Consider the following 57,671-nt stretch of genomic DNA (forward strand, 5'->3'; position numbering starts at 1 on the left):
GGAGCTACTGGGCCTTCTGGTGGACCTCCAGGACCTACTGGACCTACCGGAATAACTGGAGCAACTGGGCCTTCTGGTGGACCTCCGGGGCCTACTGGACCTACCGGATTGTCAGGAATTGTTGGAGCTACTGGGCCTACTGGACCTACCGGACTTACAGTATCTGGGTTATCTCATTATGCTTATGTTTTCAATACAGCAGCTCAAGTTGTTGCCTTAGAAGCACCTATTCTTTTTAATTCACATGGTAGAATGACATCTGGTTTTACTCATACGCTGGGAACTTCTCAATTAATGGTTCTTAATGCAGGTGATTATAAAATTTCTTTTTCTGTATCAGGAGTTGAGCCTAATCAATTCACACTTTTTTTAAATGGTGCTCCGGTTACCAGCGCAGTTTATGGATCAGGTGCAGGAACTCAACAAAACAACGGCCAAACAATCCTCGCTTTAGCAGCAGGTGATATTATTACCCTTAATAATCATACTTCCGCTGCTGCAGTTACTTTGCAAACTTTGGCGGGTGGAACACAAACAAATATAAATGCTTCGATTGTAATTGAAAAATTAAATTAATTTAATCATTTATTTCTTGAAACTCTGCCAGTAAATAACCTGGGGTGGATTCTTTTTTCAACAAGCAGTTAGCTTTTGCTAGCTGCTCTTTTAATTAAAATAAGGATTTTGTTTAAATTTCATTAACCTTATTGATTCCTTTGCATACAGTATTATCACAAGAGATTCCACAGGTGGCTCTGGTCCAGTTACCTTGAATTTCTTGCACACCTTGTGGGAAGAATCCGTTTATAACAAACGGATTCTTTTATTTTTGCTCATACAATAAGAATTTTGTTATAAAACTTCGATTTTTTCGATTATGACTGTGGTATGAGCAACATCCCACTCATCATGTTCGTAACTGCATTTGTACCAAAAGTTGATTACACCCTGAATTAACACGTCACTTGGGAATGAACTGTCGCTTCCGTTTTTTATCCAAACTGGCTTTTCGCCATACGTTACATCCTCTGGATCTTTAACTACTGATAGTTCTTCTTGTAACTTTATGAAATTCTTGTTGTGCATCATCTAGTAATTTATAAAATTTAGGTTTTACTTCTTCACCGTATATCCCCACTTCACTAACCTTGTATATTTCCATTTCCGCTCCTCTTTTCTCCAAAATAACTATTTTGTTATATTCCTTGTACTTTTAAATGAGACAAGCATATGTTGTAGTATAGTGTTTCATCACTTATATACACTTCCTCTTTTCAAGAGTACATATTCGAGATGTACTCTTTTTGCATTACTATAAAATAACGCTTTTGTTCAATTTACCCTTACTATTCTTCCTTTTTGGTCTTTCCCAATTTCATAGCTTTTTCTACAATGCCAACAAAACAAATCTTCACCTTTTTCTAAACCTTTAATTGGTAAAGGTCTATACATACTAGGAAGACCTTTTTGCGTTACTCCTGTAACAGCGTATATATACCCTCTAAAAGCTAGTGGACTGCCACAATCACATCTAGGCTTTTCGTATTTAGCCATTTCTCCACCTACTTTTCTACAAAATTCAAATTTGATTATAATAACTGTGTTTTTCGTTCTTCCATACGAATTACTTTTCCACTTTGATATACAAATGATTGTTCACCAAATCCACCTTGAGGTGGTTCTATTAGTTGAACTTGACCATTTTTAACAACGTATATTCCGTTTGTTTTCAAATCTATTTCAGCTGTCATTTCAACAAGATTTTCTTTTCTAATTCCCACCAAGATCACTCCCATATGTTATAATTACTTTGTCGAAGTAAGTTGAGAGTGATCTCAGCTTTTTTTTATTTGTCTATAGATATTGCACAACATTCTCCGGAACAAATGATTGTTCCAGTGATAGATGGAGCCGAATTGGAATCGGCTTTTTTTTATCTCTTGCTCGCTTACACATTTCTTCAGCTTCTTCCCATACAAATTGTTTATCCTCCGCTCGCTTATAACGCCAAATTCCAATTGTGTAATCTTCAAATAATTCATAACGCTCATCAGGCGCTGTCGTTGGTTTTAATTCATCAATTGCTTTGGCATGACGTGGTATTTGTACAACCACATCTGCATACCGTAATTTTGAATTTAAACGTTGAATATGAGCTTTCTTAGGATCAAATGATACAACTGGTTCCACATCAAAAATTGTTAATTGTTTTGGCATTGTTTTTCCCCTCCAATACCTGCAAACTTGCAATTAAAATTCCTTCAAGGTGCGCTAACGTTAGTTGATCTAATGTTTGTCCGTTAATTCCAGTTAATCCTAATCCCAATAATTTACGAATAATTATTAGTTTTCTACGTTCTACTTCCTGACGTAATAACATGATTAAGCCTCCTGTTGATGGTTGAACTTTCTCTCTAAATTTACAAACTTACTAAATTCTTTAATAAATGCTAGTTCAACAACACCAACTGGACCGTTCCTCTGTTTCGCTAAAATAATTTCTGTTATGTTTTTATTTTCTGTTTCGCGGTCATAGTAATCCTCACGATATAAGAATGCTATTAAATCCGCATCTTGCTCAATTTGACCATTTTCACGTAAATCTGATAGCAATGGTCTCTTATCTTGCCTGCTTTCTACAGCACGGCTTAACTGTGATAATGCAACTACACATACATTTAATTCTCTTGCCATCAGTTTTAACTTACGACTAATCTCACCGATTTCTTGCATGCGGTTCCCTCTATGCTTTGGGTCCCCTACGATAAGCTGCAAATAATCAATTGCGATCAAGACCTTTTTATCAGGATACTTACGCTTCAGTTTCCTAGCCTTAGCGTAAATCTCTTGCATCGTTACATTTGCTTTATCGTAAATTTCTAATGGCAAATCATTAATTAATCCCATCGCTTGACTAATTTTTTCCCAATCCTTTAAATTACATAACTTCTTAGGATTCTTTAATTTGGAAGCATCAATATTTCCAGTACTTGAAATCATCCTCTTAAGTAGCTGCTCCTCCCCCATCTCGAGCGAGAAGATTCCTGTTGCTGTATGAGCACTTGCTGCATGAAAAGCAACGTTTAATACAAATGCTGTTTTCCACATTGAAGGTCGGGCCCCAACAATAATTAAATCACCTTCTTGTAACCCTGCTGTCATTCTGTTCAAGTCGTCATAACCAGTTGGTATACCGGTTAAATCTCCTACATCAATTTGCATGTTCTTATACAAATCAACTAGTGTGTCTTTCAAATTAAACTCATCTGAGTAACCTGTTTCTTCAATGGCGCTTAATTCATCAATTGATGTACCAATAGCACTCATATCTCTGTCTTTCTGAAGGCGATTATATAAGCTACCAGCAACCTCTTGAGCATGTCGCATTTTCCATGCTTCGATAACTAAGCCTTCGTGATACGAGAAGTTCTTAGTTGTTGTTACAACTTCCGTCAGGTTTACAAAGAATTCGATTCCGCCAATTTGATGCATAAAGCTTTCATCGAATTTTCCAATGAGAGCAACAAGATCTATCGGAACCTCAGCATCCTCTAATTCTCTCATTGCCTTGAAAATCACTTGGTGCGTTGGTAAAGAAAACTGTTTTACCTTTAGCTGGCAATCTTTAATTAAATCGCCTTCTTGGATTATGCTACCTAAAACACTTTGTTCAGCTTCTACATTACGAATTATATCGTTACTCATTTGGCCAACCACGCATTCTGTTGGTTAAGTACTGCAAGTTCTTCTTCTGTTGGAATGTTCTGCTCCCATGCTTGTTGCTGCTGTATTACGTTTTTAGTAGATTCCGATAAACCTTTTTGTTGATATGGTGCTTGTGTCTGTTGCTGCGCTTTTGTTAATCTCTGAGCACGAAATGCTTTATCAGCTGACTCAACATCAGTTACTGTTTTAAAACCTTTAAGATGCCAATCTCTTAAAATCGTATTTACGTAAGACATGTTTCTCGTATTCTTTTCTAAAGCAAGCTCCATAGCCTTAATAACTAGTTCTGCATTTAAATCATCTATCCAAGCATAAATACCATCTGCAATAAAAGGTGTAATGAATCCGAAGTTTTTCTCGTAAAAAGAAATTGGATTAACCTCAACAACTTCTTCCGCGCCTGCGCGTTCTTCTTGTTGTTCTTTTTCTTTTTCTTCTTCTTTTTCTTCTTCCTTGCTAGGGTCTTGGAAGCCCCTTATAAGCCCCTCCAAACGGACTGATAAATACTCCTTAATACGAGGGATTTTAAAATCTTGTTCTCTTTCTAATTGCAAACAAGTTTCATAGAAATCAACTAAAAAATCCTGGTCCTTCACAGATTGAATCTCTTTTAAAACGCATTTTTCAATGTTTACATTTTTAATTGGATTGAATTTCAACCAGTTGATTAAGAACAACTCTTTTGTTTTTTGGTTGTAATTAATTTTTCCATACTCAGCAAAACGTTCTAATAGCTTCATAACAGTTTCACGGTTATATCCCGTATCAGTTTCAATGATACGAAGTGGAAGCTCATAGATTCCTGATTGAGACGTCTTACTGTTTGTCATCAAATATAAGTAGAAATACTTCTCCTCCGGTGTAAGATCTAAAACAAATGAATCCTGCCAAAATGAAACGTGTACTGGTCTATAAACTGCCATATTATTCATCCTCCCGTTTACATATCGCGAATCCGTCCTCTACACGTAATAAGCGATAATTCTTATATCCTATTTTGAGATATTGTTTTACTAAGTAAATTAGGTGTTGCTCTGATGTTGCTTGTTGAAGCACTTTAGGATTCAGCAACACTCTATGTAACGATTTGTCTAAAAGCATGTAGCACACTCCGTTGTTATACGAATGCTAATTTGATATAATTAATTCTAAGATCTTTTGCAAAACCGTTTGTCTATCACTCTGCCAAGTGATAGATCTTTTTATTTTCTACGTGTTACTAACGAAGCGTTAACTCCTCTTGCTATTAAATCTTTAATCACTACACGATAACTCATCGATGCCTCATGTTCCTCTTTTGTATCACGAAGCATTTTAAATTCCCTTATACATCGCTCCAGCTCTTCTTCCCAGTGATTTGATTCTTCGGTTGATTCTGCATTAAACATGTTATGAATACATTCACTCATACAGTTACGAAGTTTATTTGCAAATGAAAAATCTCCAGGAAGAACTAGATCATGAAGACGATTGATTTTATCGTTCATGGATTACATCTCCTTTCTAATTAAATTGATGCTGTACGCATCGTTACAACCAGAAAGGAACATTGTAGAGGTATGGGAGGAAAAATCCCTTTCTGGTCATAACGACAAGCACAGTGGCTTGTCCAAATGATTTATATAATGTTATAATTGCTTTACGATATTTTTCAGAGCTACTGTTGTCTAGGCGGTAGCTTTTTTATTTGCCCATTTATGTTTCAAAATGAATGATGCTTCAATAATTTTGATTCGAATCCCCAACAATTTCTTCTCTTGCTTTAACTCAACTGTTTTTGAATCCTCATTAAGTAATTCTGCTATTTTAATTTCACCAGTTAGTTTTGCATCATAACGAATTAATTCCTTATATTCTTTTAAGCTAGGTTTCTTATAATCTACTGTCATTTTTATCCCTCCTTTACAGCATCTTCGTTAAAGTCATTAAGCTATCTACCGATTGAATAATAACGTTTTCCGCCATAGCCTTTTGCAACCAACTTCTTTGTATTTGTTCCATAATGCCAAAGTGAACTTGTTCAAGGGCTTGTACTACACATTGAGTAGCTTGGATTGTATCGAAGATTTCTTTTGCATGAACTGCATATTCATGTTTCTTCTTTTCATCATGCTTCCATGACCTTGTTGTAACTTGTAGATTCATAATTTCTTTAGCTGCCGCAATTCCCTCTTCAGCTTGTTTAATGTAGTTCATCAATTGTAGATTTACATCTTGAGTTAAACGTGGATCTGTAGGTGGTAACCCCACACCATAAATATGTTTAATCGCTTGTTGATTTAACTTTGCTCCTGTTGCATGGCACCAATCCATCGCAAGTTCAAATTCTGGTTTAGAAAGTCCAGATTCAATACGAGTTAGTCTTTCATGTGTAATACCAAGGTACTTAGATAGCCCTTTCTTCGTTTTCAGCTGAACATTGTCACAACATTCTCTAGCATTCTGTAATAATTCTCCTATTGCTGAATTGCAGTATATGCTTGTTCCCATATCTGTTCGCCTCCATATTTAGTTTTCAAATGGTTACAATGAAATTAGTACATATGTAACTTGTCTACTTTTCGTATAAAAAGAGAGGAACTATTCCTCAACGTTTTCTTTTACTTGTATCTCTTTGATGATGGCCCAACCAGCCTTGTAATATGCTTGACGGATTTTATCAATATCCTTTTGTGATTTTGGCTCAGGAGCCACAACATGGACTTTCGTTTTTCCAAATTCATAAGTCGCCGCATATTCTTCTTGTTGGCTCATGGTGTCACCTCTTGAAGTGCTTTTTATATGTTTATGCGACGGGTCTGTTGGTACTGCCATGTTAGTTGATGGCATTTTCTCACCTCCAGAAACATTTTGTTTCCTTTTTAACTAAAAAAAAGATCGTCAATTGTAGTTTTATAAAAATCAGCTATTCTTTTAGCTAATTCTAATGAAGGCGTTCTATCACCACGTTCAATTGCCCCTAGCATTTGAGGAGTAATTTTCAAATTCCTTGCTACAACTAATCTTGATTGATTATTTCTAAATTCAATCATTTTATTTCTTTTTTTATTCAATATGTCACCTCCAAAAGAAACATTTCGTTTCCTTATACCTCTAATATAAAGAAACGATTCGTTTCTGTTAATATTTATTAGAAACTTTTTGTTTCCTTTGTAGATTTAGAAACTAAACGTTTCTATAATTAATAAAAAGTGCCCATTCTTATTTAGAAAGAAGGAAGAATTTATGCTCGGAAAAAAGATTTCGGAACTTAGAAAAAAACAAAAACTAAGTCAATATGAACTTGCTGATCGTTTGGGCTTTTCAAGAGGAAAATTAGCTAATTATGAGCAGGGTCAGCGCGAACCAGATTATGATACTTTAAAGAAAATCGCTGACTTTTTTGAGGTATCAACAGATTATCTGTTAGATAGGACACAAACGAAAGAAATGGTATCTAATAATCCAACTAAATTATCGATTAAGGAAGAACGTGATATCGCACGTGATTTAGAAAAAACCTTAGAAGAGCTAGAAAACAGCGATGAAGCGTTAATGTTTGACGGAGAACCAATAGACGAACATACAAAAGAAATGATTCGTATTTCTCTAGAGAACTCAATGCGTATGGCAAAGCAATTAGCAAAACAAAAATTCACTCCAAACAAGTATAAAAAAGATTGAACGGAGCGAGAAATGGAAATTAAAGAATACATACTCAAAATCGTAAAAAAACATGGAACAACAAACCCCTTTGAAATTGCTAAACGAAAAAATATTATAGTGTTGTTTGAAGACCTTGGGAATACTCTTGGTTTTTACAACACTTACAAACGATTTAAATTCATTCATATTAATAATAAAATTGACGAATTCACTCAACGATTTGTTTGTGCACATGAATTAGGCCATGCTGTACTTCATCCTAAAGCAAATACTCCCTTCTTACGTAACCAAACCTTCTTTTCAGTGGATCGCTTAGAAATTGAAGCAAATACATTTGCTGTGGAATTATTACTTACTGATGAAATGATATTTGCTTATGAAAATACTCATTTATCTATTCAAGAAGTTGCCGAAATTCATGGAGTTCCGAGTGGATTTGCTCGTTTAAAAACTTATTAAATTGAATCAAAATATCATTTTTATTTTAAAGCAAACGCATTATTACTCATCAAAATTTAAACTGGAAAGGATCTTAGGAATTTATGACCTCATTAATTGAATTTATTGGAAATGTCTTAAAAACCTTTGGACCATTAGCAATAGTGTTTCCATTTATATTTGGATACATTTATAAAAATGACTTAGACATTATTTTCGAACAAAAACAAGGACGTTTTTTCAAAAATTTCGCAAACTTTATAGTTGCTTTTTTGACTTTTTATTTTCTATTACAAATAACAGCATTTGCCCTATATTCACTTATCCTTGCTGTTCCTTTTTTATCTCACTCTATTATAAAATTAATAGCTATAATATTAATTATTTTAGCCGTCTTGGTCTATCTCCTGTATATATATGCTTGGCCCTTTACACAAGTTGAGAAAAACAGAGAAACCACCAAAAAGAAAAGATATAAATTTTCAAAATGGATTATTGATACTATTGAAAAACGGCCATTATTTATATCCGTATGTATAGTATTTTTCACTTGTAGTTATTTTCATGCTTTAAATATAAACACCTTACTTTTAAAAGACAAAAACGTTAGCAAAACTATTGAAAGTAATTTAGGGACATTTATAGGAGACCCTCTCTTTTTCGTTCTATTTACAGGGTCTGCTGTTTTTATTTATCGTTTTAACAAACGCCCTAAATGTTTTTATACTATGAGTCTAATAGACTATGACACACTTCAAAAAAACAACAAAGAAGAGCTTATCCATCTTTACACAAGAAAGGATAACCAATGGATTCTAGTAGAACCTAAACATCGTGTTACTTTAAAAGAGGTTTATTTATACAATCCAGATAAAGATAAGTGGTACTTTTATAAAAAGATTGATGAAACTGATTGATTACTGCTTATCAAATCTTGATTTTATATTAACAAATAGCAAAGGGGATATAATCACATGAAAGAATTAATTTATTTAGACAAAAATTTTTTACATTCATTTATTGCACAGACAAATGATGGGCTGATTACATCGAAAAATAGCGAGTTTCAAGAACAAAGAACAGAAACACATCAAGAAAGTAAAGGTGCACAAGCAAGAGGATACTTTGAAGTTCAAGGGGATACTGGAAAATTTGACATTCCATTTGTTATAAAATCACCATCCGCAAAAGCCACATTACGTCTAGCTCCAGGTGAAAATCATTCTGAATCTTTTACAATCGCTGATTTAGAAGCTGGGAAAGAAATCATTTCTACACAATTACATGATAATGCACTAAATGATTTTGAAAAACATTTTGAAGAAAAGGGCCTGATTAAAGTAATAGAAAATTCTTTTTCTACTCCTACTTTACCACCTGGTACATACATCAAAACAACTTCAAGCTTTACAGCAATGAATTTTGAAGTTATTGAAAAGATAGTAGGAGAAAAGTTTCTTGAAATTTCACAATTAGGCTTTAAAGAACAAAAAGATAAAAGTATACAGGAAATAGAAAATGAAAATAATATTAAACCTGCTCAAAAGAAAGCCGCAATTAAAGCAATAAATGAACAATTTGAAAAAATTCAAGAAGCACAATCATCGCCAATTAAACAAATCAAAATCATGCTAGAGTATATTAATCAAACTGTGCCAGCTAACGCATTTTTGAAAATGGGCAAAATTTTTATCCCGTTAAAACAAGATTTTCTACGTGAAAGCATTGATGAGTTAACCTTTAAATATGGACAAAATAACCCATCAATTAAAGCAACTTTAATTGGAAAGATTACTAGAAAAATTTCTCATAATGAAGCCAAACTACCTGATTTCTCAAATGTAATGTCACACAACCCTCATAGTGTCTTTAATTCAATTTTAGGGTTACCTCTCGGTGTATTAGGTACATTTAATATACTTACAGCTGATGATATAGTAGTATCACCTGTTGCTATTTATTTTGAATAAGTCTACGCTTCTTAGCTTTTTCATCCATTCTTTTCTTTGATTCAGCAATACTATTGGAGATACGCTCATGGTTCTTTCGAAATTCATTCATACCGTCCAATAAATGATTCGCTTCTTTGGCAAATATTTTTTGGAGATTTTTAGACAACATAAAATCACACTCCTTTTATACCATAGTATTAACAAACAAATTAAATGTAAACAGTTTTCTTATTACACTTAGTACTATCCGAAAAGCCCTCTTTATGCGGGCTTTTCTTTTAATTATTACTTTATCATCAATTCATTTTATATAATGAATATTAAAGAGGAGGCAAAATTATGAAAACCGCAATCTACCTAAGAAAATCCCGTGCCGATCTCGAAGCTGAAGCACGTGGCGAGGGCGAAACGTTAGCAAAGCACCGCACTACCCTTCTGAAAATAGCGAAGGAAATGAACTTAAATGTGTTAGCTGTCCGTGAGGAAATCGTTTCTGGTGAGAGTTTAGTGAAACGCCCTGAGATGTTAGCACTACTTGAAGAAATTGAAGATAATAAATATGATGTTGTTCTTTGTATGGATATGGACCGTTTAGGTCGTGGTGGTATGAAAGAGCAAGGAATCATTTTAGAGACGTTTAAACGCTCTAATACGAAGATTATGACACCTAGGAAGACTTATGACCTTAATGATGAGTGGGACGAAGAATACAGCGAATTTGAAGCATTTATGGCACGTAAGGAGTTAAAGATTATTACACGCCGTATGCAACGAGGCCGTATAGCAAGCGTGGAGGCTGGTAATTACCTCGGTACCCATGCGCCTTATGGTTATGATATCCACCGTTTAAATAAGCGAGAACGTACTTTAACAATTAATTCAGAAGAAGCTTCTGTTGTAAGAATGATATTCGATTGGTATGCAAACGAGGATATGGGCGCTAATGCAATCCGAAGCAAATTAAATGATCTTGGCTACAAAAGTAAGCTAGGTAATGAATGGAACCCCTACAGCATCTTAGATATATTAAAAAACAATGTGTACATCGGAAAAGTAACATGGCAAAAGCGAAAAGAAGTAAAACGGCCTGATGCTGTAAAAAGAAGTTGTGCACGACAAGATAAATCGGATTGGATTATTGCCGATGGTAAGCACGAGCCAATCATACCTGAAAGCTTGTTTGAACAAGTACAAGAAAAATTAAACTCAAGATATCACGTTCCTTACAATACGAACGGAATTAAAAACCCTCTAGCTGGCATTATTAAATGTAGTAAATGTGGTTATAGTATGGTCCAACGTTATCCAAAGAACCGAAAAGAAACGATGGATTGTAAACACCGTGGCTGTGAAAACAAATCAAGTTATACTGAATTAATTGAGAAGCGTTTACTCGAGGCATTAAAAGAATGGTACATCAATTATAAAGCTGATTTTGAAAAACATAAGCAAGATGACAAATTAAAAGAAACACAAGTCATTCAAATGAATGAGGCTGCATTACGCAAGCTTGAAAAAGAATTAGTAGACGTCCAAAAACAAAAAAATAATTTACATGATTTATTAGAACGTGGCGTTTACACAGTCGATATGTTTTTAGAACGCTCGAATGTAGTTTCTGACCGTATAACTGAAATCACTTCCACTATGGAAAACTTAAAGAAAGAAATTAAAACCGAAATTAAGAAGGAAAAAGTCAAGAAAGATACAATACCTCAAGTGGAGCATGTTCTTGATCTGTACTTTAAAACAGATGATCCCAAAAAGAAAAACAGCCTCCTAAAGTCAGTTTTAGAAAAGGCTGTTTATAAAAAGGAAAAGTGGCAAAGGCTCGATGATTTCGAACTTGTGCTTTACCCTAAGCTCCCTCAAGATGGCGACATATAAGGATTTATGCTTTGTCGTCACCTTGTTGGTGTAATTAGATTTACCCCATTTAATCCTAAAGCATCATTCGTCGAAACTGCCAATACGACAGGCTTGCCATTTCTTAGCGTCGCTTTTGCTGCCATTAGTACTGGAGAATCTGTCATTGCATTTGCAAATTTACTCATAGAATTTCCTGTTAAAGGAGCGATTACCATGCAGTCTAATGGAATTTTAGGTCCAAGTGGCTCTGCTCCAACAATTGAATTAATTGCTTTAAAACCTGTTATTTCTTCAATCTTCTTAATCCACTCTGCTCCTTCTCCAAATCTAGTATTTGTTGATTGAACAGTGTATGAAACAACGGGACGTACTTCTGCCCCTTCAGCAATTAATTTTTCTAAGTGCGGCATAACTTCCTCATACGTACAATGTGAACCCGTAAATCCGAAACCAATTCGTTTTCCCTTCAAACTCATTTCTTTTCCTCCTCCTTTGCAATTGCATCTGCTGCTAATAACTGAGAAAGAACATTTGCTAAAATTTGCCCAGCCGTTTTGGGAGCAACAATACCTGGTAATCCAGGTGCTAGCAACGCTTTGACTCCTCTTTTTTCCGCATATCTAAAGTCAGTACCACCTGGTTTAGAAGCTAAATCAATCACTAACGTATGAGCTGGCATTTTTGCAATAACATTCGCTGTTACAACGAGGTGCGGAATTGTATTGATTACAATATCGATATTCCCTACTTCTTTCTCTATGTCTTGCATATGAAAAGGAGAAAACATCATTTCTGTAATACGTGCAATATGTTCAGATCGTCTTGCTCCAACTTTGACATGGGCTCCTAATGATTGAAATGCTCTCGCAACACTCATTCCTGTTCTACCAAATCCTAGAACCATTACATTAGACCCATGAATTGTATAGTCGGTATGTTGAATTACCATCATTAATGTACCTTCTACAGTTGGAATAGAATTGTATATTGCCACATCATCACGATCAAATAATTTAACAAGTTTTCGGTTCGTAGTAGATACGAGATTTTCCAAGTAAGGTGTACCAATACCCGAATATATAGTAAAGTGTTCTGGTGTATTTTCAATTTGTTCTTTCGTTATTGAAACTTTTTCATTTGAAAAAATAGTATCTACTTCTCCTTTAGCATTTGTACCTGCAACCGGCAAAATAATTGCGTCTACAGAAGTGAAATCTAAATTTTGTATACTTTCTTTTGCTGCCCCTGTGAAACCATGATCTAACTGATCAAACCCTATCAAAGAAAGTTTCGCATCCAATTCAACTAGCTTACGAATTACTTCTAGCTGCCTTGCATCTCCTCCTATGACAGCAATATGCATCTCAGTCAACATTCCCTAATTCACCTTCTTTTTCTGTCATTTATAAGAAAAGTGCCTACTTTTTCTTTTTCCTCCACATCATATGTAATGTACGAGTTTATGGTGATTGAAAATCCAAATGCACATATGATTTATCAGGTTTCTATGTAGATACAAAAAAGATGACCAAAATGGCCATCCTTCACTCCGAATTTGAACGATCTATACTATCACAAAGAAGCATATCATGTCCGACTTTCTTTATTTGACTCCATGCGACCCTTACTTCTTGTGGTTCCTTTTTAAAACCTCCCCACTTCCCTACAGGTATTATAAGTGTTTGTATTTGTCCGTCTTTCTCATTAATCTCTAAATCCATATAACCTAAGACTCCCATTTTTTCCGCTTTTTCTATATCTACAACCTCTTTACCACTTAATTCACTTAATCGCATACATACTCCACTCCCCCTACTGAATTTTTCATTTGCGTTGTCTATAATTAGTACCTATTCTATATGGATAAAAAAAATAACCTTCTCTCATTTAAAAAGAGAGAAGGTTATTATCAGATACATCATAAAAATCGATTATAGTTTTATTCCTTTTGGAAGTTTTCCGTCTGGACTAATAAGTGCCGCAGAGAATTCATCAGTAAACATGTTGCGAATTAATCCGTCCACATTTTCTTTTGTTACAGTGTTTACACTTTCAATAATCTCATCAAGTGAACGATGTTTACGAAGAAGCAATTCATTTTTACCGTTACGGCTCATACGGCTATTTGTACTTTCTAAACTTAACATTAAGTTTCCTTTTAATTGCTCTTTACTATTCATAAGCTCTTTTTCTGTAATACCTGTATTTTTCAATGTCTCTAATGTTTCTTGCATTGTTTCATACAGTGTATCTAATTGTTGGCTACCTGTTCCACCGTAAAGTGTTAACATACCTGTATCTTCATAAGAAGAGTGGTAAGAAAATACCGAGTAAGCTAATCCACGTTGCTCACGTACTTCTTGGAATAAACGGCTACTCATGCTACCGCCTAAAACATTATTTAATACAATTAAGTTATAAATATCTTCGTGTCCCATTTGTAAGCCTTTATATCCTAGACATAAATGAGCTTGTTCCGTTTCCTTTTTACGGGCTACCTTATTGAAATGGAAAATTGGGCTATGTACTTGTTCACGGTTTGTTGTTCCTTCATAACTACCGAAATATTGCTCCACTGTTTGTAAAAATGCTTCATCAATATTTCCTGCAACTGATACAACTACATTTTCAGGTGTGTAATGATCTTTTATATATTGACGTAACGTATCACCTGTAAACGTATTAAGCGTTTCTTCTGTTCCTAAAATAGGATATCCAAGTGGATGCGTTTCATATGTTGCTTTCGTTAACATATCATGCACAATATCATCTGGCGCATCTTCGTACATTTTAATTTCTTCACATACGACATTCTTCTCTTTTTTCAGTTCTTCCTCATCAAATGTTGAATTAAAGAACATATCTGCTAAAACATCTAGAGCATATTTAGCATGCTCATCTAATACTTTTGCATAGTAACAAGTATATTCTTTTGAAGTAAATGCATTCACTTGACCACCAATGCTATCAAATGATTCTGCAATCTCTCGTGCACTACGTGTTTCTGTCCCTTTAAAGAACATATGCTCTAAAAAGTGAGAAATCCCATTATTTTTTTCATTTTCATTTCTTGATCCCGCATGGATCCAAATACCAATTGCAACCGATCTTACAGTTGGTATATTCTCCATAACTATTCTTACACCATTTTTACAAGTATATTTTTTAATCAAAAACTTTCCTCCTACTGCCAGTTTCTCTAAATAAAACGCTATTATTTAATGATAACAAGTTTAAGGATGAATGTCATGCAAATGTATTTAATCCACACGTTTTTCATCCAGTAATTCAGTTATATTCCCCACTTTATATCCTTGTTCCTTCAATTTTGTAATCATTGTTTCTAAAGCCTCTGCTGTAGACGAAGTAGGATGCATTAATATGATAGCACCTGGATGTATTTTTCTCATTACTCTCTGCAATAGTACATCCGGCTCAGGTCGCTTCCAATCAATCGTATCTACAGTCCACATAATCGTTCCCATTTGAAAATCATCTGCAATCTTTACGACTTCATCTCGAAAGCTTCCACTCGGCGGGGCAAACCATCTTACTTTTTGATTCGTTGCTACTTCTATCATTCGATTTGTTTTTTGTAACTGATCTCGTATTTCATCTGACGATAACGTTTTCATATTAGGGTGTGTGTATGAGTGATTTCCAACTTCTTGTTTTGCATCGACAATCATTTTTGCAAATCGCAAATTTTCTTTCACCCAACGTCCTTCTAAAAAGAAAGTGGCCTTCACATCATGCTTTTTCAAGATTTCTAATATGCGAGGCAAATACTCATTTCCCCATGCCACATTTATTGTTAATCCTACCATCTTTTTATTTGGATGCCCTCTATAAATTGGAGCTGGTGATAAATCTTCCAAATGAACACTCGGTGAGACTTCTTTGAATTCAAGATATTTTTGATCAAATTCCTTTAGCTTCTTCATATTATTATACGATGCTTCAATATCCACTTGTCTTCCATTATATCCAGGTGTTGCCTTCCATATTTTATCAATCATCGCATTTTGAGGTGCAATCTCATACTGTTTTGCATGCTTTTGAATTTCTTCATGCAAGTTATCTTGTGCAAAAACAGAATAAGAGCCTAAACTGACATATAAAGAAAATATACATATGTATGCCAATATACGAACTTTCATATAAACCCTCCCAAATTAACTATATAAAAACACTTTCTTCTTATCTTTGTTAATTTGAGCGTTATAATGAAAACTATACCTATACCGACATAAAAATATATGAACATCATGTTCTTTACATAACAAAAAAAGCCAGTTTAACTGGCTTTTACTTATTGCTGCTCTTGTTTGTTTTCTTCTTTAGCAGCTTCTTTTTCTTGCTCTTCTTTTAGCAATACTTTTCTAGATAGATTTACGCGACCTTGCTTGTCAATCTCGATAACTTTAACTGTAATTACATCACCGATTTTCACAACGTCTTCTACTTTACCTACACGCTCAAGTGCAAGTTCAGAAATATGAACTAATCCATCTTTACCGCTGAATAATTCAACGAAAGCACCAAATTTCTCAACACGTTTCACTTTTCCTTCGTAGATCTCACCTACTTGTACTTCGCGAACGATATCTTCGATAATCTTCTTAGCTTTGTCGTTCATTTCTTGATTTATTGATGAAATGAATACTGTACCATCTTGCTCGATGTCAATTTTAACGCCAGTTTCTTCAATAATTTTATTGATTTGTTTACCGCTTGGTCCAATAACGTCACGGATTTTATCTGGGTTGATTGTCATTGTAATAATCTTTGGAGCGTAAGCTGATAATTCAGTACGTGGCTCTGCAATAACAGATAACATATGATTTAGAATGTGCACACGACCAATTTTCGCTTGTTGTAATGCCTCTTCTAAAATCTCACGTGATAAACCATCGATTTTAATGTCCATTTGCAGCGCAGTTACACCTTGTGCTGTACCTGCTACTTTAAAGTCCATATCACCTAAATGATCTTCCATACCTTGAATATCAGATAAAATTGTGTAATGCTCACCAGATTTAACCAGACCCATTGCAATACCTGCAACTGGAGCTTTAAGTGGAACACCCGCATCCATCATTGCTAAAGTACTACCACAAATACTTGCTTGTGAAGTAGAACCATTTGATTCTAATACTTCAGATACAAGGCGTACTGTGTATGGGAAATCTTTTTCAGATGGAATTACAGGCTCAAGTGCGCGCTCTCCTAGTGCACCGTGACCAATTTCACGACGACCTGGTCCACGCATCGGTCTTGTTTCACCAACACTAAATGATGGGAAATTGTAATGGTGCATAAAGCGTTTTGATTCTTCTACACCAAGACCATCTAAAATTTGCACATCGCCTAATGCACCTAATGTACAAATACTTAATGCTTGTGTTTGTCCACGTGTGAATAAACCAGAACCGTGTGTACGAGATAAAATACCAACCTCTGATGCTAAAGGACGGATTTCGTCACCTTTACGGCCATCTGGGCGAATTTTTTCAACTGTAATAAGACGACGTACTTCTTCTTTTACAATTTTATATAAAATCTCATTTACTTGTCCTAATGTATCAGCGTCAGCTTCCTCAGCTTCGTAATGCTCAATTACACGCTTTTTCACTTCGTTAATTGCATCTTCACGTGCATGTTTCTCATGTACTTGAATTGCAGAATGCATATCCTTCTCAGCCATTTCACGTACAGCTTGATTAAGATCAGCGTCAACTTCATAAAGTTTCACTTCTGATTTCTCTTTACCTACAGCTTGTACAATCTCTTCTTGGAATGCAATTAAACGTTTAATTTCATCATGACCAAACATAATTGCTTCTAACATTGTTTCTTCAGGCACTTGATCTGCTCCTGCTTCAACCATGTTAATCGCATCTTTCGTACCAGCTACAACTAAGTGGATATCACTTTGTTCTTGCTGTTCTACTGTTGGATTAATAACGAATTCGCCATTAATACGACCAACTGTCGCACCAGCGATTGGACCTTCAAATGGAATATCTGAAATCGATAACGCTAATGAAGAACCAAGCATAGCTGCCATTTCAGAAGAACAATCTTGATCAACACTCATTACAATGCTGACAACTTGTACTTCGTTACGGAAACCATCTGCGAATAGCGGACGAATTGGACGGTCGATTAAACGACTTGCCAAAATTGCTTTTTCACTTGGACGACCTTCACGCTTAATAAAACCGCCAGGAATTTTTCCGACTGCATATAAACGCTCTTCATAGTTTACTGTAAGTGGGAAAAAATCTACATTTTTAGCTTCTTTTGATGCAGTTGCTGTAGATAGAACCGCTGTATCGCCATATCTTACTAATACTGCTCCGTTCGCTTGTTTGGCAAGCTGACCAGTTTCAACTGTTAGCTGGCGACCAGCTAAATCTATCGAGAAGACTTGCTTTTCTTGACTCATTTAAGTACCCCTCTCAATTTAAAGTATTCAATTCTTCTATGTAAATGGATAGTATATCACAATATTCTACCTCTAGTATTGCCTAAAATTAAGTAAGCTATAAAGCGTAGAAGATATATTTTTACCTAACAAAAAAGCGGGAATATTCCCGCTTCTTTGACTATCGACGTAAGCCAAGCTTTGTGATTAATTCACGGTAACGTGTGATATCGCTATTACGAAGGTAAGTTAGTAAATTACGACGTTTACCAACCATCTTTAATAGACCACGACGTGAATGATGATCTTTCTTGTGAGTACGTAAGTGCTCGTTTAGAGTGTTAATTTGCTCCGTTAGGACAGCAATTTGAACCTCTGGAGAACCAGTATCAGTCTCATGAGTTCTAAATTGTGCAATGATTTCATTTTTACGCTCTTGTGTTAAAGCCATCCTATTTCACCTCCTATTAATTAAACCCCCAATTACCTAGCAAGCGTCGGTGAGTCGCAATGCCAAGCAATGGTTGTCATAAAGTACATAACATAGAATACTACTTTTCATTTGAAAAAGCAAGTATATTCTTTTCGCTCGCAAAATATTCTTGTGCTGTTTTCTTATCTTTTGCGATTTGTTCAACTAACTCATCAATGCCATTGAATTTCTTCTCTTCTCTTATACGCATATGCCACTCTACTGTAACATTTTGATCGTATATATCTTTGTTAAATTCAAATAAGTGCACTTCAATTGATAATTGACGCTCATCTTCTTTAAAAGTCGGTTTATATCCAATATTACATACACCATCGTACCATTCATCGTGAACTTTTAATCTCACTGCATAAACACCTACAGGTGGCAATAAATACTCATCACTTAAACCTACATTAGCTGTTGGAAAACCAATTTGACGCCCACGTTTGTCGCCGTGTATAACTGTTCCCGCTACAGTATAGGCTCTACCTAAAATAGATGGAATTTGTTCCATTTCGCCATTTCGAATTAACTTTCGTAATGCTGTAGAACTTACTTTCTCTTCTTGAAATTCAACTTTTTCAATCACAGTCTGTGTAAACTCCCCTCTTGCATGAAATGGTAAAGTCTCCATCTTTCCTTTTCCTAAACGTCCATATGAATAATCAAACCCTGCTACTACATGCTTTACATTTAAACCAATAATATAATCATCTACAAATTGTTGTGGTAATAACCCTGCAAATGATTCATCAAATTTAATCACATATAATATATCGATTCCTAAGCTTTCGACTATTTTTTCTTTATCACGCATTGGTGTAATATACTCCACATGCGCATCCTTTTTCCCTAAAACAACAGATGGATGAGGATGAAATGTCATAACTGCACTTTTATATCCTCGGTCGTCCGCTATTTTTTTCGCAGTTCGAATTACACATTGATGTCCTAAATGAATGCCATCAAAAAATCCTAATGCCATTACAGTAGGTGGTAATTCTAATTTATTTTGTTCATGTGGATGAGTTAAATGAATAAGTTTCACGCTTGAATTCACCTTTTTCTGTAATAATCCTTCCAATAATTCATTATAGCTTTAGTTCTTGATTATTCACAAGTACTTTCATTGGCTTTAACATGCCAGGATGTTTCGGATGATGTTCATAAATTGCTAAGCAACGATCATTTTTATCAAACACTGTAATAAATGGTGCTGTTATTTCTAATTCATTCTTTAAGAACATACCATTCTTGATTTTCTCTGCTTGCTTTTCATCTACAACCATTTTTGGAAACTTACTTAATGCTTCATCAATTGAAATGAAGATAGACTCTACTGTTCCATTTTGCACGTTTTCTTCAATTTCTTCAAATGATATGCAATCTTCTAATAAAAATTCACCAGATGCCGTTCTTACAAGGTGAGACATATGTGATGGGAAACCAAGTTTCTCCCCGATCATTACCGCTAACGTTCTTACATATGTTCCTTTACTACACGTTACACGGAAACGGAATGAAATATTTTCTCCTTCAAAAACTTCACGGTCATCAAGTAATACGAATTCATGAATCGTAATTGTACGAACTGGACGTTCCACCTCTTGTCCTGCTCTTGCATATTCATATAATTTTTTCCCGTTTACTTTTACAGCTGAGAACATTGGTGGCATTTGTTCAATCGTACCTGTTAATTCCGCTAGTACCTCTTCTACTTCTTTACGTGTAATAACACGGTTTACATCTTGTTTCTCCACAACTTCACCAGATGCATCTTCTGTTGTTGTTGAAAACCCTAATGTTACTTCACCTTCATATGTTTTCGTTTCACTTGTTAAAAATTGTGCAATCTTCGTTGCTCTCCCCACACAAAGTGGTAATACTCCCGTTACATCTGGGTCTAATGTTCCCGTATGACCAATTCTCTTTTCTCGCAATATCTTTCTTAATTTAAATACACAATCATGTGATGTCATGCCTTTTGGCTTATGTAATAATACTACACCTTCCATATATGTTCACCTCATCATAATTCTTTCGTAGTAAATATCCAAAACTTATTTTGCATTGAAAAAATGGATAGACAAATGTCTATCCATTATTCTTCACGTTTACCGTCTTTATTAATTTCATGTAAAAGTGTATCAATTCGATGACCATATCCGATAGACTCATCAAACTCAAAGGTAATTTCCGGTGTTTTACGAAGACGAATACGTTGGCCAATTTCTGAACGAATAAAGCCTTTTGCCTTCGCTAAACCTTTTAACGTATTTTCTTTCTGTTCTTCGTCACCTAAAACAGAAATATATACTTTGGCAATTTGCAAATCACCACTCACTTGTACATCTGTTACTGTAACAAATCCGATACGTGGGTCTTTAATTTTACGACTAATGATGTCGCCTAATTCTTTTTTCATTTGCTCGCCTACACGGTTTGCACGTAATTTCATAACTCTTCACCTCATTCAATACCATTCCAATTGTGTTATCGTACGTTCAATTTCAGGAAATGAATCGATGTACTCCAGTACACGATTCATTTCTTTTTCACAGATAACACGATTTGAGGATACGGAAACAACCGCAATTTCTGTACGTTGCCATACATCTTGATGCCCAACTTCAGAAACAGCTACATTATAGCGCTGTTTCACACGAGTTAGCACTCGTTGCAAAATTGCCCGTTTCTCTTTTAAAGAATGCACATCGTAAATCATACACTCGAATGAGAGTGAAGCGACAATCATCGCTTCACTTCTTCCATAACGTATGCTTCAATGATGTCCCCTTCTTTAAGGTCATTATATCTTTCAATTGTAATACCACACTCATAGTTTTGTGCAACTTCTTTTACGTCGTCTTTGAAACGTTTTAACGTATCAAGTTGTCCTTCGAAAATTACGATACCATCGCGGATAATACGAACGCCACTATCGCGTGTAATTTTACCGTCAATTACGTAACAACCTGCGATTGTTCCAACTTTTGTTACCTTGAATGTTTGACGAACTTCCGCTTGACCGATTACTTTTTCTTCGAATTCTGGATCCAGCATACCTTGCATTGCTAATTCAATTTCTTCGATTACTTTGTAGATAATGCGGTGTAAGCGAACATCAACGTTCTCTAATTCAGCTGTACGCTTCGCGTTCACATCCGGACGTACGTTAAATCCAATTACAATTGCATTAGATGCAGAAGCTAAAATGATATCAGATTCTGTAATCGCACCTACACCAGTGTGAATGATTTTAACTTTTACGCCTTCAACATCAATTTTACGAAGTGACGCTGCCATCGCTTCAACAGAACCTTGTACGTCTGCTTTTACGATTAAGTTGATTTCTTTTACATCGCTCTCTTGGATTTGTTGGAATAAATCTTCAAGGCTTAATTTAGATTTCTCACCACGTTGTGCAACTAACGCTTCTTGTGCACGTGATTCACCGATTTGACGAGCTTTCTTCTCATCAGCGAATGCCATGAAACGATCTCCAGCTTGTGGTACTTCATTTAAACCTGTAATTTCAACAGGAGTTGATGGACCAGCAACTTTTACACGACGACCAATATCACTTACCATTGCACGAACACGCCCGAATGAAGTTCCAACAACGATTGGATCTCCAACTCGAAGTGTACCGTTTTGAACTAATAATGTCGCGATAGTTCCTTTACCTTTATCAAGCTGTGCTTCAATTACAGTACCCGTTGCATAACGATTTGGGTTTGCTTTATATTCTTCTACTTCACTTACAAGAAGAATCATCTCTAGCAAGTTGTCAATTCCCTCGCCTTGGATTGCAGAAATTGGTACGAAAATTGTATCTCCGCCCCAAGCTTCTGGAACTAATTCATATTCTGTTAATTCTTGCATTACACGATCAGGATTCGCCGCTGGTTTATCCATTTTATTCACAGCAACAATAATTGGTACTCCAGCTGCTTTTGCATGGCTAATCGCTTCAACTGTTTGAGGCATAACACCGTCATCAGCTGCAACAACAAGGATTGTAATATCAGTTACTTGCGCACCACGAGCACGCATCGTTGTAAATGCCGCGTGACCAGGCGTATCTAAGAATGTAATTTTCTTATCATTTACTTCAACTTGGTATGCACCAATATGCTGAGTAATTCCACCCGCTTCGCCAGCAGTTACTTTTGAATTACGAATTGAGTCAAGTAATGTTGTTTTACCATGGTCAACGTGTCCCATAATCGTAACAACAGCTGGACGCTCTTTTAAGTTTTCTTCATCATCTTGCTCATCAATGAATGTTTCAAACTCAGTTTCACTTACAACTACTTCTTCTTCTACTTCAATACCGTAATCAGTAGCAATTAACTCAATTGTATCTTTATCCAAGTCTTGGTTAATTGTTGCCATAATTCCAAGCATGAAGAGCTTTTTAATAATTTCAGATGGCTCTTTACTTAACTTTTTAGCAAGTTCACCTACTGTAAGGCTTCCAGAGAAAGTGATTTTATCTGGTGTTTCTACTATTTGCGTTTGTTGTCTTCCAGCAAAGTTATCTTGACGTTTGTCTTCATTTCCTTTGCCTTTTTTCTTTTTCTTATTGCTGTTCTTTTTACTGCGAACAACTTTCTCTTCTACTTCAAACTCATCTGCAACAGAAGGTTTTTCCGCTCCAGTGTTATATTCATTATCTAATTTATTTACTACTTCATCTTCTAACATTGTCATATGATTCGAAACCTCGATATTCATCTCTTTAAGTTTTGTCATAAGATCTTTACTTGAGATATTATTTTTTTTTGCATATTCATGTACTCGAATTTTACTCATACCTTCACCCCCGGTAATTTGTATCGAGCATGCTACGTAGCTTTTTCGCAAAGCCTTCATCTAACACAGCTACAACGACTCGCTCGTCTCTCCCAATCGCATGCCCTAATTGTTGTCGATTTTCGACTTTTTTCATTGGTACGTTGTAGTACGTCGTTTTATCAGTGATACGTTTAGTAGTGTTCGCTGACGCATCTTCAGAAAGCAATACGAGCTTTGCTTTACCACTTCGTACTTCTTTTAAAACGAGTTCTTCACCCGAAATGATTTTTCGAGCGCGATTTGCTAGTCCTAAAAACGATTTCCAATCGGACACTTATTTCGACTCCTTCTCAACAAGCTCAAGAAGCTCTTCGTACAGAGAACTGTCGATTTTCGCTTTTAGATGATGTTCCAAAATGTTTTTCTTTTGGGCTTGCATAATGCATTCTTTATCTTTTGACAAATATGCACCTCGTCCTGATTTTTTTCCAGATAAATCAATAGACACTTCGCCCTCTTTGGAACGAACAATGCGAACGAGCTCTCGTTTTGATTTCATCTCTTGCGTCGCGATACATTTTCGTAACGGAACTTTTCGATTGCTCATACTCATCACCTCTATTCGATTTCGTCTTCAACTGAATCGAATCCGAATGCGATTACGCTATCTTCTTCTGTTACAATTCCAAGTTGTTTCGCATCAGACTCACTTTTAATATCAATTTTCCAGCCTGTTAATTTAGCTGCAAGACGCGCATTTTGTCCACGCTTACCGATAGCTAATGATAGCTGGTGGTCTGGAACAACAACAGTTGTTGCTTTTTCATCTTCATCTACAAGTACTTTAACAACTTGTGATGGGCTTAAAGCATTTGCAACATATTCAACTGGATCATTTGACCAGCGAACGATGTCAATCTTTTCACCTTTTAGTTCATCTACAACACGTTGTACACGTTGTCCTTTCGGTCCTACGCAAGAACCAACTGGATCAACATCAATGTTTTCTGCATGCACAGAGATTTTAGAACGATCTCCTGCTTCGCGCGCTACAGAGCGAATTTCTACAGTTCCATCATAAATTTCTGGAACTTCCATTTCGAATAAACGTTTTAAAAGACCAGGATGTGTACGTGATACGTAAATTTGTGGTCCTTTTGTTGTCTTTTCTACTTTTGTAATAAATACGCGAATACGATCATGTGGCTTATATTGCTCATTTGGCATTTGCTCACTTACAGGTAATAAAGCTTCTACTTTACCTAAGCTTACGTAGATGAAACGAGCATCTTGGCGTTGTACAATACCAACCATAATGTCTTCTTCACGATCACTAAATTCTGAGTAAATAACACCACGTTCTGCTTCACGAACTCGTTGTGTTACAACTTGTTTTGCAGTTTGCGCTGCAATACGACCAAAATCTTTTGGCGTTACTTCAATTTCTAGTACGTCGCCATCTTGGTAGTTTGGATTAATTTGTCTTGCCTCTTCTACAGAGATTTCAAGACGTGGATCAAACACATTATCAACAACGTCCTTACGTGCTAAAACTTGAATTGTTCCCACTTCTGGGTTAAAGCTCACACGAACGTTTTGTGCTTGGTTAAAATTGCGTTTATAAGCAGAGATTAACGCTGCTTCAATCGCATCAATAATAATATCTTTACTAATACCTTTTTCTGACTCTAATACGAGCAAAGCATCTAACAACTCAGTGCTCATGAAGATCCCCCTTCTTACTAAAACGTAACAGCAAGTCGCGCATTTGCAACTTTATCCATTGGAATTTGGATTTCTTTTTTACGTGTTTTAATTGTTAATAGTAGTGTAATTGTAGTACCGTCGTAGGAAAGTAACTTTCCTTCAAACATCTTTTCGCCATCAATCGGCTCATATGTTTTTATTGCCACTTGTTTTCCTACCGCTTGCTGGAAGTCTTTCTCTTTCTTTAATGGGCGTTCTGCTCCAGGAGATGATACATCCAAAAAGTAAAGGTGAGGAATTGGATCCTCTTTATCTAAAGCTTCGCTTAAACGTTCACTTACCGCACCGCATTCTTCAATGTCGACTCCCTTTTCAGAATCGATGAATACGCGTAAGAACCAGTCTTGTCCTTCTTTCACATACTCTACATCTACAAGTTCAAGATTTAACTCTTCAACGATTGGCTGCGCAAATGCTTCTACAACTTCTGTGACTTTCTTATCCATAAACAGCCTCCTTCCTGCCGCCATGTACCATTTACAAGAAAAGATCCCGTTCATAAAGACGGTCTATCTTATTCTTTCTCGTTAGCTAACAAAAGCCCCTGCCGTTAAGCAGGGAATATCTGTCTTAGTATTACCAAATTTAAGAAGTAAAACTTGTAACAAAATATGTATATACGACAGAAATGTCTTTACTATCTACATGAATAAAATGTAGATAGTAACACGAAAGAGTGGGTTTCCCCACTCTCTTTTTCACAAAATATACATGACATGGTTATCTCGGTTTATAGTATACCATAGCAAATATTGATTTGCAAAGACTTTTCCTACCTATTAGAACAGTGATAATTGGTTTTGATCCGGCAAATCTCCTAAACAACCTTGGCTATCTAAATACTCAATAATTGTTTTCGAAACCTTACTTCGTTGCTGTAAGTCTTCTTTTGATAAGAAGTCTCCATTTTTGCGCGCTTCCACAATACTTAAGGCTGCGTTCGTACCAAGACCAGGCACTGCATTAAACGGAGGGATTAATGAGTCCCCATCAATAATAAATTCCGTTGCATGCGAACGGTATAAATCAACCTTTTGGAATGAGTATCCACGCTCACACATTTCAAGTGTCATTTCTAGTACCGTTAATAAACTCTTCTCTTTCGGCGCAGCATCGAGTCCCTTTTGAGCAATTTCATCAATTCTTGCACGTATAGATGCTGAACCTTTCGCCATCGCCTCTACATCAAAATCATCTGCACGGACTGTAAAATATGCCGCATAGAATAAAAGTGCAAAATGTACTTTAAAGTATGCGATACGCACAGCCATAAGTACGTAAGCAGCCGCATGGGCTTTAGGGAACATATATTTAATCTTCTTACATGAATCAATATACCAACCTGGTACATTATTACCTTTCATGTCATCTTCCCATTCTTCCGGTACACCTTTACCTTTACGAACCGACTCCATGATTTTGAAGGCTAATGATGGATCTAAACCTTGATAGATTAAATATACCATGATGTCATCACGACAACCGATAACTTCACTCAGCGTACATGTACCGTTATAAATTAACTCATTTGCATTACCCAGCCATACGTCAGTACCATGTGACAGCCCAGAAATTTGGACCAATTCTGAGAATGTCGTTGGTTTTGTCTCTTCTAACATCTGTCTTACGAATTTCGTACCGAATTCTGGGATACCAAGTGTACCTGTTTTACAGTTAATTTGTTCTTCCGTTACCCCTAACGTTTCTGGACCAGAGAAAATTTTCATTACCTCTGGATCATCCGTTGGGATTGTTTTCGGATCAATACCACTTAAATCTTGTAACATACGAATAACGGTCGGATCATCGTGTCCTAGTATATCAAGTTTCAATAAATTATCATGAATCGAGTGGAAGTCAAAATGCGTTGTTCTCCACTCAGCACCAATTGAATCAGCAGGAAACTGTATTGGGGAGAAATCAAAGATATCCATGTAATCTGGCACAACGATAATACCACCTGGATGCTGTCCAGTTGTACGTTTTACCCCTGTACATCCCGCTACTAAGCGGTCAATCTCTGCATTCCGAATTGTTAAATTGTGATCATTTGCATAACCTTTTACATATCCATAAGCTGTTTTTTCCGCAACTGTACCAATCGTTCCAGCACGGTATACATAATCTTCACCGAACAGTACTTTCGTATAGTTATGTGCACGTGGTTGGTATTCCCCGGAGAAGTTCAAATCGATATCAGGTACCTTATCTCCTTTGAATCCAAGGAACGTTTCGAATGGGATATCATGTCCATCTTTTACATATGCCACATTACATGTCGGACAATCTTTATCTGGTAAGTCGAAACCAGAGCCTACCGAACCATCATTAAAGAATTCAGATTGCTTGCATTTTGGACAGACATAGTGTGGTGGTAATGGGTTTACTTCTGTAATTTCCATCATCGTTGCAACGAACGATGAACCTACTGAACCACGCGAACCTACTAGATATCCGTCGACTAACGATTTTTTCACAAGCTTATGTGAGATTAAATAAATAACGGCAAATCCATGTCCAATAATACTTTTCAATTCTTTTTCTAAGCGAGCCTCTACAATTTCTGGTAGTTCTTCACCGTATATACTGCGTGCCATTTTATAACTCATATCACGTGTTTCATCATCGGCACCCTCAATTTTCGGTGTATATAGATCATCTTTTACCGGACGAACATCACCAATTAATGACGCAACTTTTTGTGTATTCGTTACAACAACTTCTTTCGCTTTGTCCTCACCTAAAAATGAAAAACACTCTAGCATTTCATCAGTTGTACGGAAATGTACTGGCGGTAATGAATGTCGATTTAACGGATTTGCCCCGCCCTGTGAACTAACTAAAATTTTACGATACATTGCATCTTCTGGATCTAAGTAATGCACGTTCCCTGTAGCGACAACTGGTTTATCTAACGTCTCACCTAGTTTTACTAAGTTAGAGATAATTGTTTTTAATTGTCCTTCATCTCGAACGAGTTCACGCTCTACTAAATGACGCAACACCTCTGGAGGCATTACTTCAATGTAATCATAGAACTGCGCAATTTCTTCTACCTCTTCAGGAGCTTTTTGCATCATTGCCTCAAATACTTCACCTTTATCACAAGCCGTTCCTACTAAAATTCCTTCACGGTATTTTTTTAATAGTGACCTCGGTACTCGTGGTACACGGTAAAAGTAATTAAGGTGAGAATATGAAACAAGTTTATATAAATTTTTCAACCCAACATCTGATGTGGCAAGTAACGTCATATGACTTGGACGGCCACGCTTATACGCATCCCCTTGTCCCATGCTATCATTTAATTGATCGTGATATTCAAATCCCTTTTCAATTACATCTTTCAACATTTTCACAAGTAAATATCCCGTCGCTTCTGTATCATAAATCGCACGGTGATGTTGCGTTAATTCAATATCAAGTTTTTTACACATCGTATTTAATCGATGATTTTTCATTTCTGGGAATAAGAATCGTGCAAGTTCTAACGTATCAATAACGGGGTTATTCGTTTTTTCTAACCCAGCCTTTTTAAAACCTACGTTAATAAAGCCCATATCAAAGCTTGCATTATGGGCAACAAGTGTATGGTCACCCATCCATTCCTCAAATTTTTTAAACACTTCGTCCACTTCTGGTGCATCAGTTAACATATCATCTGTAATACCTGTTAATTCAATAATCGTCGCTGATAATGGTTGATGTGGATTTGCGAAAGATTCAAAGCGATCAATGATTTCGCCACCCTTTACTTTTACGGCAGCCAACTCAATGACTGTGTCGTATACAGCTGATAAACCTGTCGTCTCAACATCGAAAACAACATACGTTTCCTCCGCAAGTAAACGATGCGCCTCGTTATACGCTATCGGTACACCATCATTAACTAAATTCGCTTCTACACCGTATATAACTTTAACTCCAGCTTTTTTCCCCGCAGAATATGCCTCCGGGAACGACTGAGCCACAGCATGGTCTGTAACCGCAATAGCTTCATGTCCCCATTTACCAGCTTGGGCAACAAGCCTAGAAACAGGAGTAACAGCATCCATTTGGCTCATCGGAGTGTGAAGATGAAGTTCTACACGCTTTTCGCCTTCTGGCGCTTTATCTTTACGAGACGGCCCTGTTATTTCATTAATATCATTTGCAATCATTACTAAATCTCGAACGAATGTATCGTTTTGAACAGAACCACGCGCTTTCACCCACATTCCTTTTTTCAAGGATTGCAGCATTGGAATATCTTCTTTGTCACGCGAGAACATTTTGATCATAATAGAATCCGTATAATCCGTTATTTTTAAAGTTAATAACGTACGCCCACTACGAAGCTCTTTTGTTTCTACATGGAAGACATATCCTTGAACCGTTTTTCTTCTTTCTTCATCTTGAATTTCTCGCATCGGTGTAATCTCTTCATCCGGCTTAATAAGATACCCGAGTGTAATCGGTCCTTCATGCACAACGCTACTTTCTTCAGCTTGCTTCTTCGCCATTTCTTCCATAGCTTGTATAACACGCTCGCGGTCTTCTTGCTGAGTTTGCTCACGAAACTTTTGCATTTCTTCTGCATTTTGCTGTATATGTGTGTCTAACTGGAAACGCGGGAATCCAAAAACTTCGTATTGATCCCCCACTGGTTTCGCAACGTTTTTCTTTAAAGCAGTAGACTCCAACTCGTTATTTACATTTATTAACAACTTCACTCCATTCACCTGCGGAAGTTGCTTCTTTAAGTACGCGAACATGGGTGAAAATGTAATTCGTTCCGTACAAAGTGGCCAATACGCCCTTACTTCTTCTTCTGTAAATTGTTTATTCTCTGTTTCTAATGCAAATGTTGTTCTTGCAATATGAGAAAATGATTGCTTAAGCTTTGTTTCTAGCAATTCATATAATTCTGTAGGCAAAATACGTGGCACTTGTAAATCAAAATGCCAACTTTTATTCGCTTTATCAATAACGAGCCTTTCAATACCACCGCCTTGTAAATATTGATTTATAAGGTCGTCTGGTATTTGCAACTGCTGGAGCAAAATTTGAAATCGCTCTTGTTGTTCATTTGTTAAAGACATAAGCACTCTCCTTCCATTTGCTATTATAAATTGAAACGTACTACAAAGAAAGATTTCTTCCTTCTTCTTTTACAAAATACGTTTACAAAGAAAGATTTCTTCCTTCTTCTTTTACAAAATACGTTTACAAAGAAAGAGAAGGTACCCCATTACGAGGTACCTCTTCTTATTTTAAAATATTTGTAATATATATTTGAAGTTCTTCTACTTTTACTTCTTCAGACTCACCTGTAGCACGTACTTTCACTTCTACAATACCTTCGTCTGCTTTTTTACCAACTGTAACGCGAACTGGAAGACCGAATAAATCTGCATCTGCAAACTTAACACCTGCACGTTCTGCACGATCGTCTAATAACACTTCATAGCCTTGTTCTTGTAATGAGTTGTAGATATTTTCACCCATTTCACGTTGTGCATCAGATTTCATATTTACTGGAATTACATGCACATGGAATGGTGCTACAGCTTTTGGCCAAACTAAGCCGTTCTCATCGTTAAACTGCTCTGCAATTGCTGCCACTGTACGAGATACACCGATACCGTAACAACCCATAATAAGTGGTTGTGTTTTTCCGTTTTCATCTAGGAATGTCGCGTTCATTGCTTCACTATAACGAGTTCCTAATTTGAATACATGACCAACTTCAATTCCGCGTGCGAAAAGAATTGTTCCGTTTCCATCTGGAGATTGGTCTCCTTCTTGAATGAAGCGTAAATCTGTATATTGACTTACTTTAAAGTCACGTTCTGGATTTACATTTACATAATGGAATCCTTCTTCGTTCGCTCCTGAACATCCGTTAACAATTGATGCTACAGCGTGATCAGCAATAATTTCAATATCACCTGTTACACCAATCGGCCCTAATGAACCAATTTCACAATTTAATAATTCTTTTACTTCTTCATGAGAAGCAAGCTCAACAACTGAAGCGCCGTATACATTTTTCACTTTCACATCGTTTACTTCGTGATCACCACGAACAAGTACAACTACTAATTTCTCATCTACTTTAAATACCATAGACTTAATGCACTTGTCAGCTGCAATGTTTAAGAATGCAGATACTTCTTCAATTGCTTTTTGGTCTGGTGTTGCTACTTTTTCAAGAGCTTTTTCTGCTTCGTCACTCTTCGTATACGTATCTACAACAGGAGCCATTTCGATGTTTGCTGCATAATCAGATGTGTCAGAGTATGCAATTGTATCTTCACCAACATCAGATAATACCATAAATTCATGTGTATCTTTTCCGCCCATTGCTCCAGAATCAGCAATAACTGCACGGAAATTCAAGCCACAACGAGCAAAAATGTTAGAGTATGCTTTATATAAGCGATCGTATACTTCATCTAAGCTCTCTTGTGTAGCATGGAAAGAGTATGCATCTTTCATTAGAAACTCTCTTCCACGTAATAAACCGAAACGAGGTCTTTGCTCATCACGGAATTTTGTTTGAATTTGGTATAATGTTAACGGTAATTTTTTATATGATTTCACTTCATCACGCACAAGATCCGTAATTACTTCCTCATGTGTCGCTCCTAATGCGAATTCACGAGCGTTACGATCTTTCATACGCATTAATTCAGATCCGTATGAATACCAACGACCTGATTCTTGCCATAATTCTGCAGCTTGCATAGCTGGCATTAATAATTCTACAGCTCCTGCACGCTCCATTTCTTCTCGAACGATACGTTCTACTTTGTGTAATACTTTTAATCCAAATGGTAGAAAACTATAAATACCAGAAGCATTTTGACGCATAAAACCTGCGCGAAGTAATAATTGATGACTCTTAATTTCAGCATCAGCTGGAACTTCACGTAATGTAGGACTGAATACCATACTTTGTTTCATTTATTTGCACCTCTTCATTTTACTCTTACACGCAGTAAAACCCCTCACCTCGAATTAGGTGAGGGATTTTATTCTACGAGCTCTATTTCATTATTAGTTTCATTCTATTTTACAAGAAAAACTTACGAATGTCATTCCATGTTACAACTAACATTAATAACATTAATAATGCAAAACCAATAAAATGAACCATTCCTTCTTTTTGACGGTCAATTGGTTTCCCTCGTAACGCTTCAATTAAGAAGAAGAATAAACGGCCACCATCTAAAGCAGGAACTGGTAATAAATTAAATAAACCAAGATTAATGCTTAGAACTGCCGCTAAACTTAGTACACGCGTAAATCCATAATCTACAACTTGATCTGTTAGATTATAAATTCCTACTGGACCTGACAACTCATTAATAGAAAATTGACCAGTTACTAATTTCACAAGAGATTCAAAAATTAGTTTCGTCCATTGGTACGTTTGTTCAAATCCTGATTTAATAGAACCCATTACTGTTTTCTCTACAGGAGAATAAACACCAATTCTACCAACTTCGTCTTTTCCTTCTTTATCAAGTGTTGGCGTTACTTTCACATTAAACTGTTCATTATCACGCTTTACTTGTAACGTAATTTCTTTATTCGGGTTTTCACGTACAATAGTAACAACATCTTTCCATGTACTTGTGTTTTTCCCATCAATCGCTTGAATTGTATCATTCTCTTTCAGGCCAGCTTGCTGTGCTGCACTATTATCCATCACTTTTCCGACCATTGGTTTGTCAATAGGAACCCCTTGTACAAATCCAAGAATCACAAAAATAACAAATGCTAAAATGAAGTTCATTGCAGGACCCGCAAAGATTGTTAAAGCGCGTTGACCCAATTTTTTAGAGCCAAATTGCCTGTTATATGGAGCAATTTGAATTTCTTCTCCAGCAGTAATGATGCGAGCCTTTTCATTCACTCGGAATGTTTGAAGCTCTTCCTCATACTCTTCATAGCCTGAAATCGTTAGATTATGCTCTAAATCAGCTTGTTCGACTTCAATAACACGAACATTTGGATATTTTTCATATCCATCAAAAACTAATTTCACAGCTTCGTCTTTTTCATTTAGCACAAGGCCAACCTTTTTCCCTGGCTTTAACTCAACTGTGTCTGCATCCTCGCCAGCCATTCTTACATAGCCACCCAGAGGCAGTAATCGAATCGTATACACCGTTTCATTCTTTTCAAATGAGAATATTTTCGGACCAAAACCAATCGCAAACTCGCGGCATAAAATGCCTGCTCTTTTCGCGAAGTATAGATGCCCTAGCTCATGGAAAAATACGAGTGCACCGAAAATTAATATAAAGGCAATCGCTGTATTCAATTCCATAACCACCTTTGCTAAATTTGTTCCATCACAAACCGTCTTGTGGCTGCATCAATTTCCAGAATTTCCTCTAAGCTCGGACGTGCAATGACATTGTGATGGTTCATTGCTTTTTCAATGAGGTCTTCCACTGTTAAGAAACCAATTCTCTTTTGTAAAAAAGCTTCAACAGCTACTTCATTCGCTGCGTTCATTACAGCTGGCATACTTCCACCAGCTTTTCCAGCTTCATACGCAAAACGTAAACAACGGAATCGTTCTTGGTCCATTTTCTCAAAATGCAACGTCCCTATTTCCCATAAGTTTAACTGTTTTGTGTCTGAAAGAGGCAATCTATCAGGATATGTAAGTGCGTATTGAATTGGTACTCGCATATCAGGTGAACCAAGCTGCGCCATTACACTACGATCTTCAAATTCAACCATAGAATGGATAATACTTTCTTTATGTAAAACAACATCGATTTGCTCATAAGGGATACCAAAAAGCCAATGTGCTTCAATTACTTCTAGTCCCTTATTCATCATTGTAGCAGAATCAATTGTAATTTTCGAACCCATTGACCAGTTTGGATGTCGAAGCGCATCTTCTACGGTCACATGATGCAATTCATCTCTCGTTTTATCACGGAAACTTCCACCAGAAGCCGTTATAATAAGACGAGAAATTCTTTTTTCATTTTCACCATTCAAGCATTGAAAAATAGCCGAATGTTCACTATCTACTGGAAGTAACGAAACATTATGTTTTCGCGCTGCTTCCATTACAAGATGTCCTGCAGTTACTAACGTTTCTTTATTTGCAATTCCAATTGTTTTTTTCGCCTCAATCGCACGAAGTGTCGGTAACAACCCTACGCTACCTACAACAGCATTTACTACAATCTCCGCATCTGGATGTAATGCTACTTCTAAAAGTCCTTCACTACCATATACAATTTTTGTATTACCAGAAACAGTTTGTAATTTTAAAACATCTTCCTCTCTTTGCACAGAGACGATTTGCGGAGAAAATTCTTGAATTACCTTTACTGCGTAGTCAATATTTTTCCCTACAGAAAAAGCAACGAGACGGAATTGGTCTGGGTGCGAGCGTAATACATCTAAAGTTTGTGTACCAATCGATCCGCTTGCACCTAATAAACTAATGTTTTTCATGACTCCAACCCCTCGTTCATTTATTAATTGTATTGTAATAAGAAGTAGAGAATTGGTAAAACGAATAACCAACTATCTGTTCGATCTAATATACCACCATGCCCAGGTAAAATTGTACCTGAATCCTTTACGCCATAATGACGTTTAAAAGCAGATTGTACTAAATCACCAATTTGTCCAAAAATAGAAATGATAATTGTCAGCACAATTAAAATTACTACATTCGATTCGACTGGGAAGAACACGTTGTAAACAAGTGCCACAATAATTCCACAAACGATGCCGCCTAATGAACCTTCAATCGTTTTATTTGGACTAATTTCTGGCCACAATTTTCTCTTGCCTAATGCTTTTCCTACGAAATATGCGCCTGAATCAGTAGCCCATATAACAAATAATGCACAAAACACATATTTAATTCCTAATATTCTCGTTTCATTTAAATATAAGAATCCCATTGCCACATATGTCGTTGCCATTAGTAAAAATGAAGCATTATCAAAAGTAAATGTATTCTTAGAAAGGACTGTATATGATAAAAGTAATAAAACAATCACAAATGTGATTTCCAATTTACCTAATCCAATCCATGTAAACAGTTCTGATGCACTACTTGGAATTAAAAGAATCCACAATAATACTGCAGCTAAAACTGTCGGTACTGAAATAAGCGTAAGCTTATTCATACGAATTAATTCATATAAACCTATAGAAGCAAGTGCATACACTAAAACCGTAAAAGGCACGCCACCGTATATTACGATGGGAATGAATAGCGCGGCAGCAACCACTCCAGTAATAATTCTCTGTTTCACTACCAAACCCTCTCTTTCTACACGCCTCCGAATCTGCGCCCTCTATGTTGAAAGTCAGTAATCGCATTTAGCAAATGTTCTTCTTTGAAGTCTGGCCAATACACATCCGTAAACCAAAACTCCGAATATGCAATTTGCCATAACATGAAATTACTAATACGTAGCTCTCCGCTTGTTCGGATTAACAACTCTGGATCGGGTAAAGAACTCGTCATTAAGTAGGAGGAAATCATTTCTTCACTTACCTCTTCAGAACGAATTTTTCCTTCCTCATTATCTTTCATCATATGTTGCACAGCAGAAACGATTTCATCTCGACTTCCATAGTTTAACGCGAAATTAAGAATTAATCCCGTATTCTCTTTCGTATCTTCCATGGCTTTCTCCATCGCTCTGCGTGTATGCGTAGGAAGACGATTTTTTTGCCCTATTACTCGGACTTGTACGTTTTCTTCAATCAATTCTGGTAAAAATGTACCTAGAAATTCTTCTGGAAGCTTCATTAAATAATCAACTTCCTTTTTCGGTCTTTTCCAGTTCTCAGTTGAAAAAGCATAAAGAGTTAACACTTTCACATTAAGTTTACTTGCAAATTTTGTAATTTTCTTTACAACTTGCATACCTTCATGATGTCCCGCAATACGAGGCATTGCTCTCCTCTTTGCCCATCTTCCATTCCCATCCATAATGATGGCAATATGTTCTGGGATATATCCTTTTTTCACTTCTTCAACGAGATGATCAAACGATGTGTCCTTTTTACCTTTAAAAAAAGGAAAGTTTTTAAACATCATTCATACCCTCCAACAAGCAGACGTATGCCTAAAAGTGTAAAAAGACCCCCTTAAGAAGAGGGTCATATTTGCGAAGTTATCGCTATTACACTTCCATGATTTCTTTTTCTTTGTTTTTTGCGATTTCGTCAACTTTTGCAATATATTTATCTGTTTCTTTTTGGATATCTTCAGTATATCCTCTTAAATCATCTTCTGTAATCTCGCCAGCTTTTTCAAGCTTCTTAAGATCATCATTTCCGTCACGACGTACGTTACGAACAGCTACTTTTGCTTCTTCAGCATATTTTTTCACAACTTTAACAAGATCACGACGACGCTCTTCTGTTAATGCAGGGAATGCAATACGAATTACAGTTCCATCATTAGAAGGGTTTAAGCCTAAATCTGCTTTTAAAATTGCTTTTTCGATATCACCGATAGAAGTTTTATCATAAGGTTGAATTACAAGTAAACGTGCTTCTGGAACTGTAATGTTCGCTAATTGCACAACTGGTGTTGGTGCACCATAGTAATCAACTTGTACCTTATCTAATACAGACGAGCTTGCACGACCAGCGCGAACTGTTGCTAATTCACGAGAATAAGCAGCAACTGCTTTTTCCATTTTTTCATTTGAAGACTTCAATACTTGTTGTCCCATATTTATTTCCCCCTTACAACTGTTCCAATATTTTCGCCTAAAACGGCACGTTTAATATTACCTTTTTCCATAACTGAGAATACAATTAATGGAATATCATTATCCATACATAGAGAAGAAGCTGTAGAATCCATTACACCTAAACCTTCTTTTAATACATCTAAGTAAGTAAGCGTTTCGTATTTCGTAGCTGTTGGGTCAATAGATGGATCTGCGCTATATACGCCATCCACATTATTTTTTGCCATTAAAATAACGTCTGCTTCGATTTCCGCTGCACGTAATGCTGCTGTTGTATCTGTAGAGAAGTATGGATTACCTGTACCTGCTGCAAAGATAACAACACGTTTTTTCTCTAAGTGACGAACTGCTTTACGGCGAATGTAAGGCTCTGCCACTTGACGCATCTCAATTGAAGTTTGTACACGAGTTTGGATTCCAATATTCTCCAAGCTATCTTGAAGAGCTAATGAATTCATAACTGTAGCTAACATGCCCATGTAATCTGCTCCTGCACGATCCATGCCCATTTCACTTCCAATTTTCCCACGCCAAATGTTACCGCCACCAACAACAACAGCAACCTCTACATCAAGTTCTGCAATTTCTTTTACTTGTTCTGCAACTGACTTAATAACAGTTGGATTAATTCCAAATCCTTGCTCTCCAGCTAAAGCTTCTCCACTTAGCTTTAAAACGACACGATTATATTTCGGTTTACTCATAATGAACCTCCAATTGCTTACATCTTTATTTTAAAAAAGGGAACACAATGTGTTCCCTAATCTGTATTAGTTACTACCTTTTACTTGGTTCATTACTTCTTCAGCAAAGTTGTCTTCGCGTTTTTCGATACCTTCACCAACAGCGTAGCGAACGAATCCTTTTAATGTTCCGCCTTTAGACTCAACGAACTGACGAACTTTCATATCAGGGTTTTTAACGAATGCTTGGTCAAGTAAGCAAATCTCTTCGAAGAATTTGCCTAGACGGCCTTCAACCATTTTTGCAACGATTTTTTCAGGCTTGCCTTCGTTTAATGCTTGTTGTGTTAATACTTGACGCTCATGCTCAACTTCTTCAGCTGTTACAGCATCGCGGTCGATGTATTTAGGGTTAACTGCAGCGATGTGCATTGCAACATCTTTAGCAGCAGCTTCATCAGTAGAACCTTCAAGAACTGTTAATACACCAATGCGTCCACCCATGTGTAGATAAGCGCCGAATGCATCTGCATCAGTTTTTGATACGATTTCGAAACGACGAAGTGTAAGTTTTTCACCAATTTTAGCGATTGCTTCGTTGATGTGCTCTTCAACGTTTTTACCGTTTTCCATTGTTTGAGCCATAGCTTCTTCAACGTTAGCTGGTTTGTTAGTTAATAAGTGAGCAGCTAATTCTTTAATTAGTGCTTGGAAACCTTCGTTTTTCGCAACGAAATCAGTTTCAGAGTTTAATTCTAAGATTAAAGCGTCGTTACCGTTTGTTTCGATGAAAGTTAAACCTTCAGCAGCAATGCGGTCTGCTTTTTTAGCAGCTTTCGCAATACCTTTTTCGCGTAAGAAGTCAATTGCCTTCTCCATGTCGCCGTTAGTTTCTGTTAAAGCTTTTTTGCAGTCCATCATACCTGCGCCAGTTTTTTCACGTAATTCTTTTACCATTTGAGCAGTGATTGCCATATTTTTCATCCTCCTAAAATATGTATTTATACCTTTTATAAAGGTGTTTATACCTTAAAAAAGGTGATAAAAGGCCGAACCCCTTATCACCTTTCCAACTTTGTTACGCAGTAACAGTTTCTTCACCTTGTTTTGCTTCAAGGATCGCGTCTGCCATTTTAGATGTAAGAAGTTTTACAGCACGAATTGCATCATCGTTTGCTGGGATAACGTGATCGATTTCGTCTGGATCACAGTTTGTATCAACGATACCGATGATTGGAATGTGTAATTTGCGTGCTTCAGCAACTGCAATACGCTCTTTACGAGGGTCTACTACGAATAATGCACTTGGAAGACCTTTCATATCTTTAATACCGCCTAAGAATTTCTCAAGACGCTCTAACTCTTTTTTAAGTTGAACAACTTCTTTCTTAGGAAGTACTTCGAAAGTACCATCTTCTTGCATTCTTTCGATGTCTTTAAGACGCTTGATACGCTTTTGGATTGTTTGGAAGTTTGTTAAAGTTCCGCCTAACCAACGTTGGTTAACGAAGTACATACCAGCACGAGTTGCTTCTTCTTTAATAGCTTCTTGTGCTTGTTTTTTAGTACCTACGAATAAGATGTCTCCACCTTCAGCAGCGATGTCGCGCATCGTTCTGTAAGCTTCCTCAACTTTTTTCACAGTTTTTTGTAAGTCGATGATGTAGATACCGTTACGCTCTGTGAAAATGTAACGCTTCATTTTTGGGTTCCAACGACGAGTTTGATGTCCGAAATGAACACCAGCTTCAAGCAATTGCTTCATAGAAATTACTGACATAATATAGTTCCTCCTAAATGGTTTTTGATATCCTCCGTTTACTTCATCTCTAAGCGAAACTACAAACGTAGCACCAACACTTAAATCAGTAAACGTGTGTACTTTGTACTGACACCACTGCTTACTATATCATACTGAAATATTACAATCAAGTCGAAAATGCGAACAATGTAAAACTTTCTTTGTTCATACTCGAATTCTAGTATTACCAACCTTCATTTCTTTTAAGCAAAAAAGTAAAACACAATTAATAGTTTTCCCAGAAAACACGCTTATGGCACTTTTCACAAGCGCCATCAATCCATTGCACAAAAAAACTCTCCTCGATCGAGGAGAGTTTTTTATAAATTAGTTTGTTTTTAATTTAGCAAGTTCCTGTAGAAACTTGTCGTTTAGCACTTTAATGTATGTTCCTTTCATACCTAAAGAGCGAGACTCAATTACACCAGCACTTTCTAATTTACGTAGTGCATTTACGATTACAGAACGAGTAATTCCTACACGATCAGCAATTTTACTTGCAACAAGTAAACCTTCTGTTCCATTTAATTCTTCGAAGATATGCTCAATTGCTTCTAACTCACTGTAAGATAATGAGCTGATCGCCATTTGAACAACAGCTTTACTACGTGCTTCCTCTTCGATTTCTTCTGCTTTTTCACGTAAGATTTCCATACCTACAACAGTTGAGCTGTACTCAGCAAGGATTAAATCGTCATCTAAGAACTCTTGACCAAGACGAGCTAATACTAAAGTACCTAGACGCTCACCACCACCAACGATTGGTACGATTGTAGTTAAACCTTGACCAAATAATTCTCTGTTTTCTACCGGGAATGCTGTGTAAGCACTGTTCACATCTAAGTTTGAAGATGTTTCTGTAATGTTGAATAAGCTTTGTGTATATTCTTCTGGGAATTGACGTTCTGCAAGCATTTGCTTCATGCGTTCGTTTTCGATTTGTTGGTGAATTGCATAACCTAGTAATTTACCACGACGACTAACTACGAATACGTTTGCTTCGATTACTTCACACATTGTGTCAGACATTTCTCTAAAGTTTACAGGCTTCCCTGCTGCGCTCTGTAATAACGCATTTAATTTTCTTGTTTTTGCTAATAATTCCATTTCAAAAGTTCCTCCTACATGTTACTCACATATTTTTTCATCACTTGGAAACTAGGGCGAGTCACCTGATGACACTATTACAAAATAAACTGGCTCACATCTTTATTTTTAGCAATTGTTGCTAATTTCTCCTCAACGTATTGAGGGGTTATCGTTATTTTCTCTAACGTAATTTCAGATGCTTCAAACGATAAATCTTCAAGGAGCTTCTCCATAATCGTATGAAGTCTTCTTGCTCCAATATTATCTGTATCCTGATTAACTTGATAAGCAATCTCAGCAATCTTACGAATAGCTTCGTCTGAAAATTCAATTTCTATACCTTCAGTCGCTAATAATGCCATATATTGTTTAATTAACGCATTGTCAGGCTCGATTAATATTTTAACAAAATCGTCTGTCGATAATTTTGTTAATTCTACTCGAATCGGAAATCTCCCTTGCAATTCCGGAATTAAATCCGACGGTTTAGACATATGGAACGCTCCAGCTGCAACGAATAAAATATAATCCGTTTTTACTGATCCGTATTTTGTCGCAACATTCGACCCTTCTACAATTGGCAAAATGTCACGTTGCACACCTTCACGTGATACATCTACGCTATTCGACTGCTTACCAGCAATTTTGTCAATTTCATCGATAAAAATAATCCCGAGCTGTTCAGCACGATAAACAGCCTCTTGTGTAACTTCATCCATATCAATTAAGCGCTGTGCCTCTTCATTTGTCAAGAGTTTTCTTGCTTCTTTTACAGAAAGTTTACGTTTTTTTGTTTTTTTCGGCATAAAACTCCCTAACGCATCTTGGAAATTCATTCCCATTTGCTCCATGCCAGTTCCTTGTAACATATCAAACATTGACGACTGTTGCTCAGTCACTTCAATCGATACAATCTCTTCTTCAAGAAGCCCTGCAGCAAGCTTTCTCTCCACATCTTGACGTTTCTTTTCGATTTCACCATCTTCTTGTGTATCAGACGTTTGACTCGAATTTTGAGCGCCCCCAAAAAGCATCTCTAATGGATTTTTAAATCCAGATTGCTTCTCCGGACTCGGTACTAAAATTTCAACAAGACGTTGATTCGCTTGCTCTTCTGCTTTATCTTGAACTTTCACTACCATTTCTTCTTTTACGATACGAACCGATGTTTCCACAAGGTCACGTACCATCGACTCTACATCTCTACCCACATATCCAACTTCTGTGAATTTTGTAGCCTCAACCTTAATAAAAGGTGCTCCAACGAGTTTCGCCATTCGTCGTGCTACCTCTGTTTTCCCAACACCTGTCGGTCCAATCATCAAAATGTTTTTAGGTGCTATTTCATCACGTAAATTTTCAGCTAATTTACTGCGACGGTATCGATTTCTCAACGCTACAGCAACCGCTTTCTTTGCGTCTTTTTGACCGATGATATATTGATCTAATTTTTCCACAATTTGGCGCGGAGTAAAATGTAAATGCATATAAAATGCCTCCCTTACGATTCTACAATTCTTCAACAATTATGTTGTGATTCGTATAAACACAAATATCACCAGCAATCTCTAAACTCGCTTTCGCAATTTGTTTCGCTGTTAAGTGTTCACTTGCATATTGCTTTAAAGCACGACCTGCAGAAAGCGCATAATTTCCACCAGATCCAATTGCTAAAATACCATCATCCGGTTCAATCACTTCTCCTGTACCTGAAACAAGAAGCATAGTTGTTTTATCCATGACAATGAGCATCGCTTCTAGTTGACGTAACATTTTATCGCCACGCCATTGTTTTGCCATTTCAACAGCAGCACGCTGCAAGTTGCCATTATACTCTTCTAATTTTCCTTCAAACATTTCAAAAAGAGTAAATGCATCAGCAACTGAACCTGCAAAACCAGCTAAAACTTTACCTTGGAAAAGTCTGCGAACTTTACGAGCTGTATGTTTCATTACAACAGCATTTCCCATTGTCACCTGACCATCTCCAGCCATTGCACATTCTCCATTATGATGAACTGCAAATATCGTTGTAGCGTGGAAATTCCCCATAGAAAAAACTCCTTTATTTGTTTTTATAGCTTTTAAAGCAATTTATGCCCGCGGGTGATGCTTCATGTAAACAGAACGCAATCTTTCTTTAGAGACATGCGTATAAATTTGTGTAGTCGACAAATTCTCATGACCTAATAGCTCCTGTACAGTACGTAAATCCGCCCCTTCATCTAACATGTGTGTAGCAAATGTATGCCTTAACATATGGGGACTTATCCGCATTGTCAGTGACGCCTTTTTAATGAGTTCATTTAAAACATAACGTACTCCACGACTTGTTAGCGGTGTACCTTTCGCATTTAAAAATACCATACGAGAGTCTTCGTCAGTCTTATTAACTAACTGTTTTCTCCCATTCTCTATATAAGTAATTAAAGAATCTTGCGCATAGCTTCCGAACGGAATATACCTTTGTTTTTTTCCTTTTCCCATTACTAAAATTGTTCCCACCGCAAAGTCAATATCGGTAAGTTGTAAATTGACACATTCACTCACACGGATTCCAGTCGCATACATCAACTCTAATAAAGCTTGATTCCTTTGACCTAATGGTGTTCCCGTGTCAGAAACTTCAAATAATTCCTCTAACTCTTCAGCATATAAAAACTTTGGGATTGACAATTCTTTTTTGGGGAGTGACGCAAGTGCAAACGGATTATCTTTTCGATAACCTTCACGCATCAAAAAACGATATAAACTTCGTAAGCTTGATACTTTTCTTGCGACAGATTTACGGGCTAACTTTTCATCGTGCAACGTCGTTAAGTACAAACGAACATCCGCGTATGTAACGTCTAAAAAAGAGGATATGCCTTCTCGCTCCATAAATTGCACAAAATGTTCTAAATCATTTTGATAACTTGCAATTGTATATTTTGAATAATTTCTTTCAATTTGTAAATATCCAACGAATAATTGTAACAATTTCTTCACATTCACACAACTCACCTCAATAAAGGCTACTAAATCGTATCACAACTTAGTAGCCTTTGCAAGAAATTTAACTAAATATTTACAAAATTTTGAATTGTTTCTAAAGCGCGTGTTGCGTATGCTTCATTTCGTTCCGCTTTCTTTTTGATCTTTTTCTCTAACGGTGCAAATAGACCGAAGTTCGCATTCATCGGTTGGAAGTTTTTAGCATTCGTTGCCGTAATGTAATTTGCCATGCTACCCATTGCAGTTACTGACGGTAATACAACTGGCTCTTCACCTTGCACAAGACGTGCAGCATTAATTCCCGCTAATAATCCTGATGCTGCTGATTCAACATATCCCTCTACTCCAGTCATTTGACCAGCGAAGAATAAATCATCACGTTGTTTATATTGATATGTTGGACGAAGCAAATTAGGTGAATTAATAAACGTATTACGATGCATTACACCATAACGTACAATCTCTGCATTTTCCAGTCCCGGAATTAACTGTAGCACTTCTTTTTGTGGTCCCCATTTTAAATGCGTTTGGAAACCTACGATATTGTATAAAGTTCCCGCTGCATCATCTTGACGCAACTGAACAACAGCATATGGCGTTTTTCCTGTTTTTGGATCTTCCAATCCAACAGGTTTCATAGGTCCAAATACTAGCGTCTGTCTCCCTCTACTTGCCATAACTTCTACTGGCATACAACCTTCAAAGAAAATTTCTTTTTCAAACTCTTTTAAAGGCACTGTCTCAGCAGCAATTAAAGCCTCATAAAAACGGTCAAACTCTTCTTCTGTCATTGGGCAATTTAAATATGCAGCTTCACCTTTGTCATAACGCGATTTTAAATATACTTTATTCATGTCAATGCTGTCTTTTTCTACGATTGGTGCTGCCGCATCGTAGAAATAGAAATAATCTTCACCTGTTAGTTCTTTTAATTGTGCAGCAAGATCAGGAGATGTAAGTGGACCTGTTGCAATAATTGTTGGTCCTTCTGGAATTTCAGTAAGCTCTTCGTTCACTACAGTTACATTCGGATGGTTTTTTACGTATTCTGTTACTTTAGCTGCGAACTCATGACGGTCTACAGCTAAAGCACCTCCAGCTGGTACAGAGCACTCGTCTGCCGCACGAATAATTACAGAATCCATTAAACGCATTTCCTCTTTAATAACTCCAACTGCATTTGTTAAAGTGTTTGCACGAAGTGAGTTACTACATACTAATTCAGCAAATTTATCTGTGTGATGAGCTGGTGTTTGCCTTACCGGCCTCATTTCATATAATCTAACTTGGACACCACGTTTTGCAATTTGGTAAGCTGCTTCACTTCCTGCAAGACCTGCGCCAATGACGTTTACTACTTGTGTTGTCATTTATATCACCTTTCCTTTTCTTCCCGAAAAAAATGTGAGCAGTTACGCTCACATTTGTTGTTCTTCTTCATAATCGCACGAAATACATTGTACTTGCACGCCTTTTTTTAACTTTTTCTCTACAAGCATGCCTTCACACTTCGGACATTTACGACCAATTGGCTTATCCCAAGATACAAAGTCACACTCTGGATACGTACCGCATCCATAGAAAAGACGTTTCTTTTTGTTACTGCGACGCTCAATAATTTGTCCTTCTTCACATTTCGGACAAGTTACACCGATTTCTTTCACAATCGCTTTTGTATTACGACAATCAGGGAAATTCGAACAAGCCATAAACTTCCCGTATTTACCCATTTTAAAGACCATTGGATGTCCGCATAATTCACAGTCTTCCCCAGCTGGCTCATCTTTAATTTCCACTTCACGCATTTCTTTTTCCGCTTTTTCTAAGCGCGGTTCAAATCCTACGTAGAAATCATCAACAATTTTCACCCAATTGGCATTTCCTTCTTCTACTTCATCAAGGCTTTGCTCCATATTGGCAGTAAATTCAATGTTAATAATTTCTGGGAAAAACTCTAAAATAAGTTCAATTACTATTTCACCAAGTTCAGTCGGAACGAAGCGTTTATTATCCAAACCTACATATCCACGTTTTTGAATCGTTTCAAGTGTAGGTACATAAGTCGACGGTCTTCCAATTCCAAGTTCTTCAAGTGTTCTTACTAGACGGGCCTCTGTATAGCGCGGAGGAGGTTGTGTAAAATGTTGCTTCGGTTCTAAATCCTTTGAAAATACAGTTTCCCCTACTTCTAAAGGCGGCAACATCTTATCCTTTTCTTCCGCACCATCATCTTTCGACTCTACATACACTTTCATAAATCCTGGGAACTTTACAACCGATCCACTTGCACGGAACTGAACATTGTTATTAATGAGTCTCGCTGTCACAGTATCCATTATAGCAGACGCCATTTGACTTGCAACAAATCGCTCCCAAATCAATTTATATAATCGAAGTTGATCACGACTTAAGAAACTTTTCAGTTCCTCTGGCTTTCTCATTACCGAAGTAGGACGAATTGCCTCATGTGCATCTTGTGCATTTGACTTTTTCGATTCTTTCTTCTTTTCTGTTCCTATGTATTCCGTACCATACGCTTCAGTGATGTAAGTACGTGCCTCTGTTTGAGCTGTTTCTGAGATACGTGTTGAATCAGTTCTCATATACGTAATAAGACCTACAGTTCCTTGTTTTCCAAGATCTATCCCTTCATACAATTGCTGTGCAAGCATCATCGTTTTCTTTGCTCGCATATTTAACTTACGTGCCGCTTCTTGTTGCAAGGAAGATGTTGTAAACGGTAATGCAGGATTACGTTTTCGCTCTTTGCGCGTTACATTTTCAACTGAAAACGCATTGTCTTTCATCTGTTCAATTATTTCATTCACTTGCGTTTCATTCGTTAATTGAACTTTTTCACCATCTACACCGTAAAAACTTGCTTCAAATGTGTCTTTTCCTTTTACAAATTCTGTTTTAATTGTCCAGAATTCTTCAGGTTCAAAGCTTTGAATTTCCTTTTCACGTTCGATGATTAAACGAACTGCTACAGATTGTACACGCCCTGCACTTAATCCTTTTTTTACTTTCTTCCATAATAAAGGACTAATATTGTAACCAACAAGACGATCAAGTATGCGTCTTGCTTGTTGTGCATCTACTAAATCCATATTAATTGCGCGAGGATGTTTAAATGATTCTTTGATTGCATCTTTCGTAATCTCATTAAACACAACCCGACAATCTGATTCAACGTCCACATTTAACGTATTCGCTAAATGCCAAGCAATCGCTTCCCCTTCGCGGTCTGGATCGGCCGCGAGATAAACTTTCTTTGCTTTTTTCGCCGCTGATTTTAAATCCTTTAAGACGGGACCTTTACCACGAATGGTAATATACTTCGGGGTGAAGTTGTTCTTTACTTCTATCCCCATTTGACTTTTTGGCAAATCGCGAACATGTCCCATAGACGCGACAACTTTGTATTTTTTCCCTAAATATTTCTCAATGGTCTTCGCCTTAGAAGGCGACTCCACGATTACGAGGTAATCTGACATGCTAGTGCCTCCTTAAGAGGTGGATTCAAGTCTTCATTAATCTTATTGATTTCTCTTGTTTTTGTCAATTAAGAATGAATATACCATACAGTGCCAATCTACCATTTGTCAATAATTGTTTAATAAAAATTTAAAAATATAAGGTTAATTTAAAATCTCCTCCAAGATATCTTCTGCATTTCTTACTAATTTTGCTCCTTGTTGAATAAGATGATTCGTTCCCGATGCCCCCTCTATAAATATAGGTCCAGGAAGCGCAAACACCTCTCTATTTTGCTCTAACGCAAGGTCTGCAGTAATAAGTGTTCCACTTCTCGATTTGGCTTCTACAACTAAAACACCTTTACTTATACCACTAACAATCCGGTTCCTTTTTGGAAAATACCATTTTTTCGGTGCATAGTGCGGAGGATACTCTGTCAATAACAATATATATTCCTTCCACATTTCATATAAATGTCTATTTTCTTTCGGATACATAAACGACAATCCGTGCCCTAATATCGCAATAGTCGGGCAATGATGCCTTACTGTAATCTCATGAGACATTGTATCTATCCCTTTTGCAAACCCACTGACAATAAGCCACTCTCTTTCTAATAAAGGGTGTAAAATAAACTTCAAACTCTCATGACCATATAATGATGGTTCTCTCGTTCCAACAACTGCTAATTTATTTACTTTATTGAGAAAATCTTTCTCTCCTTTTCCATATAAAACGAAGGGAGGATCTTGTATTTCACGTAATAATTGCGGATAATTTTCATCCCATATCGTTATATAAAAAATACGATTTTTCTCTAAATAAGATATATATTGCGGAAGATTTGAACTTTGAAGAAATTTCACTAGTTCTGAAGATTTTTTCGAGGATATTCCAGTGTAGTATTCCATTTGTTTTTCGTTAAAAGTATATATGTTCTTTAATTCTGGATCGACATATAGTAGCCTCTCCATCGCTTTCCAATAATCTGCTAGCAAGTAATGAAGATGTAATAATCGCTCTCTTTTCATCTCAATTCTCCTTACCCATAATTTTTATTATGTAAACAAAAAAAGTGTAAAAAGACACCCTCAAGTAAGAGGGTGTCTTTCAACAGATTAATAGTTTTTGCAAGTCTCAAATAAACCTTTTTCTTTTAAAACAGAGATTAGCGTTTCTCCCATAACTGCTGGAGTTTCAGCTACTTTAATGCCACAAGCTTCCATTGTTTTAATCTTTTCAGCAGCAGTTCCTTTACCGCCAGAAATGATTGCACCAGCATGGCCCATACGTTTGCCAGCAGGCGCTGTTTGACCACCAATGAAGCCTACAACAGGTTTTGTCATATTAGCTTTTACCCATTCAGCTGCCTCTTCTTCTGCTGTACCGCCGATTTCACCAATCATAATTACAGCATGTGTTTCTTCATCTTCATTAAATGCTTTTAACGCATCAATAAAGTCTGTACCGTTAACAGGGTCCCCGCCGATACCTACAGCAGTAGATTGTCCAATACCCTCTTGTGTTAACTGGTGTACAGCTTCATACGTTAAAGTACCAGAGCGCGATACGATACCTACATGACCTTTTTTATGAATGTATCCTGGCATAATACCGATTTTACATTCATCAGGCGTGATAACACCTGGGCAGTTTGGTCCAAGTAAACGTGTATGTTTACCAGCCATATATCTCTTTACGTTTACCATATCTAATACAGGAATTCCTTCAGTAATACATACTACTAAATCAATTTCTGCATCAACTGCTTCCATAATTGCATCAGCCGCAAAAGCGGGTGGAACGTATACAACTGAAGCGTTTGCGCCTGTTGCTTTCACTGCATCTTCTACAGTATCAAATACTGGTACACCTTCAATATCAGTGCCACCTTTACCTGGCGTTACACCACCGACAATTTTCGTACCGTATTCAATCATTTGTTTTGTATGGAATAAACCTTGAGAACCTGTAATACCTTGAACAATAACTTTTGTATCTTTATTAACTAATACGCTCATTTTTCTCCCCCGCTTTCTATTAGCCCACTAGTGAAACAATTTTTTGTGCACCGTCTGCCATAGATTCTGCTGCAACAATATTTAAGCCAGACTCATTTAAAATTTTCTTACCTAGTTCTACGTTTGTACCTTCAAGACGTACAACTAAAGGTAACTCAAGACCTACCTGTTTCGTTGCTTCAATAACACCTTCTGCAATAACATCACACTTCATAATGCCACCAAAAATGTTAACGAAGATACCTTTTACATTTTTGTCAGAAAGGATAATTTTGAATGCTTCTGTAACTTTTTCAGCAGTTGCACCGCCACCAACATCTAAGAAGTTAGCTGGGTCACCGTGGTAATGTTTAATGATATCCATTGTAGCCATCGCTAAACCTGCACCATTAACCATACAACCGATATTTCCATCTAAAGGAATGTAGTTTAAGTCGTATTTTGAAGCTTCAATTTCTTTTGCATCTTCTTCGTCAAGATCACGAAGCTCTAAAATGTCTTTATGGCGATATAACGCATTAGAATCAAAGTTTAATTTTGCATCTAGTGCCATAACTTTACCTTCACCTGTTGTAACAAGTGGGTTAATCTCAGCGATAGAGCAATCTTTTTCAATAAACGCACGGTATAAGCCCATCATAAACTTCACAGCTTGTCCTACAAGCTCTTTTGGAATATTGATGTTAAATGCAATTCGGCGCGCTTGGAAACCTTGTAAGCCTACTGCTGGATCAATATATTCTTTAAAGATTTTTTCAGGTGTTTTTTCTGCTACTTCTTCAATTTCTGTTCCGCCTTCTTCAGAAGCCATTAAAACAACTTGAGAAGTTGCACGATCTAAAACTAGACCTACATAATATTCTTTTTTAATATCGCAACCTTCTTCGATAAGTAAGCGTTTTACTTCCTTACCTTCAGGACCTGTTTGATGTGTCACAAGTGTAGTTCCTAAAATGCTTTCTGCATATGTACGAACTTCATCTAAATTTTTTGCAACTTTTACTCCGCCAGCTTTGCCGCGTCCACCAGCGTGAATTTGTGCTTTCACTACACATACATCTGTTCCTAATTCTTTCGCTGCTTCTACAGCTTCTTCTACTGTAAATGCAACCTTCCCGTTCGGAACGCTAACCCCATAGCTTCTAAGGACTGCCTTACCTTGGTACTCATGGATATTCATGGTCCCATCCTCCCCTGTTTTCCTGTTTTACTCGAAAAGTTTTTTAATGTTTAAAAAACATTACATTGCCATTGTATAAGATGATTGGCACGCTGTCTACAATAAAGTGTCAGAAAACTGAAATCGCTTTATTCTTTTTCGGAAATAGTAATGTTTATATGCCAAAATAAAAAATAAGCTGTATATTTACAGCTTATTTTTGAATCATATCTTTAATTGGCGCGAATGACTTTCGGTGTTCCTCTAATACTCCATGCACTTCAATTGCCTCTAAATGTTGCTTTGTGCCATATCCCATATGTTGCTCAAATCCGTATTCAGGATACTTCTCTCCCAGTTCTTTCATCATACGATCTCTCGTTACTTTTGCGATAATGGATGCAGCTGAAATCGAAACACTTTTCGCATCACCTTTAATAATTGAAGTTTGCGGAATTGGTGTGGGAAGCTTCATCGCATCAATTAATAAATGTTGGGGTGTATAAGATAAATTTGCAACAGCATCTAACATCGCTTGTTTCGTTGCTTGGTAAATATTAATTTCATCAATAACTTGCGGTGATACAATTCCAACTCCAATTGCAATCGCTTGTACTTTTATTTCATCATAAAAACGCTCACGTTTCGCTTCACTCAGCTTTTTTGAGTCATTTAACCCTGGAATATAAAAATCCTCAGGAAGAACGACAGCTGCCGTCACAACAGGCCCAGCCAATGGCCCGCGCCCTACTTCATCAATACCTGCGATATATGTGACCCCTTTTTCACGCAAAGCATTTTCATACTTGGACATTTCAAAAAACTTCTCTTTTTCTTTCTGTTCTAACTCTTTTTGTTTATACCACTTCAAAACGAGCTTTTGAACGCCTTTTCGCTCATCTTTCATTAACAGTTGAAAGCGATCATCTTCTTCATTCATAATTTCTTTCAATACATTTTCCGCTTCTTTTATCGTCATTGTTTGCATTTATACAAGCTCCTTTTTAAACGTATCCAAAAAGAAAAGACGCACAAACGCACGTCTTATACTTCTTCTATTTTTTCCACATCTTCTACTTGCTCTGCAAACTCTTCCGGTGTCTCAAACGTCATTTTTCCAAGTTTGCCACCACGAAGCTCACGAAGTACAAGCTCAGATGTCTTATCATAATCAATCATTCCGCCGCCCATTAAGCAGCCTCTATTTTTTCCAATTGCATCGAATAATTCCACAATATCTTCTGGAATCTCATTTAAATTGTAGCGTTCTTTCAAGCGTTCTGGATAATGTTTCTCCATAAAACGTAATGCGTAAACAGCTACATCTTGTAAATTTAAAATTGAATCTTTAATTGCACCCGTCGTCGCTAAGCGAAGACCCACTAATTGATCTTCAAATTTAGGCCACAGAATACCTGGCGTATCTAACAATTCCATTTCCTTCCCAACTTTAATCCATTGTTGAGCTGTTGTCACACCTGGACGATCTCCTGTTTTAGCAATATTTTTCTTTGCCAATTTATTAATTAATGTAGATTTACCAACATTTGGTATACCTACAATTAATGCGCGAATCGCTCTCGGTCTAATACCTTTTGCAACCATTTTATCAAATTTTTCTTTAACAAGCACTTTACAAGCTGCTGCAATTTCTTTCATACCTTGTCCAGCTTGCGCATTAATCGAAATTGCCATATGGCCTTTTTCTTTAAAATATGCGATCCATTGTTTTGTTAAACGATCATCTGCCATATCCGCTTTATTTAAAACAACAAGCCTCGGCTTATGTGTAATGATTTCATCAATCATTGGGTTTCGAGATGATAATGGTAATCGAGCATCTACAAGCTCAATTACAACATCAATTAATTTTAATTTCTCCGTTACTTGGCGTCTAGCCTTCGCCATATGCCCTGGAAACCATTGAATTACCATGTTGCCACCTTCTTTTTCATTTATTTCACAATACGTGCGTCTTCTAACGGCCAATATAACATATTGGCTTTACCAATTACTTGATCCTTTGAAATCGTACCGATTGAACGGCTATCTTTACTAAAACGACGATTATCACCTAAAACAAATAATTGATCTTTTGGAACAGTTTTCTTGCCTGTCATTTCTTCAAGATTAAAATCATATGTAAGCGGTCCGTCAGCAATTTGCTTTTTCTGCTTGTCTAAATACGGCTCCTCATAAGCCTTTCCATTAACATACAGTTTATCATTACGATACTCTATTTCATCGCCTGGCAGGCCTATAATGCGCTTAATGTAATCTTTATCTTCTGTTGCTCGAAATACGATAATATCAAAGCGTTTTGGATCTCCAATGTGATAACCAATTTTATTCACAATCATTCGATCACGATCATGTAAAGTAGGTGCCATCGATACCCCGTCTACGAGAATTGGAGCAAAGAAAAACTGTCTAATAACACCAGCTAATACAACAGCAATCAAAATTGCTTTAATCCATTCCCAAAGTGAACTCTTCTCTTTTTTCATGCATTTCCCCTCCACGGTTATGTAAGCTGTTCGTATTATACCAAAATTTCATATAGATTGGAAAAAGGGAGCTTGTGCATTTACAAGCTCCCATACATGTCTTATCGAATTTCTTTAATACGTGCTTTTTTACCGCGAAGGTTACGTAAGTAGTATAACTTAGCACGACGTACTTTACCACGGCGAAGTACTTCGATTTTCGCGATTCTTGGCGTGTGAACTGGGAATGTACGCTCAACACCTACACCGTAAGAAATCTTACGAACTGTGAATGTTTCACTAATTCCGCCACCACGACGTTTAATTACAACACCTTCGAAAAGCTGAATTCTTTCACGAGTTCCCTCAACAACTTTTACGTGTACACGTAAAGTGTCACCAGGACGGAATGAAGGAAGGTCAGTTTTTAATTGGCCTTTTGTAATTTCTGCGATTAATTGTTGCATATTAAATTCTCTCCTTTAAACAGATGCTCTTATAAAGTCTTAATAAATTACAGCGGAACATCGTTAATACGGCTACTGATTTCAGTAGCACAAATGTTATAATAGCATATTACTAGGCCTGTTGCAATAGCAAATATATGAAGTTATTACTGCTCTCGCTTTATTTCCTCAAGCCATTTTTTCTCTTGTTTAGATAGATCTCTATCATCTAACAAATCAGGTCTACGCGTATACGTACGGCGCAAAGATTCCTTATGTCGCCATTCGTCAATATTTTTATGATTCCCTGACATTAATACATCCGGTACCTTCATACCACGAAAATCAGCCGGACGTGTATAATGAGGATGCTCTAATAAACCTGTACTAAACGAATCCTCCACTTGTGAAGCATGATTTCCTAGCACGCCTGGCAAGAGACGTACAACACTATCAGTAATAACCATAGAAGCTAATTCTCCACCCGTTAATACATAGTCACCAATAGAAATCTCATCCGTTACGAGATGCTCACGAATTCGTTCGTCATACCCTTCATAATGCCCACATACAAAGATCAAATGTTCTTCCTCTGCAAGCTCTTCCGCTTTCTTCTGCGTAAATCTTTCGCCCTGCGGACACATTAAGACAACTCTCGGCTTACGCTCTGTCTCTTTCGTCAAATCTTCTACAGCATCAAAAATAGGCTGAGGAGTAAGCACCATACCAGCTCCTCCGCCGTAAGGATAATCGTCTACGCTATTATGCTTACTTGTTGTATAATCACGAAAGTTAACAACACGAAGGTTTACCGCTTCTTTTTCTTGCGCCTTCTTTAATATAGAAGATCCAAATACACCGGTAAACATGTCTGGGAACAACGTTAAAATATCAATTTTCATTATAGCAACCCTTCCATTACATGAATGGTTACTAATTTATTTTCAATATTAACTTGAAGTACAACGTCATCAATATAAGGAATTAAAAGATCTTGACCCTTCGGACGTTTAATCACCCAAACATCATTTGCACCAGGAGAGAGAATTTCTTTGATTGTCCCTAGCGCTTCTCCTTCTTCCGTTACAACGCTGCAACCAATAATTTCGTGATAGTAGTATTCACCTTCAGCAAGTTCGCCTAACTGCTCTTCTGGTACTTTTATTAAAGAACCTTTAAACTTCTCTACTTCATCTACATTGTTATATCCTTCAAATGTTAATAAATCGAATGTCTTATGTTGGCGATGAGAAGTTACCTTCACCGGAAGGTAGTCTGTGTCTTTCTCATTCGATATGTATAGTGTGTTTCCTACTTTATATCGCTCTTCTGGAAAATCAGTACGAGAAATAACACGGATTTCTCCTCTTACGCCATGAGTATTTACAATTTTCCCTACGTTAAACCATTTTGTCATAAATAGTATGTCACCCCTGGTTTCTATATAAATTAAGCATCTCCATTTCATAGATGGAACATGCAATCTCTATTTAAATGTTAAAAAAGGGAGAGGAATAACTCCTCGCCCTTTTTACGTTTATTGAATTTCCAGTGTTACTTTTTCATCATTATGATGTCCCACTGAATACAAGAGCATTCGAATCGCTTTCGCAACTCTCCCTTGCTTTCCAATGACTTTTCCAACATCCTCAGGATGTACAGTTAATCGATACTTTATCTCTCCGTTGTAAAGTTCCTGTGTAACTTTTACATCTTCAGGATGATCGACAAGAGGCTTGACAATCGTCTCGACTAACTTCTTCATAGTCATTGCCTCAATTACTTACCTTGTTTAGATAAGTGGAATTTCTCCATGATACCTTGGTTAGAGAATAAGTTACGAACTGTATCAGATGGTTTAGCACCATTTCCTAACCATTTTAATGCTGCTTCTTCGTTGATCTTAACTTCAGCTGGTTGAGCAACTGGATTGTAAGTTCCGATTTCCTCAATGAAACGTCCGTCACGAGGAGAACGAGAATCTGCAACAACTACACGATAGAAAGGAGTTTTTTTAGCTCCCATACGTTTTAAACGAATTTTAACTGCCATTTATAAAGCACCTCCGAATTTATTTCACACAGATAATTATATTAGCAAAAAGACTATTGCTTTGTAAAGTATTTTTTCTTAACAGAGCCATCTTTTTTTCCTTACATGAATGGAAACTTCAATCCACCTAGTCCTTTTTTCTTGCCTTTTTGCATTCCAGTCATCGTCTTCATCATTTTTTTCATGTCATCGAATTGTTTGATTAGACGATTGATTTCTTGTACAGTTGTACCGCTACCTTTGGCAATGCGCTTTTTGCGACTAGCATTGATTATTTCCGGTTGTTCTCGTTCTAATTTAGTCATAGAACGAATAATTGCCTCAATATGCCCAATTTGTTTTTCATCAACTTGCGCATTTTTCAGCCCTTTAATTTTATTTGCACCAGGAAGCATTCCTAACAATTCATCAAGCGGCCCAAGTTGACGCACTTGTCCAAGTTGTTCTAGGAAATCGTCAAGCGTAAACGAAAGCGTACGCATTTTTTGCTCAAGTTCTTTTGCTTTCTCTTCATCAACTGTAGCTTGCGCTTTTTCAATCAATGTTAAGACATCGCCCATCCCTAAAATACGGGATGCCATACGCTCTGGATGGAACGCTTCAATTGCATCTAGTTTTTCACCCATACCAGCAAATTTAATCGGTGTGTTTGTTACAGCCTTAATAGATAATGCAGCACCACCGCGCGTATCACCATCTAATTTCGTTAATACAACACCTGTTAAACCTAACTGTTCATGGAAACTTTGTGCAACATTTACCGCGTCTTGTCCCGTCATCGCATCGACAACAAGGAAAATTTCATCCGGTTTCGCAACTTCTTTAACTTTCGCTAATTCATCCATTAGTTCTTCATCAATATGCAGGCGACCCGCTGTATCGATTAAAACATAATCATGATGATCTTCTTTTGCTTTTGCAATCGCTTGTTTCGCAATTTCAACAGGACTTACTTGATCTCCTAAAGAAAATACAGGCATGTCCAATTGCTTCCCTAATGTTTCAAGCTGTTTAATTGCTGCTGGACGGTAAATATCAGCTGCAACAAGCATCGGTTTACGATTATGCTTTTTACGAAGCAAATTCGCAAGCTTACCTGTCGTCGTTGTTTTACCCGCACCTTGCAGACCAACCATCATAATAACAGTCGGTGGCTTATTAGCAACAGCAATTTTGCTTTGCTCTCCGCCCATAAGTTCTGTAAGTTCTTCCTGTACAACTTTAATTACTTGTTGTCCAGGTGTCAAACTTTTCATTACATCTTGTCCGACAGCACGTTCAGACACACGCTTCACAAAATCTTTTACTACTTTAAAGTTAACATCTGCTTCTAAAAGAGCTAGACGAACTTCTCTCATCATTTCTTTCACATCGGCTTCAGAAACTTTTCCTTTGCCGCGGATTTTTTGCATTGTCTGTTGAAGTCGGTCGGCTAATCCTTCAAATGCCATATTGCCGCCCTCCTAATCTAATTTTTCGATAGCTTCAACAACTTGTTTCATTTCTTCATTCACATGCTCTTCTTCGCTGATTAGCTGTTTTAGCTTTGCAACAAGTCGCTGTCGCTCTTGAAACTTTTGAAGTAATACTAATTTTTCTTCATATTCTTCAAGCATCGCTTCAGTCCGTTTAATGTTATCATACACGGCTTGGCGACTTACATCAAATTCTTCCGCAATTTCACCAAGAGATAAATCATCTAGATAATAAAGCGACATATAACTTCTTTGTTTTTGCGTTAACAACGATTGATAAAAATCAAATAAATAGTTCATTCTCGTTGTTTTTTCGAGCATGTTGGATCATCCTTTGTTAAGTGATTTCCCTTTACATGAATTAGTTTACATGGAGTCCAAAAGAGTGTCAAGTTTTTTTCTTAACATCATATATTTTTATAGAAAAAGAAGCGGAAATACCGCTTCTTTCGCTTATACTTCTTCTGTTTCTACTAAGTTCGCAAATAAACCATACACATATTGTTCTGGATCAAACTGCTGCAAATCATCCATTTGCTCTCCTAATCCAACAAACTTCACCGGTACATCCATTTCGTTACGAATCGCTAATACAATACCACCTTTAGCAGTTCCATCTAACTTCGTTAAAACAATACCAGTTACATTCGTTGCCTCCCGGAATGTTTTCGCTTGGCTTAAACCGTTTTGTCCTGTTGTTGCATCAATAACAAGCAATACTTCATGAGGAGCACCTGGTACTTCACGCTCAATTACACGCTTCACCTTCTCTAACTCTTTCATTAAGTTTACTTTATTTTGCAAGCGTCCTGCTGTGTCACATAGTAATACATCTACCTTACGTGCTTTCGCAGCTTGTACAGCGTCATACATAACCGCCGCTGGATCAGATCCAGATCCTTGTTTAATCACTTCTACACCAACACGATCGCCCCATACTTCTAATTGTTCAATCGCCCCAGCACGGAATGTGTCTCCTGCTGCCAATAGGACTGACTTACCTTCTGATTTAAACTTATGCGCCAGTTTACCAATTGTTGTCGTTTTTCCTACACCGTTAACACCAACAAATAAAACAACCGTTAATTGGTCCTCTTGCATATTAATTTCGTTACTAAAATCGCTGTCACCTTTGT

Annotated in this window: 64 protein-coding genes and 2 pseudogenes (2 of these 66 cut by a window edge); 6 read left to right on the plus strand and 60 right to left on the minus strand. The window is 36.9% G+C overall.

Annotated features, from left to right (window positions below):
* Positions 1–576 (plus strand): annotated as a pseudogene (locus tag CQ064_RS19915) (BclA C-terminal domain-containing protein); its annotated part reaches 139 nt to the left of the window's first position; the annotation flags it as partial.
* A 460-nt stretch (positions 577–1,036) separates the two neighbouring features.
* Here the strand turns inward: CQ064_RS19915 and CQ064_RS34110 are convergent.
* The 13 genes from CQ064_RS34110 to CQ064_RS19970 all read right to left on the minus strand — a co-directional run bounded on the left by CQ064_RS34110 (position 1,037) and on the right by CQ064_RS19970 (position 6,779).
* The gene (locus tag CQ064_RS34110; protein WP_000409262.1) at positions 1,037–1,162 is read right to left on the minus strand and encodes a hypothetical protein; all 126 of its coding nucleotides are present in this window, start codon (positions 1,160–1,162) and stop codon (positions 1,037–1,039) included.
* A 170-nt stretch (positions 1,163–1,332) separates the two neighbouring features.
* The gene (locus tag CQ064_RS19920) at positions 1,333–1,554 is read right to left on the minus strand and encodes a hypothetical protein (RefSeq protein WP_001151791.1); all 222 of its coding nucleotides are present in this window, start codon (positions 1,552–1,554) and stop codon (positions 1,333–1,335) included.
* 35 nt (positions 1,555–1,589) lie between these two features.
* Positions 1,590–1,781, minus strand: a complete 192-nt coding sequence (locus CQ064_RS19925) for a DUF3954 domain-containing protein (RefSeq protein WP_000512858.1) — start codon at positions 1,779–1,781, stop codon at positions 1,590–1,592.
* Between the two features lie 73 nt (positions 1,782–1,854).
* Positions 1,855–2,217 (minus strand): hypothetical protein, encoded by a 363-nt coding sequence (locus CQ064_RS19930; protein WP_001126000.1) that lies wholly within the window; start codon positions 2,215–2,217, stop codon positions 1,855–1,857.
* Positions 2,192–2,380: a hypothetical protein gene (locus CQ064_RS19935; protein WP_000926801.1), complete on the minus strand. Its 189-nt coding sequence runs from the start codon at positions 2,378–2,380 to the stop codon at positions 2,192–2,194. Before CQ064_RS19935 ends, CQ064_RS19930 begins: the two co-directional genes overlap by 26 nt.
* Before the next feature lie 2 nt (positions 2,381–2,382).
* Positions 2,383–3,705 (minus strand): replicative DNA helicase, encoded by a 1,323-nt coding sequence (gene dnaB, locus CQ064_RS19940; RefSeq protein WP_000063842.1) that lies wholly within the window; start codon positions 3,703–3,705, stop codon positions 2,383–2,385.
* Complete coding sequence (locus CQ064_RS19945; protein WP_000312138.1) at positions 3,702–4,649, minus strand: DnaD domain-containing protein; 948 nt, start codon at positions 4,647–4,649, stop codon at positions 3,702–3,704. The genes dnaB and CQ064_RS19945 overlap by 4 nt, the downstream gene beginning before the upstream one ends.
* A gap of 1 nt (position 4,650) precedes the next feature.
* Positions 4,651–4,827: a hypothetical protein gene (locus CQ064_RS33675; RefSeq protein ID WP_000923256.1), complete on the minus strand. Its 177-nt coding sequence runs from the start codon at positions 4,825–4,827 to the stop codon at positions 4,651–4,653.
* 101 nt (positions 4,828–4,928) lie between these two features.
* Positions 4,929–5,213 (minus strand): hypothetical protein, encoded by a 285-nt coding sequence (locus tag CQ064_RS19950; protein WP_000998232.1) that lies wholly within the window; start codon positions 5,211–5,213, stop codon positions 4,929–4,931.
* A 180-nt stretch (positions 5,214–5,393) separates the two neighbouring features.
* Complete coding sequence (locus CQ064_RS19955; RefSeq protein WP_000215311.1) at positions 5,394–5,615, minus strand: hypothetical protein; 222 nt, start codon at positions 5,613–5,615, stop codon at positions 5,394–5,396.
* Between the two features lie 13 nt (positions 5,616–5,628).
* A complete protein-coding gene (locus CQ064_RS19960; RefSeq protein ID WP_000537278.1) occupies positions 5,629–6,216 on the minus strand; it encodes a hypothetical protein in 588 nt (195 codons plus the stop codon).
* A gap of 90 nt (positions 6,217–6,306) precedes the next feature.
* Entirely contained in the window at positions 6,307–6,555 is a 249-nt protein-coding gene (locus tag CQ064_RS19965; protein ID WP_001141264.1) for a hypothetical protein, read from the minus strand.
* Positions 6,556–6,587: 32 nt separating this feature from the next.
* Entirely contained in the window at positions 6,588–6,779 is a 192-nt protein-coding gene (locus tag CQ064_RS19970) for a helix-turn-helix transcriptional regulator (RefSeq protein ID WP_001036233.1), read from the minus strand.
* Between the two features lie 172 nt (positions 6,780–6,951).
* Here CQ064_RS19970 and CQ064_RS19975 point away from each other — a divergent pair, with 172 nt between their 5' ends.
* The 4 genes from CQ064_RS19975 to CQ064_RS19990 all read left to right on the plus strand — a co-directional run bounded on the left by CQ064_RS19975 (position 6,952) and on the right by CQ064_RS19990 (position 9,779).
* Positions 6,952–7,389 carry a helix-turn-helix domain-containing protein gene (locus tag CQ064_RS19975; RefSeq protein WP_000900759.1) on the plus strand — a complete coding sequence of 146 codons (438 nt, stop codon included), beginning with the start codon at positions 6,952–6,954 and terminating at the stop codon, positions 7,387–7,389.
* A gap of 12 nt (positions 7,390–7,401) precedes the next feature.
* On the plus strand, positions 7,402–7,830 hold the full coding sequence (locus CQ064_RS19980) for an ImmA/IrrE family metallo-endopeptidase (RefSeq protein WP_000403118.1): 429 nt from the start codon (positions 7,402–7,404) through the stop codon (positions 7,828–7,830).
* Positions 7,831–7,913: 83 nt separating this feature from the next.
* On the plus strand, positions 7,914–8,726 hold the full coding sequence (locus CQ064_RS19985; protein WP_000202384.1) for a hypothetical protein: 813 nt from the start codon (positions 7,914–7,916) through the stop codon (positions 8,724–8,726).
* A gap of 57 nt (positions 8,727–8,783) precedes the next feature.
* Complete coding sequence (locus tag CQ064_RS19990) at positions 8,784–9,779, plus strand: DUF6414 family protein (RefSeq protein ID WP_000661246.1); 996 nt, start codon at positions 8,784–8,786, stop codon at positions 9,777–9,779.
* On the opposite strand, the gene CQ064_RS33680 is transcribed toward CQ064_RS19990, so the two are convergent.
* The gene (locus CQ064_RS33680) at positions 9,763–9,927 is read right to left on the minus strand and encodes a hypothetical protein (protein ID WP_170956783.1); all 165 of its coding nucleotides are present in this window, start codon (positions 9,925–9,927) and stop codon (positions 9,763–9,765) included. The genes CQ064_RS19990 and CQ064_RS33680 overlap by 17 nt on opposite strands.
* Positions 9,928–10,100: 173 nt before the next feature.
* Here CQ064_RS33680 and CQ064_RS19995 point away from each other — a divergent pair, with 173 nt between their 5' ends.
* Complete coding sequence (locus CQ064_RS19995; protein WP_000844785.1) at positions 10,101–11,648, plus strand: recombinase family protein; 1,548 nt, start codon at positions 10,101–10,103, stop codon at positions 11,646–11,648.
* A gap of 32 nt (positions 11,649–11,680) precedes the next feature.
* Here the strand turns inward: CQ064_RS19995 and dpaB are convergent.
* From dpaB to ftsY, 46 genes and pseudogenes are all read right to left on the minus strand, one after another.
* Positions 11,681–12,106 (minus strand): annotated as a pseudogene (gene dpaB / locus CQ064_RS20000) (dipicolinate synthase subunit B); the annotation flags it as partial.
* Positions 12,103–13,005 (minus strand): dipicolinic acid synthetase subunit A, encoded by a 903-nt coding sequence (gene dpaA / locus CQ064_RS20005; RefSeq protein ID WP_000954735.1) that lies wholly within the window; start codon positions 13,003–13,005, stop codon positions 12,103–12,105. The gene dpaA and the pseudogene dpaB, both read right to left, overlap by 4 nt.
* Positions 13,006–13,174: 169 nt before the next feature.
* Complete coding sequence (locus CQ064_RS20010) at positions 13,175–13,426, minus strand: YlmC/YmxH family sporulation protein (RefSeq protein WP_001239759.1); 252 nt, start codon at positions 13,424–13,426, stop codon at positions 13,175–13,177.
* Between the two features lie 135 nt (positions 13,427–13,561).
* Positions 13,562–14,803, minus strand: coding sequence for a M16 family metallopeptidase (locus CQ064_RS20015; protein WP_000593001.1), 1,242 nt, complete (start codon positions 14,801–14,803; stop codon positions 13,562–13,564).
* 87 nt (positions 14,804–14,890) lie between these two features.
* Positions 14,891–15,790 carry a polysaccharide deacetylase family protein gene (locus CQ064_RS20020; protein WP_000868222.1) on the minus strand — a complete coding sequence of 300 codons (900 nt, stop codon included), beginning with the start codon at positions 15,788–15,790 and terminating at the stop codon, positions 14,891–14,893.
* Positions 15,791–15,942: 152 nt separating this feature from the next.
* Positions 15,943–18,081 carry a polyribonucleotide nucleotidyltransferase gene (gene pnp / locus CQ064_RS20025; RefSeq protein ID WP_000076745.1) on the minus strand — a complete coding sequence of 713 codons (2,139 nt, stop codon included), beginning with the start codon at positions 18,079–18,081 and terminating at the stop codon, positions 15,943–15,945.
* Between the two features lie 160 nt (positions 18,082–18,241).
* Positions 18,242–18,511 (minus strand): 30S ribosomal protein S15, encoded by a 270-nt coding sequence (gene rpsO, locus CQ064_RS20030; protein ID WP_001229392.1) that lies wholly within the window; start codon positions 18,509–18,511, stop codon positions 18,242–18,244.
* A 100-nt stretch (positions 18,512–18,611) separates the two neighbouring features.
* Positions 18,612–19,583: a bifunctional riboflavin kinase/FAD synthetase gene (gene ribF, locus CQ064_RS20035; RefSeq protein WP_000766703.1), complete on the minus strand. Its 972-nt coding sequence runs from the start codon at positions 19,581–19,583 to the stop codon at positions 18,612–18,614.
* Between the two features lie 43 nt (positions 19,584–19,626).
* Positions 19,627–20,550, minus strand: a complete 924-nt coding sequence (gene truB, locus CQ064_RS20040) for a tRNA pseudouridine(55) synthase TruB (protein ID WP_000399362.1) — start codon at positions 20,548–20,550, stop codon at positions 19,627–19,629.
* 86 nt (positions 20,551–20,636) lie between these two features.
* Positions 20,637–20,993 (minus strand): 30S ribosome-binding factor RbfA, encoded by a 357-nt coding sequence (gene rbfA / locus CQ064_RS20045; RefSeq protein WP_000776437.1) that lies wholly within the window; start codon positions 20,991–20,993, stop codon positions 20,637–20,639.
* Between the two features lie 15 nt (positions 20,994–21,008).
* On the minus strand, positions 21,009–21,290 hold the full coding sequence (locus tag CQ064_RS20050) for a DUF503 domain-containing protein (RefSeq protein WP_000634350.1): 282 nt from the start codon (positions 21,288–21,290) through the stop codon (positions 21,009–21,011).
* Positions 21,287–23,353, minus strand: a complete 2,067-nt coding sequence (gene infB / locus CQ064_RS20055; protein ID WP_000036347.1) for a translation initiation factor IF-2 — start codon at positions 23,351–23,353, stop codon at positions 21,287–21,289. Before infB ends, CQ064_RS20050 begins: the two co-directional genes overlap by 4 nt.
* 4 nt (positions 23,354–23,357) lie before the next feature.
* Complete coding sequence (locus CQ064_RS20060; RefSeq protein WP_001286522.1) at positions 23,358–23,669, minus strand: YlxQ family RNA-binding protein; 312 nt, start codon at positions 23,667–23,669, stop codon at positions 23,358–23,360.
* Complete coding sequence (gene rnpM / locus CQ064_RS20065) at positions 23,670–23,942, minus strand: RNase P modulator RnpM (protein WP_000071125.1); 273 nt, start codon at positions 23,940–23,942, stop codon at positions 23,670–23,672. It abuts the gene before it with no gap.
* A gap of 11 nt (positions 23,943–23,953) precedes the next feature.
* Positions 23,954–25,060, minus strand: coding sequence for a transcription termination factor NusA (gene nusA / locus CQ064_RS20070; protein ID WP_000102598.1), 1,107 nt, complete (start codon positions 25,058–25,060; stop codon positions 23,954–23,956).
* A 17-nt stretch (positions 25,061–25,077) separates the two neighbouring features.
* Complete coding sequence (rimP, locus tag CQ064_RS20075) at positions 25,078–25,548, minus strand: ribosome maturation factor RimP (protein WP_000359095.1); 471 nt, start codon at positions 25,546–25,548, stop codon at positions 25,078–25,080.
* Positions 25,549–25,881: 333 nt separating this feature from the next.
* Positions 25,882–30,183: a PolC-type DNA polymerase III gene (locus tag CQ064_RS20080; RefSeq protein WP_000060002.1), complete on the minus strand. Its 4,302-nt coding sequence runs from the start codon at positions 30,181–30,183 to the stop codon at positions 25,882–25,884.
* A 166-nt stretch (positions 30,184–30,349) separates the two neighbouring features.
* On the minus strand, positions 30,350–32,050 hold the full coding sequence (locus tag CQ064_RS20085; RefSeq protein WP_000814316.1) for a proline--tRNA ligase: 1,701 nt from the start codon (positions 32,048–32,050) through the stop codon (positions 30,350–30,352).
* Between the two features lie 109 nt (positions 32,051–32,159).
* Positions 32,160–33,416 (minus strand): RIP metalloprotease RseP, encoded by a 1,257-nt coding sequence (gene rseP / locus CQ064_RS20090; protein ID WP_001090233.1) that lies wholly within the window; start codon positions 33,414–33,416, stop codon positions 32,160–32,162.
* A gap of 17 nt (positions 33,417–33,433) precedes the next feature.
* Complete coding sequence (gene dxr / locus CQ064_RS20095) at positions 33,434–34,576, minus strand: 1-deoxy-D-xylulose-5-phosphate reductoisomerase (protein ID WP_000790379.1); 1,143 nt, start codon at positions 34,574–34,576, stop codon at positions 33,434–33,436.
* Between the two features lie 23 nt (positions 34,577–34,599).
* On the minus strand, positions 34,600–35,391 hold the full coding sequence (gene cdsA, locus CQ064_RS20100) for a phosphatidate cytidylyltransferase (RefSeq protein WP_000813592.1): 792 nt from the start codon (positions 35,389–35,391) through the stop codon (positions 34,600–34,602).
* A 17-nt stretch (positions 35,392–35,408) separates the two neighbouring features.
* A complete protein-coding gene (gene uppS / locus CQ064_RS20105) occupies positions 35,409–36,185 on the minus strand; it encodes an undecaprenyl pyrophosphate synthase (protein WP_000971298.1) in 777 nt (258 codons plus the stop codon).
* An 85-nt stretch (positions 36,186–36,270) separates the two neighbouring features.
* Positions 36,271–36,828 (minus strand): ribosome recycling factor, encoded by a 558-nt coding sequence (frr, locus tag CQ064_RS20110; RefSeq protein WP_000531505.1) that lies wholly within the window; start codon positions 36,826–36,828, stop codon positions 36,271–36,273.
* Positions 36,829–36,830: 2 nt separating this feature from the next.
* Positions 36,831–37,553 (minus strand): UMP kinase, encoded by a 723-nt coding sequence (gene pyrH, locus CQ064_RS20115; protein ID WP_000042669.1) that lies wholly within the window; start codon positions 37,551–37,553, stop codon positions 36,831–36,833.
* Between the two features lie 66 nt (positions 37,554–37,619).
* On the minus strand, positions 37,620–38,507 hold the full coding sequence (gene tsf, locus CQ064_RS20120) for a translation elongation factor Ts (protein WP_001018577.1): 888 nt from the start codon (positions 38,505–38,507) through the stop codon (positions 37,620–37,622).
* Between the two features lie 103 nt (positions 38,508–38,610).
* On the minus strand, positions 38,611–39,312 hold the full coding sequence (gene rpsB / locus CQ064_RS20125; protein WP_000111485.1) for a 30S ribosomal protein S2: 702 nt from the start codon (positions 39,310–39,312) through the stop codon (positions 38,611–38,613).
* 348 nt (positions 39,313–39,660) lie between these two features.
* Positions 39,661–40,440 carry a GTP-sensing pleiotropic transcriptional regulator CodY gene (gene codY, locus CQ064_RS20130; RefSeq protein WP_000421290.1) on the minus strand — a complete coding sequence of 260 codons (780 nt, stop codon included), beginning with the start codon at positions 40,438–40,440 and terminating at the stop codon, positions 39,661–39,663.
* A 77-nt stretch (positions 40,441–40,517) separates the two neighbouring features.
* The gene (hslU, locus tag CQ064_RS20135) at positions 40,518–41,909 is read right to left on the minus strand and encodes an ATP-dependent protease ATPase subunit HslU (protein WP_000550085.1); all 1,392 of its coding nucleotides are present in this window, start codon (positions 41,907–41,909) and stop codon (positions 40,518–40,520) included.
* Positions 41,910–41,931: 22 nt separating this feature from the next.
* Positions 41,932–42,474 (minus strand): ATP-dependent protease proteolytic subunit HslV, encoded by a 543-nt coding sequence (hslV, locus tag CQ064_RS20140; protein ID WP_000526274.1) that lies wholly within the window; start codon positions 42,472–42,474, stop codon positions 41,932–41,934.
* A 42-nt stretch (positions 42,475–42,516) separates the two neighbouring features.
* On the minus strand, positions 42,517–43,416 hold the full coding sequence (xerC, locus tag CQ064_RS20145) for a tyrosine recombinase XerC (protein ID WP_001101245.1): 900 nt from the start codon (positions 43,414–43,416) through the stop codon (positions 42,517–42,519).
* Between the two features lie 65 nt (positions 43,417–43,481).
* The gene (gene trmFO / locus CQ064_RS20150; protein ID WP_000213006.1) at positions 43,482–44,786 is read right to left on the minus strand and encodes an FADH(2)-oxidizing methylenetetrahydrofolate--tRNA-(uracil(54)-C(5))-methyltransferase TrmFO; all 1,305 of its coding nucleotides are present in this window, start codon (positions 44,784–44,786) and stop codon (positions 43,482–43,484) included.
* Positions 44,787–44,834: 48 nt separating this feature from the next.
* Positions 44,835–46,913 (minus strand): type I DNA topoisomerase, encoded by a 2,079-nt coding sequence (gene topA / locus CQ064_RS20155; RefSeq protein ID WP_001286955.1) that lies wholly within the window; start codon positions 46,911–46,913, stop codon positions 44,835–44,837.
* Positions 46,914–47,057: 144 nt separating this feature from the next.
* Positions 47,058–47,927, minus strand: coding sequence for a DNA-processing protein DprA (gene dprA / locus CQ064_RS20160; protein WP_000818046.1), 870 nt, complete (start codon positions 47,925–47,927; stop codon positions 47,058–47,060).
* Between the two features lie 87 nt (positions 47,928–48,014).
* Entirely contained in the window at positions 48,015–48,917 is a 903-nt protein-coding gene (gene sucD, locus CQ064_RS20165; protein ID WP_000115178.1) for a succinate--CoA ligase subunit alpha, read from the minus strand.
* Positions 48,918–48,936: 19 nt separating this feature from the next.
* Complete coding sequence (gene sucC / locus CQ064_RS20170) at positions 48,937–50,097, minus strand: ADP-forming succinate--CoA ligase subunit beta (RefSeq protein WP_001020790.1); 1,161 nt, start codon at positions 50,095–50,097, stop codon at positions 48,937–48,939.
* Between the two features lie 193 nt (positions 50,098–50,290).
* Positions 50,291–51,064 carry a ribonuclease HII gene (locus tag CQ064_RS20175; protein ID WP_001194269.1) on the minus strand — a complete coding sequence of 258 codons (774 nt, stop codon included), beginning with the start codon at positions 51,062–51,064 and terminating at the stop codon, positions 50,291–50,293.
* A gap of 56 nt (positions 51,065–51,120) precedes the next feature.
* On the minus strand, positions 51,121–52,011 hold the full coding sequence (gene ylqF / locus CQ064_RS20180; RefSeq protein ID WP_000236702.1) for a ribosome biogenesis GTPase YlqF: 891 nt from the start codon (positions 52,009–52,011) through the stop codon (positions 51,121–51,123).
* 20 nt (positions 52,012–52,031) lie between these two features.
* Positions 52,032–52,583: a signal peptidase I gene (gene lepB / locus CQ064_RS20185; RefSeq protein ID WP_000711852.1), complete on the minus strand. Its 552-nt coding sequence runs from the start codon at positions 52,581–52,583 to the stop codon at positions 52,032–52,034.
* A gap of 101 nt (positions 52,584–52,684) precedes the next feature.
* Positions 52,685–53,029, minus strand: a complete 345-nt coding sequence (gene rplS, locus CQ064_RS20190; protein ID WP_001186516.1) for a 50S ribosomal protein L19 — start codon at positions 53,027–53,029, stop codon at positions 52,685–52,687.
* A 146-nt stretch (positions 53,030–53,175) separates the two neighbouring features.
* Entirely contained in the window at positions 53,176–53,910 is a 735-nt protein-coding gene (gene trmD / locus CQ064_RS20195) for a tRNA (guanosine(37)-N1)-methyltransferase TrmD (RefSeq protein WP_000686899.1), read from the minus strand.
* Positions 53,910–54,425: a ribosome maturation factor RimM gene (rimM, locus tag CQ064_RS20200; RefSeq protein ID WP_000170272.1), complete on the minus strand. Its 516-nt coding sequence runs from the start codon at positions 54,423–54,425 to the stop codon at positions 53,910–53,912. Before rimM ends, trmD begins: the two co-directional genes overlap by 1 nt.
* Before the next feature lie 120 nt (positions 54,426–54,545).
* Complete coding sequence (locus CQ064_RS20205) at positions 54,546–54,773, minus strand: KH domain-containing protein (protein WP_000737399.1); 228 nt, start codon at positions 54,771–54,773, stop codon at positions 54,546–54,548.
* A 14-nt stretch (positions 54,774–54,787) separates the two neighbouring features.
* A complete protein-coding gene (rpsP, locus tag CQ064_RS20210) occupies positions 54,788–55,060 on the minus strand; it encodes a 30S ribosomal protein S16 (protein WP_000268750.1) in 273 nt (90 codons plus the stop codon).
* Positions 55,061–55,161: 101 nt separating this feature from the next.
* Positions 55,162–56,511, minus strand: a complete 1,350-nt coding sequence (ffh, locus tag CQ064_RS20215) for a signal recognition particle protein (RefSeq protein ID WP_000863460.1) — start codon at positions 56,509–56,511, stop codon at positions 55,162–55,164.
* Positions 56,512–56,523: 12 nt separating this feature from the next.
* Entirely contained in the window at positions 56,524–56,856 is a 333-nt protein-coding gene (locus CQ064_RS20220; RefSeq protein WP_000891062.1) for a putative DNA-binding protein, read from the minus strand.
* A gap of 132 nt (positions 56,857–56,988) precedes the next feature.
* A protein-coding gene (ftsY, locus tag CQ064_RS20225; protein WP_000007642.1) for a signal recognition particle-docking protein FtsY crosses the window boundary here: on the minus strand, positions 56,989–57,671 show its 3' portion. Its footprint extends 307 nt past the window's final position; 683 of the gene's 990 nt are visible here — the last part of the coding sequence; its start codon lies beyond the right edge, outside the window; it ends in the stop codon at positions 56,989–56,991.

This window comes from Bacillus sp. MYb78 (genome assembly GCF_002975115.1).
GTDB lineage: Bacteria > Bacillota > Bacilli > Bacillales > Bacillaceae_G > Bacillus_A > Bacillus_A cereus.

What these genes read in the sequence shown, in the direction of transcription:
- CQ064_RS34110 (WP_000409262.1), bottom strand. Translation starts at nt 1,162, where the DNA reads ATGGAAATATACAAGGTTAGTGAAGTGGGGATATACGGTGAAGAAGTA.
- CQ064_RS19920 (WP_001151791.1), bottom strand. Translation starts at nt 1,554, where the DNA reads ATGGCTAAATACGAAAAGCCTAGATGTGATTGTGGCAGTCCACTAGCT.
- CQ064_RS19930 (WP_001126000.1), bottom strand. Translation starts at nt 2,217, where the DNA reads ATGCCAAAACAATTAACAATTTTTGATGTGGAACCAGTTGTATCATTT.
- CQ064_RS19935 (WP_000926801.1), bottom strand. Translation starts at nt 2,380, where the DNA reads ATGTTATTACGTCAGGAAGTAGAACGTAGAAAACTAATAATTATTCGT.
- dnaB (WP_000063842.1), bottom strand. Translation starts at nt 3,705, where the DNA reads ATGAGTAACGATATAATTCGTAATGTAGAAGCTGAACAAAGTGTTTTA.
- CQ064_RS19945 (WP_000312138.1), bottom strand. Translation starts at nt 4,649, where the DNA reads ATGGCAGTTTATAGACCAGTACACGTTTCATTTTGGCAGGATTCATTT.
- CQ064_RS33675 (WP_000923256.1), bottom strand. Translation starts at nt 4,827, where the DNA reads ATGCTTTTAGACAAATCGTTACATAGAGTGTTGCTGAATCCTAAAGTG.
- CQ064_RS19950 (WP_000998232.1), bottom strand. Translation starts at nt 5,213, where the DNA reads ATGAACGATAAAATCAATCGTCTTCATGATCTAGTTCTTCCTGGAGAT.
- CQ064_RS19955 (WP_000215311.1), bottom strand. Translation starts at nt 5,615, where the DNA reads ATGACAGTAGATTATAAGAAACCTAGCTTAAAAGAATATAAGGAATTA.
- CQ064_RS19960 (WP_000537278.1), bottom strand. Translation starts at nt 6,216, where the DNA reads ATGGGAACAAGCATATACTGCAATTCAGCAATAGGAGAATTATTACAG.
- CQ064_RS19965 (WP_001141264.1), bottom strand. Translation starts at nt 6,555, where the DNA reads ATGCCATCAACTAACATGGCAGTACCAACAGACCCGTCGCATAAACAT.
- CQ064_RS19975 (WP_000900759.1), top strand. Translation starts at nt 6,952, where the DNA reads ATGCTCGGAAAAAAGATTTCGGAACTTAGAAAAAAACAAAAACTAAGT.
- CQ064_RS19980 (WP_000403118.1), top strand. Translation starts at nt 7,402, where the DNA reads ATGGAAATTAAAGAATACATACTCAAAATCGTAAAAAAACATGGAACA.
- CQ064_RS19985 (WP_000202384.1), top strand. Translation starts at nt 7,914, where the DNA reads ATGACCTCATTAATTGAATTTATTGGAAATGTCTTAAAAACCTTTGGA.
- CQ064_RS19990 (WP_000661246.1), top strand. Translation starts at nt 8,784, where the DNA reads ATGAAAGAATTAATTTATTTAGACAAAAATTTTTTACATTCATTTATT.
- CQ064_RS19995 (WP_000844785.1), top strand. Translation starts at nt 10,101, where the DNA reads ATGAAAACCGCAATCTACCTAAGAAAATCCCGTGCCGATCTCGAAGCT.
- dpaA (WP_000954735.1), bottom strand. Translation starts at nt 13,005, where the DNA reads ATGTTGACTGAGATGCATATTGCTGTCATAGGAGGAGATGCAAGGCAG.
- CQ064_RS20010 (WP_001239759.1), bottom strand. Translation starts at nt 13,426, where the DNA reads ATGCGATTAAGTGAATTAAGTGGTAAAGAGGTTGTAGATATAGAAAAA.
- CQ064_RS20020 (WP_000868222.1), bottom strand. Translation starts at nt 15,790, where the DNA reads ATGAAAGTTCGTATATTGGCATACATATGTATATTTTCTTTATATGTC.
- pnp (WP_000076745.1), bottom strand. Translation starts at nt 18,081, where the DNA reads ATGAGTCAAGAAAAGCAAGTCTTCTCGATAGATTTAGCTGGTCGCCAG.
- rpsO (WP_001229392.1), bottom strand. Translation starts at nt 18,511, where the DNA reads ATGGCTTTAACACAAGAGCGTAAAAATGAAATCATTGCACAATTTAGA.
- truB (WP_000399362.1), bottom strand. Translation starts at nt 20,550, where the DNA reads ATGGAAGGTGTAGTATTATTACATAAGCCAAAAGGCATGACATCACAT.
- rbfA (WP_000776437.1), bottom strand. Translation starts at nt 20,993, where the DNA reads ATGAAATTACGTGCAAACCGTGTAGGCGAGCAAATGAAAAAAGAATTA.
- CQ064_RS20050 (WP_000634350.1), bottom strand. Translation starts at nt 21,290, where the DNA reads ATGATTGTCGCTTCACTCTCATTCGAGTGTATGATTTACGATGTGCAT.
- infB (WP_000036347.1), bottom strand. Translation starts at nt 23,353, where the DNA reads ATGAGTAAAATTCGAGTACATGAATATGCAAAAAAAAATAATATCTCA.
- rnpM (WP_000071125.1), bottom strand. Translation starts at nt 23,942, where the DNA reads ATGAGCAATCGAAAAGTTCCGTTACGAAAATGTATCGCGACGCAAGAG.
- nusA (WP_000102598.1), bottom strand. Translation starts at nt 25,060, where the DNA reads ATGAGCACTGAGTTGTTAGATGCTTTGCTCGTATTAGAGTCAGAAAAA.
- rimP (WP_000359095.1), bottom strand. Translation starts at nt 25,548, where the DNA reads ATGGATAAGAAAGTCACAGAAGTTGTAGAAGCATTTGCGCAGCCAATC.
- CQ064_RS20080 (WP_000060002.1), bottom strand. Translation starts at nt 30,183, where the DNA reads ATGTCTTTAACAAATGAACAACAAGAGCGATTTCAAATTTTGCTCCAG.
- CQ064_RS20085 (WP_000814316.1), bottom strand. Translation starts at nt 32,050, where the DNA reads ATGAAACAAAGTATGGTATTCAGTCCTACATTACGTGAAGTTCCAGCT.
- dxr (WP_000790379.1), bottom strand. Translation starts at nt 34,576, where the DNA reads ATGAAAAACATTAGTTTATTAGGTGCAAGCGGATCGATTGGTACACAA.
- uppS (WP_000971298.1), bottom strand. Translation starts at nt 36,185, where the DNA reads ATGATGTTTAAAAACTTTCCTTTTTTTAAAGGTAAAAAGGACACATCG.
- frr (WP_000531505.1), bottom strand. Translation starts at nt 36,828, where the DNA reads ATGGGACAACAAGTATTGAAGTCTTCAAATGAAAAAATGGAAAAAGCA.
- pyrH (WP_000042669.1), bottom strand. Translation starts at nt 37,553, where the DNA reads ATGAGTAAACCGAAATATAATCGTGTCGTTTTAAAGCTAAGTGGAGAA.
- tsf (WP_001018577.1), bottom strand. Translation starts at nt 38,507, where the DNA reads ATGGCAATCACTGCTCAAATGGTAAAAGAATTACGTGAAAAAACTGGC.
- rpsB (WP_000111485.1), bottom strand. Translation starts at nt 39,312, where the DNA reads ATGTCAGTAATTTCTATGAAGCAATTGCTTGAAGCTGGTGTTCATTTC.
- codY (WP_000421290.1), bottom strand. Translation starts at nt 40,440, where the DNA reads ATGGAATTATTAGCAAAAACAAGAAAATTAAATGCGTTATTACAGAGC.
- hslU (WP_000550085.1), bottom strand. Translation starts at nt 41,909, where the DNA reads ATGCATTTACATTTTACTCCGCGCCAAATTGTGGAAAAATTAGATCAA.
- hslV (WP_000526274.1), bottom strand. Translation starts at nt 42,474, where the DNA reads ATGGGGAATTTCCACGCTACAACGATATTTGCAGTTCATCATAATGGA.
- trmFO (WP_000213006.1), bottom strand. Translation starts at nt 44,786, where the DNA reads ATGACAACACAAGTAGTAAACGTCATTGGCGCAGGTCTTGCAGGAAGT.
- topA (WP_001286955.1), bottom strand. Translation starts at nt 46,913, where the DNA reads ATGTCAGATTACCTCGTAATCGTGGAGTCGCCTTCTAAGGCGAAGACC.
- dprA (WP_000818046.1), bottom strand. Translation starts at nt 47,927, where the DNA reads ATGAAAAGAGAGCGATTATTACATCTTCATTACTTGCTAGCAGATTAT.
- sucD (WP_000115178.1), bottom strand. Translation starts at nt 48,917, where the DNA reads ATGAGCGTATTAGTTAATAAAGATACAAAAGTTATTGTTCAAGGTATT.
- sucC (WP_001020790.1), bottom strand. Translation starts at nt 50,097, where the DNA reads ATGAATATCCATGAGTACCAAGGTAAGGCAGTCCTTAGAAGCTATGGG.
- CQ064_RS20175 (WP_001194269.1), bottom strand. Translation starts at nt 51,064, where the DNA reads ATGCAAACAATGACGATAAAAGAAGCGGAAAATGTATTGAAAGAAATT.
- ylqF (WP_000236702.1), bottom strand. Translation starts at nt 52,011, where the DNA reads ATGGTAATTCAATGGTTTCCAGGGCATATGGCGAAGGCTAGACGCCAA.
- lepB (WP_000711852.1), bottom strand. Translation starts at nt 52,583, where the DNA reads ATGAAAAAAGAGAAGAGTTCACTTTGGGAATGGATTAAAGCAATTTTG.
- rplS (WP_001186516.1), bottom strand. Translation starts at nt 53,029, where the DNA reads ATGCAACAATTAATCGCAGAAATTACAAAAGGCCAATTAAAAACTGAC.
- trmD (WP_000686899.1), bottom strand. Translation starts at nt 53,910, where the DNA reads ATGAAAATTGATATTTTAACGTTGTTCCCAGACATGTTTACCGGTGTA.
- rimM (WP_000170272.1), bottom strand. Translation starts at nt 54,425, where the DNA reads ATGACAAAATGGTTTAACGTAGGGAAAATTGTAAATACTCATGGCGTA.
- CQ064_RS20205 (WP_000737399.1), bottom strand. Translation starts at nt 54,773, where the DNA reads ATGAAGAAGTTAGTCGAGACGATTGTCAAGCCTCTTGTCGATCATCCT.
- rpsP (WP_000268750.1), bottom strand. Translation starts at nt 55,060, where the DNA reads ATGGCAGTTAAAATTCGTTTAAAACGTATGGGAGCTAAAAAAACTCCT.
- ffh (WP_000863460.1), bottom strand. Translation starts at nt 56,511, where the DNA reads ATGGCATTTGAAGGATTAGCCGACCGACTTCAACAGACAATGCAAAAA.
- CQ064_RS20220 (WP_000891062.1), bottom strand. Translation starts at nt 56,856, where the DNA reads ATGCTCGAAAAAACAACGAGAATGAACTATTTATTTGATTTTTATCAA.